The 55,486-nt window shown below is 69.6% G+C and carries 56 protein-coding genes, 1 rRNA gene and 1 pseudogene (1 of these 58 cut by a window edge); 27 read left to right on the forward strand and 31 right to left on the reverse strand.

The genetic code is table 11. The features are described from left to right. The first annotated feature begins 194 nt into the window (after positions 1–194). From rrf to RM704_RS26175, 3 genes are all read left to right on the forward strand, one after another. A 5S ribosomal RNA gene (gene rrf / locus RM704_RS26165) occupies positions 195–311 on the forward strand. A 149-nt stretch (positions 312–460) separates the two neighbouring features. Then, positions 461–1,030, forward strand: coding sequence for a GNAT family N-acetyltransferase (locus RM704_RS26170; RefSeq protein WP_052145796.1), 570 nt, complete (start codon positions 461–463; stop codon positions 1,028–1,030). Positions 1,031–1,066: 36 nt separating this feature from the next. Beyond that, complete coding sequence (locus RM704_RS26175) at positions 1,067–1,486, forward strand: cupin domain-containing protein (RefSeq protein WP_052145800.1); 420 nt, start codon at positions 1,067–1,069, stop codon at positions 1,484–1,486. 6 nt (positions 1,487–1,492) lie between these two features. On the opposite strand, the gene RM704_RS26180 is transcribed toward RM704_RS26175, so the two are convergent. The 6 genes from RM704_RS26180 to RM704_RS26205 all read right to left on the reverse strand — a co-directional run bounded on the left by RM704_RS26180 (position 1,493) and on the right by RM704_RS26205 (position 9,023). Further along, entirely contained in the window at positions 1,493–3,196 is a 1,704-nt protein-coding gene (locus RM704_RS26180; RefSeq protein WP_033525048.1) for a type IV secretory system conjugative DNA transfer family protein, read from the reverse strand. An 89-nt stretch (positions 3,197–3,285) separates the two neighbouring features. Continuing rightward, positions 3,286–4,719, reverse strand: coding sequence for an ATP-binding protein (locus RM704_RS26185; RefSeq protein ID WP_033525049.1), 1,434 nt, complete (start codon positions 4,717–4,719; stop codon positions 3,286–3,288). Positions 4,720–4,773: 54 nt separating this feature from the next. Then, positions 4,774–6,333 carry an SCO6880 family protein gene (locus tag RM704_RS26190; protein ID WP_033525050.1) on the reverse strand — a complete coding sequence of 520 codons (1,560 nt, stop codon included), beginning with the start codon at positions 6,331–6,333 and terminating at the stop codon, positions 4,774–4,776. Next, complete coding sequence (locus tag RM704_RS26195; RefSeq protein ID WP_033525051.1) at positions 6,330–7,655, reverse strand: energy-coupling factor transporter transmembrane component T family protein; 1,326 nt, start codon at positions 7,653–7,655, stop codon at positions 6,330–6,332. The genes RM704_RS26190 and RM704_RS26195 overlap by 4 nt, the downstream gene beginning before the upstream one ends. Further along, positions 7,645–8,511: a DUF8175 domain-containg protein gene (locus RM704_RS26200; protein WP_033525052.1), complete on the reverse strand. Its 867-nt coding sequence runs from the start codon at positions 8,509–8,511 to the stop codon at positions 7,645–7,647. The genes RM704_RS26195 and RM704_RS26200 overlap by 11 nt, the downstream gene beginning before the upstream one ends. A 203-nt stretch (positions 8,512–8,714) precedes the next feature. After that, a complete protein-coding gene (locus tag RM704_RS26205) occupies positions 8,715–9,023 on the reverse strand; it encodes a DUF8827 family protein (protein ID WP_033525053.1) in 309 nt (102 codons plus the stop codon). A gap of 666 nt (positions 9,024–9,689) precedes the next feature. Between RM704_RS26205 and RM704_RS26210 the strand changes: the two genes are divergently transcribed. The 7 genes from RM704_RS26210 (at position 9,690) to RM704_RS26240 (ending at position 16,866) form a co-directional block, all read left to right on the forward strand. After that, the gene (locus RM704_RS26210; RefSeq protein WP_033525054.1) at positions 9,690–12,251 is read left to right on the forward strand and encodes a hypothetical protein; all 2,562 of its coding nucleotides are present in this window, start codon (positions 9,690–9,692) and stop codon (positions 12,249–12,251) included. Next, positions 12,251–13,114, forward strand: a complete 864-nt coding sequence (locus RM704_RS26215) for an immunity 49 family protein (protein ID WP_033525055.1) — start codon at positions 12,251–12,253, stop codon at positions 13,112–13,114. Before RM704_RS26210 ends, RM704_RS26215 begins: the two co-directional genes overlap by 1 nt. A 155-nt stretch (positions 13,115–13,269) precedes the next feature. Beyond that, complete coding sequence (locus RM704_RS26220; protein WP_033525056.1) at positions 13,270–14,133, forward strand: immunity 49 family protein; 864 nt, start codon at positions 13,270–13,272, stop codon at positions 14,131–14,133. Positions 14,134–14,230: 97 nt separating this feature from the next. Next, positions 14,231–14,761, forward strand: coding sequence for a S1 RNA-binding domain-containing protein (locus RM704_RS26225; RefSeq protein WP_311591310.1), 531 nt, complete (start codon positions 14,231–14,233; stop codon positions 14,759–14,761). A 292-nt stretch (positions 14,762–15,053) separates the two neighbouring features. Further along, entirely contained in the window at positions 15,054–15,701 is a 648-nt protein-coding gene (locus RM704_RS26230; protein WP_157856638.1) for a hypothetical protein, read from the forward strand. Positions 15,702–15,765: 64 nt separating this feature from the next. After that, positions 15,766–16,377, forward strand: a complete 612-nt coding sequence (locus tag RM704_RS26235; protein ID WP_033525057.1) for a DUF7691 family protein — start codon at positions 15,766–15,768, stop codon at positions 16,375–16,377. 36 nt (positions 16,378–16,413) lie between these two features. Beyond that, the gene (locus tag RM704_RS26240; protein WP_033525058.1) at positions 16,414–16,866 is read left to right on the forward strand and encodes a hypothetical protein; all 453 of its coding nucleotides are present in this window, start codon (positions 16,414–16,416) and stop codon (positions 16,864–16,866) included. 46 nt (positions 16,867–16,912) lie between these two features. Here RM704_RS26240 and RM704_RS26245 read toward each other — a convergent pair whose 3' ends face one another. Next, on the reverse strand, positions 16,913–17,191 hold the full coding sequence (locus tag RM704_RS26245; protein WP_033525059.1) for a hypothetical protein: 279 nt from the start codon (positions 17,189–17,191) through the stop codon (positions 16,913–16,915). After that, a complete protein-coding gene (locus RM704_RS26250; protein WP_192829549.1) occupies positions 17,184–17,459 on the reverse strand; it encodes a hypothetical protein in 276 nt (91 codons plus the stop codon). Before RM704_RS26250 ends, RM704_RS26245 begins: the two co-directional genes overlap by 8 nt. A gap of 151 nt (positions 17,460–17,610) precedes the next feature. Here RM704_RS26250 and RM704_RS26255 point away from each other — a divergent pair. The 3 genes and pseudogenes from RM704_RS26255 to RM704_RS26265 form a co-directional block, all read left to right on the forward strand. Further along, positions 17,611–17,952, forward strand: a pseudogene (locus RM704_RS26255) (ATP-binding protein); the annotation flags it as partial. Positions 17,953–18,018: 66 nt separating this feature from the next. Next, positions 18,019–19,026 carry a C40 family peptidase gene (locus tag RM704_RS26260; RefSeq protein WP_033525062.1) on the forward strand — a complete coding sequence of 336 codons (1,008 nt, stop codon included), beginning with the start codon at positions 18,019–18,021 and terminating at the stop codon, positions 19,024–19,026. Between the two features lie 235 nt (positions 19,027–19,261). Then, on the forward strand, positions 19,262–19,984 hold the full coding sequence (locus RM704_RS26265) for a phosphatase PAP2 family protein (protein WP_033525063.1): 723 nt from the start codon (positions 19,262–19,264) through the stop codon (positions 19,982–19,984). A gap of 202 nt (positions 19,985–20,186) precedes the next feature. Here the strand turns inward: RM704_RS26265 and RM704_RS26270 are convergent, their stop codons facing one another. Beyond that, positions 20,187–21,749, reverse strand: a complete 1,563-nt coding sequence (locus RM704_RS26270) for an FAD-binding oxidoreductase (protein WP_033525064.1) — start codon at positions 21,747–21,749, stop codon at positions 20,187–20,189. A gap of 715 nt (positions 21,750–22,464) precedes the next feature. On the opposite strand from RM704_RS26270, the gene pstS reads away from it, so the two are divergent. From pstS to pstB, 4 genes are all read left to right on the forward strand, one after another. Further along, the gene (pstS, locus tag RM704_RS26275; RefSeq protein WP_192829550.1) at positions 22,465–23,595 is read left to right on the forward strand and encodes a phosphate ABC transporter substrate-binding protein PstS; all 1,131 of its coding nucleotides are present in this window, start codon (positions 22,465–22,467) and stop codon (positions 23,593–23,595) included. A gap of 136 nt (positions 23,596–23,731) precedes the next feature. Continuing rightward, positions 23,732–24,739, forward strand: a complete 1,008-nt coding sequence (pstC, locus tag RM704_RS26280) for a phosphate ABC transporter permease subunit PstC (protein ID WP_033525066.1) — start codon at positions 23,732–23,734, stop codon at positions 24,737–24,739. Then, entirely contained in the window at positions 24,736–25,791 is a 1,056-nt protein-coding gene (pstA, locus tag RM704_RS26285; RefSeq protein ID WP_033525067.1) for a phosphate ABC transporter permease PstA, read from the forward strand. The genes pstC and pstA overlap by 4 nt, the downstream gene beginning before the upstream one ends. Positions 25,792–25,892: 101 nt before the next feature. Continuing rightward, positions 25,893–26,669, forward strand: a complete 777-nt coding sequence (pstB, locus tag RM704_RS26290) for a phosphate ABC transporter ATP-binding protein PstB (protein WP_033525068.1) — start codon at positions 25,893–25,895, stop codon at positions 26,667–26,669. 182 nt (positions 26,670–26,851) lie between these two features. Here the strand turns inward: pstB and RM704_RS26295 are convergent, their stop codons facing one another. Both RM704_RS26295 and RM704_RS26300 read right to left on the reverse strand, forming a co-directional pair. Further along, the gene (locus tag RM704_RS26295) at positions 26,852–27,850 is read right to left on the reverse strand and encodes an inorganic phosphate transporter (RefSeq protein ID WP_033525069.1); all 999 of its coding nucleotides are present in this window, start codon (positions 27,848–27,850) and stop codon (positions 26,852–26,854) included. Between the two features lie 7 nt (positions 27,851–27,857). Then, the gene (locus RM704_RS26300; RefSeq protein WP_033525070.1) at positions 27,858–28,478 is read right to left on the reverse strand and encodes a DUF47 domain-containing protein; all 621 of its coding nucleotides are present in this window, start codon (positions 28,476–28,478) and stop codon (positions 27,858–27,860) included. Between the two features lie 188 nt (positions 28,479–28,666). Between RM704_RS26300 and RM704_RS26305 the strand changes: the two genes are divergently transcribed. Then, the gene (locus tag RM704_RS26305; RefSeq protein WP_033525071.1) at positions 28,667–29,032 is read left to right on the forward strand and encodes a metal-sensitive transcriptional regulator; all 366 of its coding nucleotides are present in this window, start codon (positions 28,667–28,669) and stop codon (positions 29,030–29,032) included. Between the two features lie 73 nt (positions 29,033–29,105). Here the strand turns inward: RM704_RS26305 and RM704_RS26310 are convergent, their stop codons facing one another. Further along, complete coding sequence (locus tag RM704_RS26310; protein WP_033525072.1) at positions 29,106–29,291, reverse strand: hypothetical protein; 186 nt, start codon at positions 29,289–29,291, stop codon at positions 29,106–29,108. Positions 29,292–29,398: 107 nt separating this feature from the next. Beyond that, on the reverse strand, positions 29,399–30,232 hold the full coding sequence (locus RM704_RS26315) for an SCO4651 family lipoprotein (protein ID WP_033525073.1): 834 nt from the start codon (positions 30,230–30,232) through the stop codon (positions 29,399–29,401). A 160-nt stretch (positions 30,233–30,392) separates the two neighbouring features. On the opposite strand from RM704_RS26315, the gene RM704_RS26320 reads away from it, so the two are divergent. Further along, entirely contained in the window at positions 30,393–30,560 is a 168-nt protein-coding gene (locus RM704_RS26320; RefSeq protein WP_192829551.1) for a hypothetical protein, read from the forward strand. A gap of 60 nt (positions 30,561–30,620) precedes the next feature. Here RM704_RS26320 and RM704_RS26325 read toward each other — a convergent pair whose 3' ends face one another. From RM704_RS26325 to mshD, 8 genes are all read right to left on the reverse strand, one after another. After that, complete coding sequence (locus RM704_RS26325) at positions 30,621–31,052, reverse strand: NUDIX hydrolase (RefSeq protein WP_033525074.1); 432 nt, start codon at positions 31,050–31,052, stop codon at positions 30,621–30,623. Beyond that, the gene (locus tag RM704_RS26330; protein WP_033525093.1) at positions 31,049–32,146 is read right to left on the reverse strand and encodes a CHAD domain-containing protein; all 1,098 of its coding nucleotides are present in this window, start codon (positions 32,144–32,146) and stop codon (positions 31,049–31,051) included. Before RM704_RS26330 ends, RM704_RS26325 begins: the two co-directional genes overlap by 4 nt. Beyond that, positions 32,127–34,361, reverse strand: coding sequence for an RNA degradosome polyphosphate kinase (locus tag RM704_RS26335; RefSeq protein ID WP_192829553.1), 2,235 nt, complete (start codon positions 34,359–34,361; stop codon positions 32,127–32,129). The genes RM704_RS26330 and RM704_RS26335 overlap by 20 nt, the downstream gene beginning before the upstream one ends. Before the next feature lie 456 nt (positions 34,362–34,817). Further along, entirely contained in the window at positions 34,818–35,798 is a 981-nt protein-coding gene (locus RM704_RS26340) for an ABC-2 membrane transporter-related protein (protein WP_033525076.1), read from the reverse strand. Beyond that, positions 35,795–36,826: an ABC-2 membrane transporter-related protein gene (locus RM704_RS26345; RefSeq protein ID WP_052145799.1), complete on the reverse strand. Its 1,032-nt coding sequence runs from the start codon at positions 36,824–36,826 to the stop codon at positions 35,795–35,797. The genes RM704_RS26340 and RM704_RS26345 overlap by 4 nt, the downstream gene beginning before the upstream one ends. After that, the gene (locus tag RM704_RS26350; RefSeq protein ID WP_033525077.1) at positions 36,823–37,773 is read right to left on the reverse strand and encodes an ABC transporter ATP-binding protein; all 951 of its coding nucleotides are present in this window, start codon (positions 37,771–37,773) and stop codon (positions 36,823–36,825) included. The genes RM704_RS26345 and RM704_RS26350 overlap by 4 nt, the downstream gene beginning before the upstream one ends. Further along, a complete protein-coding gene (locus RM704_RS26355) occupies positions 37,770–38,174 on the reverse strand; it encodes a GntR family transcriptional regulator (RefSeq protein WP_033525078.1) in 405 nt (134 codons plus the stop codon). Before RM704_RS26355 ends, RM704_RS26350 begins: the two co-directional genes overlap by 4 nt. A gap of 112 nt (positions 38,175–38,286) precedes the next feature. Next, positions 38,287–39,252 carry a mycothiol synthase gene (mshD, locus tag RM704_RS26360; RefSeq protein WP_033525079.1) on the reverse strand — a complete coding sequence of 322 codons (966 nt, stop codon included), beginning with the start codon at positions 39,250–39,252 and terminating at the stop codon, positions 38,287–38,289. A gap of 285 nt (positions 39,253–39,537) precedes the next feature. Between mshD and RM704_RS26365 the strand changes: the two genes are divergently transcribed. Further along, positions 39,538–41,346 carry a bifunctional metallophosphatase/5'-nucleotidase gene (locus RM704_RS26365; RefSeq protein ID WP_033525080.1) on the forward strand — a complete coding sequence of 603 codons (1,809 nt, stop codon included), beginning with the start codon at positions 39,538–39,540 and terminating at the stop codon, positions 41,344–41,346. A gap of 274 nt (positions 41,347–41,620) precedes the next feature. Here RM704_RS26365 and RM704_RS26370 read toward each other — a convergent pair whose 3' ends face one another. Further along, positions 41,621–42,331, reverse strand: coding sequence for a TioE family transcriptional regulator (locus RM704_RS26370; RefSeq protein ID WP_192829552.1), 711 nt, complete (start codon positions 42,329–42,331; stop codon positions 41,621–41,623). A 122-nt stretch (positions 42,332–42,453) separates the two neighbouring features. Here RM704_RS26370 and RM704_RS26375 point away from each other — a divergent pair, with 122 nt between their 5' ends. Further along, on the forward strand, positions 42,454–43,584 hold the full coding sequence (locus RM704_RS26375) for an erythromycin esterase family protein (protein WP_033525082.1): 1,131 nt from the start codon (positions 42,454–42,456) through the stop codon (positions 43,582–43,584). On the opposite strand, the gene RM704_RS26380 is transcribed toward RM704_RS26375, so the two are convergent. Further along, positions 43,581–43,886, reverse strand: a complete 306-nt coding sequence (locus RM704_RS26380; protein ID WP_033525083.1) for a hypothetical protein — start codon at positions 43,884–43,886, stop codon at positions 43,581–43,583. The genes RM704_RS26375 and RM704_RS26380 overlap by 4 nt on opposite strands. Beyond that, the gene (locus RM704_RS26385) at positions 43,883–44,107 is read right to left on the reverse strand and encodes a hypothetical protein (protein WP_033525084.1); all 225 of its coding nucleotides are present in this window, start codon (positions 44,105–44,107) and stop codon (positions 43,883–43,885) included. Before RM704_RS26385 ends, RM704_RS26380 begins: the two co-directional genes overlap by 4 nt. Positions 44,108–44,256: 149 nt before the next feature. Here RM704_RS26385 and RM704_RS26390 point away from each other — a divergent pair, with 149 nt between their 5' ends. The 3 genes from RM704_RS26390 (at position 44,257) to RM704_RS26400 (ending at position 45,661) form a co-directional block, all read left to right on the forward strand. Continuing rightward, positions 44,257–45,090, forward strand: coding sequence for a helix-turn-helix domain-containing protein (locus tag RM704_RS26390; protein WP_033525095.1), 834 nt, complete (start codon positions 44,257–44,259; stop codon positions 45,088–45,090). Then, positions 45,087–45,287 carry a DUF397 domain-containing protein gene (locus RM704_RS26395; RefSeq protein WP_033525085.1) on the forward strand — a complete coding sequence of 67 codons (201 nt, stop codon included), beginning with the start codon at positions 45,087–45,089 and terminating at the stop codon, positions 45,285–45,287. The genes RM704_RS26390 and RM704_RS26395 overlap by 4 nt, the downstream gene beginning before the upstream one ends. Before the next feature lie 65 nt (positions 45,288–45,352). Continuing rightward, entirely contained in the window at positions 45,353–45,661 is a 309-nt protein-coding gene (locus RM704_RS26400) for a hypothetical protein (protein WP_033525086.1), read from the forward strand. Between the two features lie 422 nt (positions 45,662–46,083). Here the strand turns inward: RM704_RS26400 and RM704_RS26405 are convergent, their stop codons facing one another. After that, positions 46,084–47,007, reverse strand: coding sequence for a TetR/AcrR family transcriptional regulator C-terminal domain-containing protein (locus RM704_RS26405; RefSeq protein WP_033525087.1), 924 nt, complete (start codon positions 47,005–47,007; stop codon positions 46,084–46,086). A gap of 104 nt (positions 47,008–47,111) precedes the next feature. Here RM704_RS26405 and RM704_RS26410 point away from each other — a divergent pair, with 104 nt between their 5' ends. Further along, positions 47,112–48,263, forward strand: coding sequence for an FAD-dependent monooxygenase (locus RM704_RS26410; protein WP_311591311.1), 1,152 nt, complete (start codon positions 47,112–47,114; stop codon positions 48,261–48,263). Between the two features lie 139 nt (positions 48,264–48,402). Here RM704_RS26410 and RM704_RS26415 read toward each other — a convergent pair whose 3' ends face one another. From RM704_RS26415 to RM704_RS26435, 5 genes are all read right to left on the reverse strand, one after another. Further along, a complete protein-coding gene (locus tag RM704_RS26415) occupies positions 48,403–49,854 on the reverse strand; it encodes a HAMP domain-containing sensor histidine kinase (RefSeq protein ID WP_033526027.1) in 1,452 nt (483 codons plus the stop codon). Continuing rightward, a complete protein-coding gene (locus RM704_RS26420; RefSeq protein ID WP_033526026.1) occupies positions 49,851–50,585 on the reverse strand; it encodes a response regulator transcription factor in 735 nt (244 codons plus the stop codon). The genes RM704_RS26415 and RM704_RS26420 overlap by 4 nt, the downstream gene beginning before the upstream one ends. Before the next feature lie 172 nt (positions 50,586–50,757). Continuing rightward, positions 50,758–50,952, reverse strand: a complete 195-nt coding sequence (locus RM704_RS26425; protein ID WP_033526025.1) for a hypothetical protein — start codon at positions 50,950–50,952, stop codon at positions 50,758–50,760. 63 nt (positions 50,953–51,015) lie between these two features. Further along, a complete protein-coding gene (locus RM704_RS26430) occupies positions 51,016–52,155 on the reverse strand; it encodes a S1C family serine protease (protein WP_033526024.1) in 1,140 nt (379 codons plus the stop codon). A 58-nt stretch (positions 52,156–52,213) separates the two neighbouring features. Continuing rightward, positions 52,214–53,845 (reverse strand): IS200/IS605 family element transposase accessory protein TnpB, encoded by a 1,632-nt coding sequence (locus RM704_RS26435; protein WP_033526023.1) that lies wholly within the window; start codon positions 53,843–53,845, stop codon positions 52,214–52,216. Between the two features lie 360 nt (positions 53,846–54,205). Between RM704_RS26435 and RM704_RS26440 the strand changes: the two genes are divergently transcribed. Together RM704_RS26440 and RM704_RS26445 are read left to right on the forward strand one after the other, a co-directional pair. Then, positions 54,206–54,844: a hypothetical protein gene (locus RM704_RS26440; protein ID WP_311591312.1), complete on the forward strand. Its 639-nt coding sequence runs from the start codon at positions 54,206–54,208 to the stop codon at positions 54,842–54,844. 140 nt (positions 54,845–54,984) lie between these two features. Continuing rightward, positions 54,985–55,341, forward strand: coding sequence for a DUF6023 family protein (locus tag RM704_RS26445; RefSeq protein ID WP_311591313.1), 357 nt, complete (start codon positions 54,985–54,987; stop codon positions 55,339–55,341). A gap of 127 nt (positions 55,342–55,468) precedes the next feature. Here the strand turns inward: RM704_RS26445 and RM704_RS26450 are convergent, their stop codons facing one another. Next, on the reverse strand, positions 55,469–55,486 hold the end of the coding sequence (locus RM704_RS26450; protein ID WP_033526021.1) for a LacI family DNA-binding transcriptional regulator. 1,005 nt of this gene lie beyond the right edge of the window; 18 of the gene's 1,023 nt are visible here — the last part of the coding sequence; the start codon falls outside the window, past its right edge — the gene reads right to left on this strand; the stop codon is at positions 55,469–55,471.

Below are 55,486 nucleotides of genomic sequence, written 5' to 3' on the forward strand. Positions count from 1 at the left end.
TTGATGGGGTAAGGCTCCCAGTAGACGACTGGGTTGATAGGCCAGATATGGAAGCCTGGTAACGGGTGGAGTTGACTGGTACTAATAGGCCGAGGGCTTGTCCTCAGTTGCTCGCGTCCACTGTGTTGGTTCTGAAACCACGAACAACCCCATGCCATGGTCACGGTGTGGTGCGGTTGAGTGTTTCATAGTGTTTCGGTGGTCATAGCGTGAGGGAAACGCCCGGTTACATTCCGAACCCGGAAGCTAAGCCTTACAGCGCCGATGGTACTGCAGGGGGGACCCTGTGGGAGAGTAGGACGCCGCCGAACAATTCTTGAGAAAGCCCCTGCCGGGTGACCGGCAGGGGCTTTCTGCGTTTCCGGGGCAGTCTTTCAGGGCGCCGGCGGGGGTCGGGGCGGACTGACCGGGGTCGCAAATATGGTGAAGGGTGTAGTGCCCCGGTACTACCGTGGCTTGCATGAAGCTGCCTGCGCGTGCTGAGAGCCCCGCTCTGCCACAGGGGTACCGGATCCGGTCCGTCCGTGCCCAGGAATGGCGCGAGGTGCGGGAGTTGAGGCTGGCCGCGCTGCGGGATCCGGTGGCCCATCTCGCGTTTCTGGAGACGTACGAAGAGGCTGCGGCGCGGCCGGACGGGTTCTGGAAGGAGCGGGCGGAGGGAGCCGCGGAGGGGGCCCGGGAGCGGCGGCAGTTCGTGGTGGAGGGCGAGGGCGGCGAGTGGGTCGGGACGGTTACCGTGCTCGTGGAAGAGGCCGGGACGCGGGACTTCTTCGGCGGGATCGTCGAGCGGCGGCAGGCGCATCTGGTGGGCGTGTTCCTGCGGGACGGGCACCGGGGGAAGGGCGTGGCCGAGGCGATGTTCGCCGCCGCGGTGGGCTGGGCGCGGGGCGCCGGGGTCGAGCGGGTGCGGTTGTTCGTGAATGAGGGGAACGGGCGGGCCGCGGCGTTCTACCGGCGGGTCGGGTTCGTGGGCAGCGGGGTGTCCGTCGAGGGGGACGAGGGGCGGGAGTTGGAGTACGTGCTGGCGTAGGAGGGGGTGCTGAGCGTGGGTGTTACGTTCGGCGGCATGGACGACAGCGTGTATGTGGGCAATGCGGGCAAGGACGCGGCGCTGGACCGGGGTTGGTTGCTCGGGCACTTCAAGGCGGAGGGGGATCCGCGGCGGAGTGAGGCGGTGGAGATCAAGTGGGGTGTGCATCCGCAGGGGGACACGCGCGCCCAGTGGGTCCGGGGTGAGGAACGGACTGCTCTGCAGGTGCTGATCAGCGGCCGTTTCCGCGTCGAGTTCCCCGGTCGTAGCGTCGTGCTGGAGCGGCAGGGCGACTATGTCGTCTGGGGGCGTGGGGTGGACCACTCCTGGGTCGCGGAGGAGGAGTCGGTGGTGCTGACCGTGCGGTGGCCGTCCGTGGCCGGGTACGCGGTGCCGGAATCGGGCACGGACTCGAATTCGGATGTGGGCACGGGCACGGACGGGGATGCTTCCTGACTGTCGTTAGGGCAGCGGGAGTTCGGCGTTCGGCCAGCGGGATCTGGCCTGTTCGCGGGAGCGGAGGAGGGCCAGCGTGGGGAGGCCCTGGTCGGCCCCGCCGGTCAGCAGGGCGGGGAGCTGGGGCAGTGGGGCCACGGCCGCCACGTCGTCCAGGACCAGGGTGAGTGGTGGGTCGAGGCGGCCGGAGGATGACCGTTCGGCCATGCGCCGGCCGCGCTCGACCACGCTTGAGGCGAGGGCCGTCAGGAGAGGCATCGCGGAGGGGTTCGCCTTGGGGTCCTCGATGGGGTCGCCGACCACATAGAGCGTTCCCCCCTCGTGTACGAAGGAATCCAGCGCCAGGGAGTCGGCTCGGTTCGGGGCGCAGGCCTCCCGGACGTTGACCGTGGAGAGGGCGGAGAGGGCACGGGCCGTCAGCTGCTGGGCGATGTCCCGGCGTTCGGGGTGCGAGGTGAGGGCCGACTCCAGTTCGCCCGCCGCGCCGGGGGCTGCCTTCGGGTTCGTCCGCAGGGTGCGGACCGCTTCCTGGACGTTGCTGCCCTGGGCCCAGCGGTGCAGATGGCGGATGGTGCGGGTGTCTATGGCGGCGGCGTGGAGGTAGCTGCGCAAGAGGGTCTCCGCGGTGTCCGCCACCGCCTGGTCGATCCTGGCGGTGGGGCGGATGGGCGCGAGGAGGGCTACGGCCCTGGCCAGCGCCGTCGGCTTGTCCTCGCAGCCGGCGATGGGCGACCAGTGGAGGCGGGCCGGGGTGTCGCAGCGGTGCGCGGGGTCGTAGAGGAGCACCGGGCCCAGCTTCGCGCGGGCGTCCTTCGTGTCCGACCAGAGCGTGGGGTCGGAGGTGACGACGAGGGCCGGTCCTTCGGCGTCCCGTACGGCCTGCGCGGCGACCGGACGCCGGGACTCGGCGGGGCCGAGGACGACCGTGGGGGCCGGGTTCGCCCAGCCGGCGTCGGTGGGTGTGGTGCTGCCGGTTGTGGTGGTCAGGGGGGTGGTGTGTGCGCCGGTCGGGGCCGTGAGGGACGCGGCCGCCGGGGCGGGGGACGCGCTGTGACGTGGTTCGGGGACCGACGTGGAGGGGGCCGGGTGTGGGGCCGGGAATCCGGCGGGCGGAGCGAGGCCGCCGCCGCTGGGGCTGGTGGTCCGGCCGGTGGCCTGGCCGGAGGTGTGCGGCGGGGCGGGGGCGTGGACGGGTGTGCTGGTGGGCGGAACCTCGTGCTGGGCATGGTCTGCGGTGTACGGCTGGGCAGGGGGTGCCTGCTCCACGGGGACGACGGTCGGGTCCGGGTGCTGGACCGGTGTCCCTGTCGTCGGTCCGCCCTGCCTCTGGACTCGTGCCGCCTTCTCCCTCGCTCGTACGGCTCGCCAGCGGGCCAGGGTGCCCATCGTGAAGACGGCCAGGACGAGGAGGACCATGAGCTGGCTGATGAAGAGGCCCCAGAAGAGGCCGTAGCCGGAGAGCTGGGCGGCGGGGGTGTCCGGCCAGGCGGCGGGCAGGTCCTGGGGGGCGGAGACCAGGCTGCGTACGGCCAGCGGTGTGCGGGTGAAGGTGACGGCGTCGGGCCAGGCGCCGTGGGCGAAGAGGCCGGCCAGGCCGGTGGCCGACCAGACCAGCAGGGTCAGGCTCACCAGGAAGCCGAGGAGGGCGATCAGCAGCCCGTCGGGGATGCCGCCTCCGCCCTGCTGGGGGCGCCTGTCGTCCGGTCTCATCGCTCGCCGCCGCTCACGCCGTTTCCTCCGCGCCGTTCACGCCGTTCCCCGCCCTGCCCCTGCTCGTTCCGGCTCATCGCTGGTTCCGCTCAAGCCACCGTCGACTCGGAGGAGCCGTACCCGTCGACCTCGCTCAGTTGCTGTTCGACGAACGCGGCGGCCCGTTCCTCCGCCTCCAGCTCGGCGGCGTGCAGGGCGTCGTCGTCCAGCAGGTGGTCGACGGAGGATTCGGTCATCGCGCGGTCGGTGAAGACGAGGGGGCGTTCGGTCTCGGTGATGAGGTGTTTGACCACCTGCACGTTGCCGTTGACGTCCCAGACGGCGATACCTGGGGTGAGGGTGGGGATGATCTCCACCGCCCAGCGGGGCAGGCCCAGGACGCGGCCCGTGGCCCGGGCCTCGTCCGCTTTCTGGGCGTAGATCGTTCTGGTGGACGCCATCTTCAGGATGGCCGCGGCCTCCTTGGCCGCCGCGCCGTCGATGACGTCCGACAGGTGGTGGACGACCGCGACGAAGGACAGACCGAGTCGGCGGCCGAACTTCAGCAGGCGCTGGAAGAGCTGGGCGACGAAGGGGCTGTTGATGATGTGCCAGGCCTCCTCGACCAGGAAGATGCGCTTCTTCCGGTCGGGGCGGATCCAGGTGTGCTCCAGCCACACGCCGACGATCGCCATGAGGATGGGCATGGCGATGGAGTTGCGGTCGATGTGGGACAGGTCGAAGACGATGAGGGGCGCGTCGAGGTCGATGCCGACGGTGGTGGGGCCGTCGAACATGCCGCGCAGGTCACCGTCGACCAGGCGGTCCAGGACCAGCGCGACGTCCAGGCCCCAGGCCCGTACGTCGTCTATGGCGACGTTCATCGCCTCGGCGGACTCCGGCTCGGGGTGGCGGAGCTGCTCGACGATGTCGGTGAGGACCGGCTGTCGTTCGACGATCGTCTCGTTGACGTAGGCGTGCGCGACCTTGAGGGCGAAGCCGGAGCGTTCGTCCAGGCCGTGGCCCATCGCGACCTCGATGATCGTCCGGAGCAGCGCGAGCTGGCCCGTCGTGGTGATCGAGGGGTCGAGAGGGTTGAGGCGGATGCCCATGTCGAGGGCGGCGGTCGGGTCCAGGCGGATGGGAGTTATACCCAGCTCTTCCGCGATGAGGTTCCATTCGCCGACGCCGTCCTCGCCCTGGGCGTCGAGCACGACGACCTGGCGGTCGCGGAAGCGCAGCTGCCGCAGGACGTACGTCTTCTCCAGGGCCGACTTGCCGTTGCCGGACTCGCCGAGGACGAGCCAGTGCGGGGCGGGGAGCTGCTGGCCGTAGAGCTGGAAGGGGTCGTAGATGTAGCCCTTCCCGGAGTAGACCTCGCGGCCGATGATCACGCCGGAGTCGCCGAGGCCGGGGGCGGCGGTCGGGAGGTAGACGGCCTGGGCCTGTCCGGTGGAGGTGCGGACCGGGAGGCGGGTCGTCTCGACCTTGCCGAAGAGGAAGGACGTGAAGGCGTCGGTGAGGGCGGAGATCGGGTCCCTCATCAGCGCTTCACCTCCAGGTGCGGATGGATCGGATGGTCCCGCATCGCGATGGCCCTACCTTCGGATTCCGGTGGCGAACGGGAGCGTGTTGACGAAGGCCCGGTGGTGCTCGCGGTCGCACCACTCCAGCTTGAGGTACGACTTGCCGGCCGAGGCCCTTATCGTCCGCTTGTCGCGGGCCAGTGCCTCCGGAGAGCGGGAGGAGACGGTGATGTACCCGACGAGGTTGACGCCGGCGGCGCCGCTCGCGAGGTCCTCGCCGCGCTGGTCGAGGCGGGAGTGGGAGGCCACGTCACGCGGGTCGACGGTGCGGTTCATCTTGGCGGCGCGGGACGCCTCCGCCTCGTCGTTGGTCTTCTCGGTCAGCATGCGTTCGATGGCGACCTCGGTGGGTTCGAGGTCCATCGTGACGGCGACGGTGCGGATGACGTCCGGGGTGTGGACCAGGAGGGGCGCCAGGAAGTTGACGCCGACCGGGGTCATCGGCCACTCCTTCACCCAGGCCGTGGCGTGGCACCAGGGGGCGCGGGTGGAGGACTCGCGGGTCTTGGCCTGGAGGTAGTCCGGCTCCATCGCGTCCAGTTCGGCCGGCCAGGCGTTGCGCTTGGTCATGGCCTGGATGTGGTCGATGGGGTGGTCCGGGTCGTACATGGAGTGGATGAGGGAGGCGAGGCGGCCCTGGCCCAGCGGCTGCCGTACGCGGATGTCGGCCTCCTGGAGGCGCGAGCAGATGTCCGTGAGCTCGCGGGCCATGACGACGGCGAGGCCGGCGTCCTTGTCCAGCTTGCGGCCGTGCGGGCGGGCGGCGCGGGCCATGGCCTGGCCCTCGGCGGCCAGTTCGCGGGTGTAGTGCATACAGGCGACGAGGTACGCGCGGTGCTGCTCGCTGCTGGTGGAGACCATGGACTGCAGCTGGTCGTACGACTGCTGCAGCCAGCCGGGGGCGCGGTCGTCGCCGCGCTGGGCGACGTCCTTGGCGTGGGCGTCCGGGTCGGCCGGGAGCGTGCGGGCGAGCATCTGGAGGCGGGTGACGAAGCCGTCGCCGTTGGCCACGTGCTTGAGGAGGGTGCCGAAGCGGTCGACGAGGGCTTCCTGGTCCTCGGAGTCGCGCAGGCCGACGCCGGGGCCCTCGATCTCGATGGCGGCGGTGACGGTCCGGCGGTCGGCGTGCAGCAGTACGGCGATCTCGTCGGGGCCGAAGGGCGCGGCGAGCCAGGTGATGCGGCCGATGCCGGGCGGGGGGCCGACCTCGACCTCACGGCCGTCGAGGCGGGTGCCGGCCTCCATGTTGGCGGAACGGTACGTGGTGCCCTTGCGCAGGCTGCGCTTGTAACTGCGGTTGATCTCGAACCACTTGTAGAAGGTCCGCCGCTTGTACGGCACGTACACCGCGGCCAGCGCCAGCATCGGGAAGCCCGTCAGCAGGGCGATGCGCGGGACGAGCACCGGGACGAGGAGGCCGCACATCATGCCGAGGAACGCGCCCGCGATGATCAACGCGATCTCGCCGGACTCGCGGTTCCGGCCGATGATCGCGTTCGGCCGGGCGCGGCCGATCAGATAGGTACGGCGGGGCGCGATCGGATGGGACAGGTGGTGGGACTCGGTCGTCAACGCCCTTCACCTCCGGTGCGGTTGCTGTTGCGGGTGTTGCCGGCGTGGGGGGTGTTGACCGGGCTCGTGCGGGGCGGGGGTGCGGCGGAGGGGACAGTTCCGCCGCTTCCGCTCGCGCTGCGCGAGCTGTGGGCGGCCACGCCGCCGGATGCGGGGTTGGACGGGCGGGGGGTGCTGCTTCCGCCGCCCGAGCCGTTGTTGTCGGCCCGGGTGCTGTGGGTCTTGATGCCCTGGGCGACGAGGGTGGCGGGGGAGCTGATCACGGCGGCGGCCTTGCCTTCGGCGCCGCGCATGATGCGGTTGTTGCGGGAGTTGGCGATCTCGTCGCCGAAGCCCGGGACGAAGCGGTAGATCATCGCCGAGGCGAAGATGGCGAGCAGGATGATGGCGAGGCCGGAGACGACGGCGGCGAGGGAGTCGGGACCGCCCTCGGTGGTCAGGGCGCCGGCGAGGCCGAGCACGATGACGATGACGGGCTTGACCAGGATGATCGCGATCATGATGCCCGCCCAGCGGCGGACGTGGCCCCACAGGTCCTTGTCGACGAGGCCGGCGTAGACGACGACGCCGAGGAGGGCGCCGACGTAGAGGAGGACGGCCCTCAGGTACAGCTCCAGGTACAGCACGCCGGCGGCGACGATGGAGACCAGCGACACCAGGATCAGCATGATGGGGCCGCCGCCGATGTCGTTGCCCTTCTTCAGGGCCTCGGAGAACGTGCCGAAGAAGGTGTCCGTCTGGTTGCCGGTGGTCTTGGCGATGATGTCGCTGACGCCGTCGGTGGCGGAGACGATGGTGTAGAGGATCAGGGGCGTGAAGGCCGACGCGAGCACGGTCAGCCACAGGAAGCCGATGGCCTCCGAGATCGCCGTCGTGAAGGGCACGCCGCGGACGGCCCGCTTGGTGACGGCGAGGAGCCACAGCACGAGCGTGAGGATCGCCGAGGCCGCGAAGACGACCGCGTAGTGCTTCAGGAACGTCATGTTCGTGAAGTCGACGTCGGCGGTCTCGTTGACGGCTTCGGAGAGCTTGTCGACGGTCCAGGAGGCGGCGTCCGCGCAGCCTTGGGCTAGGGAGGAGAGGGGGTCGAGGGTGGTGGTTACGTCGTTGGGGAGGGTGGTGGTGTCGCCTTTTTCGCCGGCGCCTCGTTCGCAGTAGTCCTTGGCGGGGCCGACGATGAGGTCGCATCGGTCGTCAGAGGGCGAGGGTGACGGCGACGGAGTGGGCGCTGCCGCCGCTTTGGTAGCCAGCAGGACGGCGGCGGTCTGTACGGCGGTGAGGACCGCGGCGACGCTGAGTACGCGGTGTGGCCTACCGGGCATAGGTGAACCCTCCGTACTCCTCGACGGCCTTCGAGATCTCGTCGGCTGTCGAGACCTTGTTGTCGCCGTTGACCGGCGCGGGGCCTTCCCTCTGGGCGAAGCTGTCGACCTTCCAGTCGCCGTCCTCCCAGCGCAGTTGGAGGGTCATGGTGAACCAGTCGCTGGTGACGGGGCTGGTGGTGTCCTCCGACGCCATGCCGAACACGCCGGTGCACCAGACTTCGACGGTGGCGTTGTTGTCCGAGTAACTCGTGGACTTGGTACCGACAGGCATCGTGCGGGACACGTACGTGCTGCCGGTCGGGGCGTTGCCGTCCTCGTCCAAGCCGACATTCGCCAGGAAGTCCCGGTCGTATGTCTTGTTCATGCTCTCTTCCAGGCTCGCGACCTTGTCGGCCACGAAGACCTGTTGAACGATCTCACTTCTCCGGACAGGCTTGAGGATGTCGGCCGAGACCAGCACCACGGAGTAGTTGGCCGCCGCCGATTCGGCGCCCTGCTGGTCGTGGGCGAAGCCGGAGGGGATGTCGCCGGTCTTCGTCGTCACCGGTCGTTCCCCCGAAGCCGCGGTCGGCGCCGTTTCCGCTTTGTCGCCTCCTGAGCCCGCATCCGTGTCGGAGCCTCCACCCCCCCGGTTCGCGAAGGCGATCGCGGCGATGAGGAGGACGACGACTCCGACGATGGTGACGAGGCTTCTGGAGGAGGAGCGGGGGCGGCGGGGGGCGCCGCCGTAGGGGTCGTCGCCGCCCTCGGGGAGGCGGGTACGGGTCTGGCCGGTGCCGGCGTACCCCCCGTACGCCCCTTCGTCCCCGGAGCGCGCGGGCTCGCGGTAGCCGTGCTCGTCGCCGAGACTCATGCCGCGGTCGCCCCTTCAACTTCGACGTCGTACCGAAAGGCGTAGCAGTACGACGGTAGCCGCGCTGGTTCCCGCGCGGGCGCGGTGTGGAGACTCGACATCAGGGAAACGCAACCTCAGCCGGTGGGCACGACGGACGGGTGGGGTGGGAGGGGAACCGGGCGAGGCCGGTGGCCCGGCCGGGGCTGGTGCCGGCGGCCGGGCTACACGGCCATGCCGTACACGATGGTGAAGAGCGTGCCCAGTGAGCCGATGATGAAGACGCCGGTGAGGCCGGCGATGATGAGGCCCTTGCCCTGTTCGGCGCTGAAGGTGTCGCGCAGGGCGGTCGCGCCGATGCGCTGTTTGGCCGCACCCCAGATCGCGATGCCGAGGCAGAGGAGGATGGCGACCGCCATCACGACCTCGATCATCACGCGTGCCTCGTTGCCCAGGTCGCCGAAAGGCCCCCAGTCAGGGGCGATTCCGCCGATGATGGTGGTGATGTCGCCCTTGTCGGCCGCAACGAACATGTAAGTCACCGCCCCTAGTGGGTAGTTCTGTTGTCTCTGCTTGTCGTGCGACGCGTACGCCTCGACGTCCGCTTCGCACGCCTCCGCGCGGGTGCGCAGAGGTCGGGCCCATTCTCGCCGACAATGACGCTGTCGTATGTCGACTTGGCGTCATTGATTGGCGGGTTTCGTACGGATCCCTTGCCGCCGAGCCGCGCGGGACCCTAACGGGGGGCGCGGAACGGTAAACGAAGGGTCGTATCGTCACTCTGTGTATCACGGCAGGTCACGCCGGGCAATGAGGATCAAGCGGAACCTGTGGTGTGGTTCCGTCGTTATTCCCCTTCTGTGGCCTCAGAGGGCCGGCCCTGACCCGCTTCTGACGGGATGTCGGCCCTGCCTCGCCATTGTCCCGGTGCTGTTCCGGCGCTGTTCTCCCGCTGCTGTTTCGTTGCTCCGTCGATCCGGGGTTCTCCGTGGGTTCGAGTGTGCCTGATCCGGACGTAAGGGTCGCGTGTGGGGCCCGGATGCCCGCCGGGGGGCGAGCTTTGGCCAGAAGTGCATGGGATCGCGATCGCAACTTTGGTACAAATGATCGACTGGGTGGCTTTGTGTCCAAGCGTCAGACGTGCGGGCCGGGTGCCGAGTTGAGGGAACGAATCTGCGAGGGCGTCCACGGGGGTAGGCGTGAGCGAGGACAGGCCCGTTGTCTCGGCCGAGATACCGGAGTTCACGGGAAATCTGGAGCAACTGGAGACGGACGCCGGGGACATCGCGTTCGACGGGATGGCGATCGGTGCCGCGGGTCTGCTGATCGACGCCAACTTCAACCTGCTGGAACCTTTCTACAAGGCCCCGGAGGCCGACCAGCTCTTCGCGACGACGGCGCCGGTCGCGGCGGCCGGCCACGACCTGCAGACCGAGCTGGACACGGTCTCCAAGGCGCTGCTCGACTACGCGGCGGAGGTCCGGCCCCTGGTCGACCGGCTCAACTCGCTCCGCGAGGAGGCGGCGGCGTTCGAACGGCGCGTCGCGGACGACGACGACTGGGTCGCGGACGGCGACCTCATCGACGAGAACACGGCCCGCCGCAACGCGGTGAACGCGGCCTGGACCGCCTTCCAGGCCGCCGAGCGGGCCTGCTACAACAAGATCGTCGCGCTGATCGGCGGCGAGCCGCTCGCCGTCGGCGACGGGTCGGACAAAGAGAACACGTACGGCTACCGCGCCGAGGACCTGAACAACGCCGGCGGTCTGCCGTGGGGGGACGTCGTCGAGGAGTCCAACCCCTGGTACTACTTCCACGAGCACGCCTGGGACTTCACGGTCGGCTTCGTCGTGGACGGTGTGTGGGGCACGATCAAGGGCCTCGGCACCCTGGTCGGCTTCAACGGCTGGGACGCGGCGGGCCAGGCCTGGGTCGGCCTCGGCAAGCTCGCGACCGGCATCCTGATCACGGGAACGCCGCTCGGTGCCGCGTACTGGCTGACCCCGGCCGACAAGCTCCCTTCCTGGCTGCGCGACTCCCGTACGGCGGTCGTGGAGACCGGGAAGGCGCTGATCGCGTACGACGAGTGGGGGAAGAACCCGTCGCGGGCGGCGGGAGCGGTGACGTTCAACGTCCTGACGACCGTTTTCACGGGTGGGGCGGGAGGGGCGGTCGCGGCGACCGGTAAGGCCGGTGCGATCGCGAAGGCCATCTCCTTCGCCGGCAAGGCGGGGCGGATCGTCGACCCGATGACGTACATCGCGAAGGGCATCGGCGGGACGGCCGTCAAGATCAGTGACGTCATGGCCGGGCTGCGGGGGATCACGAACGGCACGCACATCAGGCTGGGCGAAGGCACGTATCAGATAGCCGATCCCCCGAACATCGCCGATGACCTCCCGGCCGGCTTCACCCCCGAGAACTCCGTCCGCATGACGACCCCCGAGGGCGAGGTCGTCTACCTCGACACCACGACGCTGGTCGTGCACAACGCGGACGGGACGGTACGGGAGTCCCTGGACGCCATCCGGCACGAGCGGACGGCGGAGCAGCGGGCGGACCAGCGGGCCGGGGAGGCCGGGGGGCGAGGGGAGCGTACGCCGGGGACGGCGGATGTACGGGAGACCACGGGCGTCGGGGCCCGTCTGGGGGACGGTGCCGGGGCCGTCGGCCGCGGAGGAGACAGCGTCACCACGGGCGGTGGGCGTAGCGGTGACGCACTGCCTCCCCGGTCAGGTGGCTCGGGCGGGTCCGACTGGCTGGACGACCTGGGGCGGTCCGGTGACGGGGCGGGTGGACTCGGTGACGAGGCGGCCGCGGGCGGCAGGTCGGACGAAGCGGCCGACGGCGCAGGCGAGCCGCGTTCGGGGCGTGTCGAACAGATGGACGCGCGTGCCGTCATGCAACGGCACGTGGACCTCGCCAACAGTGATCCGCGCTGGTTCAAAGACCATTACCGGTCCAACGGTTACCGCAGGTCCGCCTCGGCCGAGGTGTTCGGACAGCGTCTGCCCATTCTTGTCCGGGATCCGGCGGATCCCACCAAGTGGATGTCCAAGAGCGATCTGCCGCCCGCGATCCAGGCACGGTACATGGATCCCAATCCGCACCGGGCGGGGGTCCGGACGAGTGTCGAGAGCGGTGTGCTGAAACGTCTCGACGAATGGGCGGCCTCGCGTCGCGACGCCATCGTGGCCGACAAGGCGGCCGAGAACACGCTGACCGCTGCTGAGAAGGAGTACCTGAAGCACCGAACCGCCGAGGCGGAAGCGGCGATGGACGCCGCCGAGGCCGCCCACTCTCCGTTGCACGGCGACATGCTCAAGCAGAGCGAGCTGTTCGGGGAGCGGGTCGCGGAGCACCACGCCATACCGGAGCGCTATCCGGGGGCACGACGCGTGGACAACGGGGCCTTCGGCAACAACCGCTTCGATCAGATCTATGAGAAGCCGGGCGGAGGTTACGTCGTCGTCGAGGCCAAGGGGTCCACAACCGCGAAGATCGGAGAGCGGACGAGCCATCTGGGCAATCGCGTCCAGCAGGGCACCCGGGAATACTTCGAGACCATCCTCAAAGAGATGGACAAGCGGGCCGACAGGGCGAAGGACCACGCCGAGGCGGACCTCGCGAGCAAACTGCGCATTGCCCTCGCCATAGGGAAGGTCGACTACGTCCTGGTCAAGGCGGATGCCACGCCGGGCGGCAAATATGCTGGTTACGAGATGCAGCAGTTCGACATCGGCAAACCCGGGAGCAACTGATGACCGTACGTGTGCCACGGGACGACGAGCCTTCGCCTGGGGATGCGACGAACTTCATCGAGGCGGCTGACCGGCGTTTGCTCGAAGAGATAGAGGTTCTCTCAGAGCATCCCGAGATGTTCGGCCTGATCTTCAGCAGCGCCTTGAGCAAGGCGGCGCTGCACTGTCTCCACGATGCCACCGCTGACAAGTCCGAGACCTGGGAAGCTTGGGTGGCGGCGCTGCAAGTCGGCTCCGCCATGTTCGCGGCGGCCATCACGGATCAGGAGTCAGTGGAGTGCCGGATCGCGCACAAGGTGCGTACGATCCCGGCCATCGGCGCCCAGCACTTCACCGACGCGGGCAACTGGATCACCGCGTTCTGGCTGGCGGTCATCTGCCGGGACCAGGACCGCATGACGCGTCTGTCCGACGTGCCGGTCGATCTGCTGCTCGGTTCAGGGGCGGTCTACGACGAGTACATCTATGACTGGGTCGATGCTCTGCAGGCGTACTGGATGGAACGGCCGGGTCTCGGCGACAAGTTCACCGCAGCCTTTCGGGGGACCGACCCGGATCGGCTCCGGGTTGCCGACCGTGAGCTGATGCTGAAGGTCCTCTACCCGCCGCTCAACCTGTTTCTGCAGTTTCTCAAGCGGGATGAGGGACAGTTCAACACCGCCCTCGCCGAGGCACTCCGACTCCACAAGGAGTACTGGAGCGCGGACGAGGACCGCGAGCAGAGCACCGACGGCGCCGTCGCCCTCGGGCCCCTAGCCGTAGCCTGCCTCGCCTACGACGTGGGCATGCCCATCCAGGTCGAGTCCGAGTACCTGCCGAAGCATCTCCTGGAGCGGTCCTGGGTGGGCGAGTTCGAGACGTGAGCCGGTGCGGCAGGTGGCATCGAGGCCAAGAGCAGTCCGAGAAGGGTTTCGGCAGACGTACGCGTCCGGATGGAAAGCATGTCTCCCCAGAAAGCCAGAAGTACTTATCAAATTCTCCGCAGGCCATGTAGGGCCGAGGGGCAGGGGACGCTTCCGTGACCGTACACATCGCCAGGCACGGGCGGTCGGCAGGACCTGAGGCCGAGCAGTTCGCGGAGCGGGTGAACCAGCATCTGATCAAGGGGATCGACCGTCTCGAAGGGTCGGCGGCCGCGATCGATTCGATCTTCGGCACCGCTGTCATGGCGCTGCGCGCCCGGTGTGTCGTCGATCCCCGGGCCGCGGCGGTGGAGACCTGGGAAGCCGCCGTGAACGCGACGCAGTTGGGTTCGGCGCTCTTCGCCGTGACCGGCGTGAGTGAGGGAACCGTCGAGTGCCGCATCAACCACAAGCTGCGGACCCTGCCCGCGGTCGGGCCGCTGCCGACCGCCGACGCGGGCGCCTGGCTCACCGCCTTCTGGCTGGCCGTCATCTGCCGTGATCAGCAGCGCATGACGGAACTGTGCGAGATCCCCTTGGATCGGTTGCGGTCGCCGGAAGGGCAGTACGACGAGTACATCTACCACTGGGTCGACACCCTGCAGGCCTACTGGCTGAGGAGGCCGGGCCTGGTGGAGAAGCTCACCGCCACCATTCAGGCGTCGGATCCCGCCGTGGCCCGGATCGCTCCGCGTGACCTGCTGGACGGCGTGCTTTACCCGCCGATCAACTTGTTCTACACCTTCGTCCGCAGGGATGAGGAGGGCTTCGGTCCCGCGCTGGTCGACGCGCTGAAACTGCACCGGGCGTACTGGACGCGCGACGAGGAGCGGGAAGCCAAGCTCGACGGCACCGTCGCTCTCGGCCCCCTCGCCATCGCCTGCCTCGCCTTCGACGGCGAATTTCCCCTCGACGTCGAGTCCGAGTACCTCCCCAAGCATCTTCTGCAGCACGGCTGGCTGGGCGAGTTCCCGACCTGAGTCGGGGATGGGCGCGGAGGGTGGCGAGGCGGTGAGGTTGGGGGCCGAGGAGACTCCCGCTCTGTGGGCGTTTCTGGGTGGGCTTCGGGAGGGGGAGGTGCTCGGCGGGACGGTCGCGGCGGTTGAGCGGTTCGGGGTGTTCGTCGCGCTCGATGACGGGCCGGAGCATCCGTTCTTTCCGGGGGTCGGGTTCATCACCATTCCCGAACTGTCCTGGCGGCGCATCGGGGCCGCTTCAGAGGTCGTGAGGGTGGGGCAGCGGGTGACTTGTGAGTTTCTGCAGTTCGACACCTGGAACGGGGAGGCCCGACTGTCGTTGCGGGCCTTGGAACCGGATCCCTTTCAGGAGTTCGCCGACCGGGTCCAGGTGGGGCGGAGTCTGCCGGGCCGGGTCACGATGGTGGCGTCGATCGGGGCGTTCGTCGAGGTGGCCGATGGGATCGAAGGGCTGGTCCACCTCAGTGAGCTGACCGTGGAGCCCTGTGGGTCGCCGGACGAGGTCATCCGGGTGGGGGAAGAGATCACAGTCGTCGTCACGGAAGTCGACCGGGTATGGCGGAGGTTGTCGCTGTCCCGGGTGCGGGCCCTGCGCGGCCCGGGCGCCGGGACGCCGGGCCCAGTGGTGTGAGGCGGTCCTCGCCTCGGTGAACAGTTCGTGCGGGGGGACCGGGGCAGCAGGTGGGTGAAAGGGCCCTGCTGGTTCAGCTCGTAGCCGCCCACGGGCGCAAGGACCGTGGACACGCACTCGGTCGTCCGGCGGGCCGGCCGGCCCGCCGCTCCTGGATCTCGCGGACCATGCAGGCCGTCAGACAGGGACGGCCTCATCGCCCTCCGTCCCACGCCATCGCCTGCTTCGCCCACGAGCCGGCGTGGCGCCACCCCGCCAGGGGCAATTCCTAGCAACAGATACGCTGCCAGGCATGATCACCCGCCTTCGTCGTCTACCGGCGCCGCGCGCGGCCTCGGTCCTTCTCCTGCTCACCCTCGTCGGCTGCGGTTCCGGCGAGGGGACGGGTCCCGCCGACGACAAGCCCGCTTCGCGTGTCTCCTCTTCCGCTTCCTCTCAGTCCTCGCCGTCCCCCACGTCCAGCGTGAACGAGGACGGCACGGTGAAGGCGGGGACCAAGGCGAAGCTCGGGGAGCCGACTCTGCTCCGCTATGAAGGGGGGACGAAGTCGGGGCTTCTCAAGGTCACTGTCACCGGCATCGAGAAGGGCAGCAAGGCCGATGTGGCCTCGCTGGGGTTGGAGGACGACGCCAAGAAGATGACGCCGTACTACGTGCGGGCGACCATCGAGAACGCGGGCAAGAACGATCTCTCCCACGCGCCTGTCGATCCGCCGGGCGGCCTGCTCGACGACGGAACGGCCGCCCGGCAGCTCCTGGTCATCGGGACCTTCGCCGCCTGCGACTCCTACCCGAAGACCAAGAGCTTCCCGCCCGGAGCCTCGTACGAGACGTGCGCACCGGTTCTCGCCGACCCCGGCACCGAGGTCACGGGCGCGGCGTGGACGGGGCAGGGCTACCCCGACTTCCCGCCTTCGGCCGGCGTGACATGGACATCGTGAGGGCGAGTTTGCGCCCCTGGTCTCAGGCTGAGGGAGTGTCAGTGGCTGCGGCTACGTTGAGGGCATGAGTTCTTCTCTGAGTGTGTATCTGCTGGATGTGGCTGCCACCCGGGCGCTCGTCGGTTCCGGTGACCAGCAGTTGTTGGATGTCGTGCGGAGCGAGTTCGGGGACGATCTGGCGCGGGACGACGAGTGGTTCGCGTCCGAGATCGAGGACGGGGCGCCGACGGCGTACGAGGCGTTGCGGGCGGTCGTCCACGGAGGGCCGTTCGGTGAGGACAAGGAGCATGCCTTTCAGTACGGGTATGCGTACAAGCGGCTGTGTTCCCTCACGGGGTCGTTCCTGGACAACAGTTGTTTCACCCCGCACCGCGGCGACTGGCTGTCGGTGGTCGACGAGGGGTTGAGCGCGCTCGGGATCACGGCGGTGTCCGTGGAGGAGTTCGGGTACGGAGGGCTGCCGGACCCGCTGCCGTCGACGTACATGCCGGGCTGCGGTGAGTGGAAGCACGACCAGTGTCTCCGGGCGTTGGAGCAGTTCGAAGCGACGAAGGCCACGGGCGCGGAGCCGCCGCCGCTGGAGCCGGAAGTCGTGGAGGCGGTCATGCAGGTCCTTAAGTGGCTGCGGCACGCGGAGTCGCGACCCGGGTTCGGGGTGATCGGGTTCAAGTCCTGAGGACAGCGGCTTTCCCCCTCCTCATAGCCTTCCGGCATGGGTGACTACTACGAGCTTCAGCTCAGTCTCGATCTTCCTGCGTCTCTTCCGGTCGAAGATCTCACCTTGTTGCGCTGGCACTTGGGTGAGGAAGGCGACGACAGGCACGGAGACGACGGTGACGGAGGGGGGCAAGGCGCGTACGAGTACCCGCTCTTGGCCGAGCGAGGGGCGGCCTGGCGGGTCGGCGGCGCCCTGGTGGGGGAGCTGTGCGGGCGGGAGCGGGGGTGGGCTCTGACGGTGCGGCAGGAGGTGCATCCTGACCAGTTCGACGACCTGCGGCGGCTGGTGGGCTGGCTCGGAGCGCGCACCAGCACGGCAGGAGTCGTGGGGCATGTCCGCTTCTACGAGGAGTGGCTGCCGGATCTGCTGATCGTGGAGGCCGGTGTCGTGAGCCGTATGACGCCGAGTGCCGGGCTTCAGGCCGACGGGATCTTCGAGATTCTCTAGCCTGCTCGGTCTTCTGAGGGGTCGGGTGGCCGGCTGTGTCGCTCTGTCAGGCTTCCGGCTGCCGCACCGTCGGCTCGAACCCCTCGACCCCTTCCACGAAGTGGTCGAACTCGCCTGCCTGGACGCCCAGTACGAACGCGTCCCACTTCCGGCGGTTCGTCGTCACGACGGTGTCCGGGTCGCTCGTCTCGCGGATGTAGACGGGGGCTTCGGGGTCGTCCTCGCCGTTCCCCTCGCCGAAGGCGAGTTCGATCCAGGGGCCGGGGTTGGTGGCGTCGTCGGGGGCGGCGCGGATCCAGTCGAGGTCCGGGGGGACGTCAGGCACGGGTGGGTTCCTTGTCGAGTTTGAGTGCTTGGAGGAGGGCTCGGAAGGAGGAGGGCTCGGAAGGAGGAGGGCTCGGAAGGAGGAGGGGGTGGTGGTGAGGGTGGATCGCCGAGGAGTCGTCATGGCAGGCGATCGTGCGGAGGCGCTCGGCGCCGACGCCCACGCGTCCGGCCTCCGTGTTGCTGACCTGCGTCTGTCTGCTGACCAGGAGTCTCCCCGTCGGGTTGGTCCTCACGGGCCTGCCCGCCTCCTTGCTGTCGCTGGGCACCCACATGAGTGTGTAGTGAACGAGATCATAAGTAACTGGTGAAGGCGTTCACTGTTCGCCGCTACCTTGGTGCGCCGTATCCCCGTCCTGGAACTACACCTTTCGTCTCCCTCGGGACCCCCGATCCCCCGGCGTCGGCCGCGCCACCCTCCGGGTTGTGCTTGACGCCCACGGCCTCTCCGAACTCACCGCCACCGCCGAACTGCTGGCCGCCGAGCTGCTCACCAACGCTCATCGGCACACTGCGCAGGAGTACGCCCTGAGGGTGCTGGAGGTCGGCGGGAGGCTGCGCGTGGGGGTGTGGGATCGGGACTGGCGGGTGCCGGTGGGGTTCGAAGAGGACGGTCGGCCCGTCGACCTCGACGCCGAAGGTGGGCGTGGGTTGCGGCTCGTGCGTGCCTGCTCCGAGAGGCGGGGTGTGTCCGTGTTGCGCGACCTCGGCGTCTCGCGGGGTGGCAAGCTGCTGTGGGTCGACTGTGGTGCCGTTGAGTGATCATTCCCCCGGGGCCGGTGCCGCTCTACACTTGCTGGCGGTGGACTGGCGCGCGGTGAGGGGCGGTTGACGGTGCGTAAGGCGTGGATCGTGGTGATCGCTGCCGGCAGCGCCGGGCTCGCCTTCGTGATGGTGCTGGTCGTCGGGGTCTATCTGGTCGCCGGGAATCTCGCCGCCGGGATCGGGGGAAAGTCGGTCGGGCTGGCCAAGGGGGCTGTTCCCGCCGCTTATCAGGCGCTCGTGCAGAAATGGGGCAATCTGTGCGACGCCATCAATCCGGCACTGCTCGCCGCGCAGCTGTACCAGGAGAGCGGGTTCAATCCGAAGGCGCAGAGCCACGCCGCCGCGCAGGGGATCGCGCAATTCATTCCGGGGACCTGGGCCACGCACGGGTTGGACGGTGACGGGGACGGCGATCGTGACGTCTGGGACCCGAATGACGCGATTCCATCGGCCGCCTCGTACGACTGCTCCCTCGCGAAGTACGTGAAGGACGTCCCCGGCGATCCGACGGCGAACATGCTCGCTTCCTACAACGCGGGCGCCTACGCCGTGATCAAGTACGGGGGCGTTCCGCCGTACAAGGAGACCCAGAACTACGTCAAGACGATCACGACGTTGTCGGAGAGTTTCGCCGCGCCCACGAGCCGCGTCGATCCGAGTGAGCAGGCGGCCGGGGCCATCGCGTACGCGCAGAAGAAGCTCGGGACGCTGTACCTGTGGGGCGGCACCGGTACCGCTGAGCAGGGCGGACGCTTCGACTGCTCGGGGCTGACGCAGGCGGCGTACAAGAGTGTGGGGATCACCCTGCCGCGGGTCGCGAACGATCAGTACAACGCCGGGCCGCATCCGTCGCGGGACGAGTTGCTGCCCGGGGATCTCGTGTTCTTCTCCGACGACCTCACCAACTCGCGGGCCATTCGCCACGTCGGGATTTATGTGGGGGGCGGATACATGATCGACGCTCCGCGGACCGGGGCGGTCATCCGGTTCGACCCGATTGACACCCCCGACTACTTTGGTGCGACCCGGGTCACCGAAGATGGCGCGAAAGCGCTGCCTACGACGGTCTGAGGGTCCCGCAATTCTCCGTGAACCCCTGCCCTGAGCTGCGCAGACGTGTCTCTCTTCGGTAACGTCTGAGTGATCATTCAGTGGAGGGTGGAACGCATTGAAGAAGAGTGTGCGTTCCTATTTGACGTAGCCCGTTGACGCTCACGCGGAAGCACTACGCACACCACGGGGGTGGCAGAGCGCGGCGCACGTAAGGGTGCGGTCGCGAGAACGATGACGAAAGGGCCGCAGCACGATGGCTGGACTCGCCGCGCATGCCGCACTTGCCGCTGAAGCCGGATCGAACCCCGACGTCGAGCTGCTGTACGACATCAATGGTCTGGCCAAGGATGCGCCGACCTGGCTCGACCGGGTGATGGAGTTCGTGGGGGAGTACGGGCTCCTCTTCGCGATGGTGCTGCTGATCCTGTGGTGCTGGTGGGGCGTGCGGAAGCGAGGCGGGGAGGACGCCGCCTCGTCCGTGGCCGCGTTGATGTGGGCGCCGCTCGCCGCCGGGATCGCCGTGCTGGTGAACGTGCCGATACGCGGGTTCGTGGAGCGGCCCCGGCCCTTTCTCGATCATGAGGGGCTGGAGGTGCTGGTCTCCGGCAAGACCGACTACTCGTTCGTGAGCGATCACGCGACGCTGATCATGGCGATGGCGGTGGGGCTGTTCGTCGCCAACCGGAAGTTCGGGATGGTCGGGCTGGTCATCGGGCTTCTGGGTGGGTTCATCCGGGTCTACATGGGTGTGCACTACCCGACCGATGTGATCGGCGGGTTCGCGCTCGGGACCGCGGTCGCGTTGTTGCTGTCGCCGCTCGCCATGGCTCTGCTCACGCCCCTGATGAGGGCGGTGGAGCGGTCGGCTCGGGTGGGGTGGATCGTGCGGGCTCGGGGGCGTGACGGGGGGCGTGCGGTGATTCCGGGGGCGCGGGTCGAGTCGGCTTCCGCGGAGGAGCGGGATTTGGCGGCCTGAGGGTGCTGCCTGAGGGTGCTGCCTGAAGGTGCCGACTGAGGGGCTGACCTGAGGGCTGAGGGTTCGCCCCGGGGGTCTTTCGCCCCCGCCGCCCCTACCCTTCCCGTCCTCAAGGGGCTGTGCCCCTTTGACCCCCGTTCTTCGCCCTCGTCCGCGGGTTCGGTGGGGGCTGGTCGCGCGGTTCCCCGCGCCCCTTGAGGGGCTACAAGGCCTGCGGGAACGTGAAGAAGCGGGTCGGGTCGTACTGCTTCTTCAGTTCGGTCAGGCGGGGGGCCGCGTCGCCGTAGTACGCCTTCCTCCAGTCGGTCAGGGTGGCGTCGGTGTAGTTCTGGTAGGCGGCGCCGGAGGCGTGGCGGGTCATGGACTTGTGGGCCGTGGTGAGCCAGGACTGGGCCGCCGTGCCGGAGGTGCCGCTCCTCCAGGAGGCGAGGTACTGGGCCAGCATCCGGGAGCGGCGGTGCACGAACGCCGTGGCCGTGGGGGAGACCCGGTTGACCTGGCCGCCGAGGGCGGTGAGGGCGATGCTGCCGGCTCCGCCCTTCACCCCCGTGATCTGGGTCAGCAGGGTCTGGATGCCCGCCGGGGAGATCGAGCGGTCGAAGAAGTCCGAGCGAGCCGCGTACGTCTCCCGGCGCAGCGCGCCCTGGGGGGAGCGGCCCGGGGTCGAGCCGGGGAGATGGCACTTGGCGTCGGCGGAGAAGGAGCCGCAGCCGGCGTAGCCCTCCATGGCGTCCTCGTACGAGCGCCGCCTGAGGGAGACGCTGCGGGCCGGGGTGCCGACGCGGTCGGCGAGGCGGTCGAGGGCGTTCTCCAGGTCGCCGTAGGAGCCGAGGGAGAAGGCGGCGACGGCTACGGTCGGGCTGCCGCCGTTCTCCAGGTGGCAGGAGGACCAGATCTCGTCGGGCTGGGTCGGGCCCCACTCCTGCCAGGCCTTCAGTACGGCGGCGGCCTTGGACCACGGCCAGGTGAGGTACGCGGTGACGCCCTGGCGGGCCGGGTGGGTCCGGAAGCGGAGTTCCGTGACCACGCCGAAGTTGCCGTTGCCCGCGCCTCGTAGGGCCCAGAAGAGGTCCTTGTTGGTGGTGGCGTTCGCGATCAGCCGCTTGCCGTCGGCCGTGATCAGCGTGGCCTGGGTGAGGCTGTCGCAGGTCAGGCCGTAGGCGCGGGAGGTGACGCCGTGGCCGCCGCCGAGGGTGAGGCCGGAGACGCCCACGGTCGGGCAGGAGCCGGCGGGGATGGTGACGCCCTTCGCGGCCAGGGCGCGGTAGACGTCGATGAGCTTCGAGCCCGCTCCGACGACGGCCTCGTTCGCGGAGGCGCGGACCTTGTTCAGCTTCGACACGTCTATGACCAGGCGGCCGTTGCCGGAGGACCAGCCGGCGTAGGAGTGGCCGCCGTTGCGGATCGAGACCTTGAGGGCGTGGGCCCTGGCGTAGGCGAGGGTCGTGCGGATGTCGTCGGGGTGGGCGACGTAGGCGACGGCGGTGGGCTTCAGGGTGTCGAAGCGGGTGCTGTAGAGCTGGCGGGCCGTGGACCAGGCCTTGTCGCCGGGGCGGATGAGGGGGCCGTCCAGGTCTCGGGCCAGGGCGGACCAGGTGGCGGTGGTGGGGGTGCCGGAGCCGGTCGTCGTGGTCGTCGTGGTGGTGCGGAGGGAGGTGTCCGTGGCGCGGGTGGGGGTGGGGTCGGGGTTGGTGCAGGCGGACGTGGAGGCGGTCAGGGTGGTGGTGAGTGCGGCTGCGCCGCCTATGAATGTGCGCCGTTCCATGTGGCCTCTCCCGGTGCGCCGTGCGTGGGTTCTTGGGACGAGACGGGGTTGGTGGGGTGCGGGTTCCCAGGATGCGCCCCCGCCGCCCCTACCTGTCCCTCCCTCGCCCTCGGCTTCGCTCGAGCGGGAGGTGCCCCACCCAGGGGCTGCGCCCCTTCGACCCTGCCCCCTCCGGCCCCCTCCTGGGGCTGCGCCCCTCGCCTGGGGCGCCTCATGGCTCGGGGGTGCAGGTCCGTGGGCGGCTGCGGGACCGTGGCCGGTCGCGCGGTTCCTCGTGCCCCTGGGGTGGGCCGTGCCCGGTCGGCGCTGCCGTTTCGGGCCCCGGGGGTGTGGCTTTCCGGGGATTCGGGTGCGTGGAGTGGTGGTCAGCTGGGGATTGTTTCTCTCTGTAGCTACTCGAGTGCGGAGAGTTAGAGTGCGGAGAGGGGGCGGTGCGGATCGGGACCCTCACGTGTTCTCCCTGTAAGCGTTCCGTGACCTCACCGCACTGTCGGCAGGGGTTCACTCGCCGTTCACTTCCGTCCATTGGCGGCTTCACCTGATCTGCCTAATTTCGGCCTTACCCGGTGCGGGATGTGGACCGAAATACGGCCTCGCAGCCCGTGACGACAGCAGTCTGAGGGACCGAAGGCATCGGTGGAACGGGTCCCGAGGCTGATACGACGACTTCGCACGCCGCCATGTGGACGGCGGCTCCTGGAAGGAACTCCCGAAAGTGAAGCTTCAGCGCAAGAACCGACTGCGCGCCCTTTCTCTCGGTGCTGTCGCCCTCACCGGCGCTCTGACCCTCACCGCGTGCGGGTCCGACGACACCAGTGGTGGCACGACCGGTACCGACGAGAGCACGGCCGCCGCTGGCAACATCGACTGCGGTGACGCCAAGGGTCAGCTGCTGGCCGACGGCTCCTCCGCGCAGAAGAACGCGATCGACGCCTGGGTGGCGCAGTACCAGGGCGCCTGCAAGGACGTCGTGATCAACTACAAGGGCAGCGGTTCGGGCGCGGGTATCACCGCGTTCACCCAGGGCCAGGTCGCCTTCGCGGGTTCCGACTCGGCGCTGAAGCCGGAAGAGGTCACGGCCTCCAAGGAGGTCTGCTCCGGCGGTCAGGGCATCGACCTGCCGATGGTCGGCGGTCCGATCGCCGTCGGTTACAACGTCCCGGGTGTCGACAGCCTGGTCCTGGACGCCAAGACCCTCGCCCTGATCTTCGACAGCAAGATCACCAACTGGAACGACGAGGCGATCGCGAAGCTGAACCCCGACGCCAAGCTGCCCGACCTCAAGATCCAGGCCTTCCACCGCTCGGACGAGTCCGGCACCACGGACAACTTCACCAAGTACCTGATCGCCGCGGCCCCCGACGACTGGAAGTACGAGGGCGGCAAGGCCTGGCAGGCCAAGGGCGGCCAGTCCGCGCAGGGCTCCTCCGGTGTCGCGCAGGGCGTGAAGGAGACCAAGGGCGCGATCTCCTACATGGAGCTCTCCTACGCCAAGGACGGCATCACCACGGTCGACGTCAAGACCGGTGCCGCCGAGCCGGTGAAGGCGACCGTCGAGAACGCCACCAAGGCCATCTCCGAGGCCCAGGTCGTCGGCACGGGCAAGGACCTCGCGCTGAAGCTGAACTACAAGCCCACGGCCGAGGGCGCCTACCCGATCACCCTCGTCACCTACGAGATCGTCTGTGACAAGGGCAACAAGGCGGACACCCTCCCCGCCACCAAGTCCTTCCTCACCTACATCGCGTCCGAGGACGGCCAGGCGCTGCTCTCCGAGGCCGGGTACGCCCCGATGCCCGAGGAGATCATCACCAAGGTCCGCAAGACCATCTCGGAACTGAGCTGACCTGAGTGCGGCCCAGCCCCCACCGGGACTGGGCCGCACCGTCCGGTGCACCGCCGCCAGGAGTCTCCCGCCACCGCGGGCGGCTCCGCCCCGAGCCGCCGCCCCACGGCGATGGCTCCGCAGACCGGAGAACCTGATGGACATATCGATCAAAGACACTCCCGCACCCCGCACCCCACCGACTTCCGAGACCCCCGAGGACAAGCGTGCCGCCCGTGGCGTCACGCGCTTCGGCGACCGGGTCTTCCTCGGCCTGTCCCGCGGGTCCGGCATCTTCCTGCTGGTGCTCATGGCGGCCATCGCCGTGTTCCTCAGCTACCGTGCCGCGCTCGCCATCAGCAAGGACGAGGCCAACTTCTTCACCACCTTCGAGTGGAACCCCACCGGGGTCCCGCCGGTGTTCGGCATCGCGGTCCTGGCCTTCGGCACCGTCGTCTCGTCGGTCATCGCGATGGCCATCGCGGTCCCCGTCGCGGTCGGCATCGCGCTCTTCATCACGCACTACGCCCCGCGCAAGCTGGGCGGCCCCATCGCGTACGTGGTCGACCTGCTGGCCGCCGTGCCGTCCATCGTGTACGGCCTCTGGGGCATCCTGGTCCTCGTACCGCAGCTCGACGGGCTCTACGGCTGGTTGAACGACTACTTCGGCTGGACCGGCATCCTCGACTGGCAGGGCGGCGCCCCCCGCTCGATGCTCACCGTCGGCATCCTGCTCGCGATCATGATCCTGCCGATCATCACCAACGTGAGCCGTGAGGTCTTCCGCCAGGTCCCGCGGATGCACGAGGAGGCCGCGCTGGCCCTCGGCGCCACCCGCTGGGAGGTCATCCGCATGGCGGTGCTGCCCTTCGGGCGCTCCGGTGTCATCTCCGCCTCGATGCTCGGCCTCGGCCGCGCGCTCGGTGAGACCATGGCCGTGGCGATGGTCCTGTCGTCCAGCTTCGAGATCAACCTCAGCCTGCTGGACCCGGGCGGCGGCACCTTCGCCCAGAACATCGCCAGCAAGTTCAGCGAGGCCACCGAGATGGGCCGGGACGCCCTCATCGCCTCCGGTCTGGTCCTGTTCGTCATCACCCTGCTGGTCAACGGCGCGGCCCGGATGATCATCGCCCGCCGCAAGGAGTTCTCGGGGGCCAACGCATGAGCAACGAAACTCTCACCCCGAAGGGCCCGAGCACCCTGCGTGCCGCGTCCCTGCCCAAGTGGTTCCCCTGGGCGGTGGCCGCCGGCTCGGTCGCGCTGGGCCTCGGCATCAGCACCGCGATCGGCCTCGAAAGCTCCGTCCAGTGGGCCCTGATCGCCGGCATCCTCTTCGTCCTCGGCTCGTACGTCATCGCCGCGCGCGTCGAGGGCACGCGACAGGCCAAGGACCGGTTGGCGACCAGCCTGGTCTGGGTGGCGTTCCTGCTCGCGGTGCTCCCGCTGGCCTCCCTCATCTGGGAGACCATCAGCCGTGGCGTGAAGGTCCTCGACGTCTACTTCCTCACCCACTCGATGGGCGTGGTCGCCACCTCCCAGCCCGGCGGCGGCATCTACCACGCCATCCTCGGCACCCTGGAGCAGGTCGCCATCGCCGCGGTCATCTCCGTGCCGATCGGTGTGCTGACCGCGATCTATCTGGTCGAGTACGGCCGGGGCAGGCTCGCCAAGGCCGTCACCTTCTTCGTCGACGTCATGACGGGCATCCCGTCGATCGTCGCGGGTCTGTTCATCCTCAGCACCTGGATCCTGATCCTGGGCATGGGCCCCTCCGGCTTCGCCGGCGCGATGGCGCTGACCATCCTGATGCTGCCGGTCGTCGTCCGCTCGACCGAGGAGATGCTCAAGCTCGTCCCGAACGAGCTGCGCGAGGCCTCGCTGGCGCTGGGCGTGCCGAAGTGGCGCACCATCCTCAAAATCGTGCTGCCGACCGCCATCGGTGGTATTACGACAGGTGTGATGCTCGCGGTCGCCCGTATCGCCGGTGAGACCGCTCCGGTCCTGCTCCTGGTGTGGGGTTCCAACTACATCAACGCGAACCCCTTCTCCGACCCGCAGGCCTCGCTGCCGATGTACATCTATCTGCAGTTCCAGCAGAGCGGCGGTTCCGGAGCGGCGTACGACCGTGCGTGGGCGGCCTCGCTGACGCTGATCGCCTTCATCATGATCCTGAACCTGGCGGCCCGCGGCATCGCCCGCTGGAAGGCCCCACGATGACAATCACGCGGCTTCGCCGCGCGCCCGGTCGCTGACGCGGCCACCAGCGACCAGATCCCCGAATTCCCCGCGAATTCCTCGCGAAAGAAGCAGTGATTCACATGGCCAAGCGAATCGACGTCAGCGGCCTCAACGCCTACTACAGCTCCTTCCGCGCCATCGAGGACATCTCGATGGCCATCGAGCCCCGCACCGTGACGGCCTTCATCGGCCCCTCCGGCTGCGGAAAGTCCACGTTCCTGCGCACCCTGAACCGGATGCACGAGGTCACGCCCGGCGGCCGCGTCGAGGGCAAGGTCATGCTCGACGACGAGAACCTGTACGGCGCCGGGGTCGACCCGGTCTCCGTGCGGCGCGAGGTCGGCATGGTCTTCCAGCGCCCGAACCCCTTCCCCACGATGTCGATCTACGACAACGTGGCGGCGGGCCTGAAGCTGGTCGGCGGCAAGAAGAAGTCCGAGCTGGACGACATCGTCGAGAAGTCCCTCAAGGGCGCGAACCTCTGGAACGAGGTCAAGGACCGTCTCAACAAGCCGGGCTCCGGTCTCTCCGGTGGTCAGCAGCAGCGGCTGTGCATCGCCCGTGCCATCGCGGTCGAGCCGAAGGTGCTGCTCATGGACGAGCCGTGCTCCGCGCTCGACCCGATCTCGACGCTGGCCATCGAGGACCTCATCAGTGAGCTGAAGGAGCGCTTCACGATCGTCATCGTGACGCACAACATGCAGCAGGCGGCGCGTGTCTCCGACCGCACGGCGTTCTTCAACCTCGCGGCCGTCGGGCAGCCGGGCAAGCTCATCGAGATAGACGACACGGAGCGGATCTTCTCCAACCCCTCCGTCCAGGCCACCGAGGACTACATCTCCGGCCGCTTCGGCTGAGCCCGCGCCGGCGTCGTCCCGGCCGACCTCCCAAGACCCCTCGCGGTGCTGCATGGCGGTGCCGCCGCGAGGTAGGTGAAGGGCCCGCCCCCGGCTCCCGGGGGCGGGCCCTTTCTCGTGTGGTTCGCGCGGACCCGGTGGGGCTTCTCGCGCGGTTCTCCGCGCCCCTGACGGGGCGGGGTCTACAGGACGGCCAGGTTCACGATCCAGAAGCTCGTCGCGGCGACCAGGGCCGCGGCCGGCATCGTGATGAACCAGCCGAGGATGATGTTCTTGGCGACGCCCCAGCGGACGGCGTTGATGCGCTTGGTGGCGCCGACGCCCATGATCGCCGAGGTGATGATGTGGGTCGTGGAGATGGGGGCCTTGAAGATGAAGGCCGTGATGAACATGATCGACGCGCCGGTGGTCTCGGCGGCGAAGCCCTGCGGCGGGTCGAGTTCGATGATCTTCCGGCCCAGGGTGCGCATGATGCGCCAGCCGCCCGCGTAGGTGCCGAGGGAGAGCATGACCGCACAGGCGATCTTGACCCAGACCGGGATCGGGTCGCCGTAGTCCTCGACGTCCGCGATGACCAGGGCCATCACGACGATGCCCATCGTCTTCTGGGCGTCCTGGAGACCGTGGCCGAGGGCCATGCCGGCCGCCGACACGGTCTGCGCGATCCGGAAACCGCGCTTCGCCTTGTGCGGGTTGGCGCGGCGGAAGATCCACATGATGCCCGCCATCACCAGGTAGCCGACCACCAGGCCGACCACCGGGGACACGAACATCGGGATGACGACCTTCTCCAGCACGCCGGACCAGTAGACCGTCGTACCACCGGCGAGGGCCGCGCCGACCATGCCGCCGAAGAGGGCGTGGGAGGAGGACGACGGGAGGCCGAAGTACCAGGTGATGAGGTTCCAGGTGATCGCGCCGACCAGGGCCGCGAAGAGGATGCCCATCCCCTTGGAGCCCTCGGGCGTGGAGATCAGGCCCTCGCTGACCGTCTTGGCGACACCGCTGCCGAGGAACGCGCCGACGAGGTTCATCACCGCGGCCATGGCGAGGGCCGCGCGCGGCGTCAGCGCGCGGGTCGACACCGAGGTCGCGATCGCGTTCGCGGAGTCGTGGAAGCCGTTGGTGTACGTGAAGAAGAGCGCGACGCCGATGGTCACGACCAGAGCGAAGGTGTCCATGAAGGGTTCAGGACTCCTTGACGGCGATGGTCTCCACCGTGTTGGCGACGTGCTCGAAGGCGTCCGCCGCCTCCTCCAGCACATCCACGATCTGCTTGAGCTTGAGGACCTCGATGGCCTCGTACTTGCCGTTGAAGAGCATGGCCAGCAGCTTGCGGTGGATCTGGTCGGCCTGGTTCTCGAGGCGGTTGACCTCGATCCAGTACTCGGTGAGGTTGTCCATGGTGCGGAGGTTGGGCATCGCCTCGGCCGTCAGTTCGGCCGCGCGCGCCAGGACCTCGATCTGCTGCTCGACGCCCCTGGGGAGTTCCTCGACGTTGTAGAGGACGACCAGGTCGACGGCCTCCTCCATGAAGTCCATGATGTCGTCGAGGGAGGACGCGAGGTTGTAGATGTCCTCGCGGTCGAAGGGCGTGATGAACGAGGAGTTCAGCTGGTGGAAGATCGCGTGTGTGGCGTCGTCACCGGCGTGTTCCGCTGCCCGCATCCGCTCCGCGATCTCGGCCCGGGCGGAAGCGTCCGCCCCGAGCAGTTCCATCAGGAGCTTCGAGCCCGTGACGATGTTGTCCGCGGAGGCGGCGAACATGTCGTAGAAGCTCGTCTCCCTGGGGGTCAGACGAAAGCGCACGTGGGGTCCTCGGTATGCATGGGTTTCGGTCAGGCTGATGCTAGGCGCATCATCCGGCCACGGCTAATGGGCCGTCCCCCAGTGTCGCCCATCAGGGAGATGGGTCGACATGGGGGCTGCCCGCAGGGCGTATACCCGCCAAAGTTCGATACGATATACCCGGTAGGGGTATATGTCTGGAGGCTGCGATGACGACCACAGGGGCCGGAGCCGAGGTGCCCTCCGCCGTAGACGGCGTGGAGCCGGGTGTGGTGACCGACCACGACCGTGGAATCCACGGGTACCACAAGCAGAAGGACGAACACCTGAAGCGCCTGAGGCGCATCGAGGGACAGATTCGTGGGCTCCAGCGGATGGTCGACGAGGATGTCTACTGCATCGACATACTCACCCAGGTCTCCGCCTCGACCAAGGCGCTGCAGTCCTTCGCGCTGCAGTTGCTGGAGGAACACCTCCGGCACTGCGTGGCCGACGCGGCGTTGAAGGGCGGCGCCGAGGTCGACGCGAAGGTGGAGGAGGCCACGAAGGCGATCGGGCGGCTGCTGCGGACCTGAGGGGGCGGGGGCTCGGGAGCCTGCCGACGGGGCGCTTTTCGGCCACCGCGTGCGGGCTTCCGGTCGGCCTTCGCTAGCGGGGTGGTTCGCTCTCGTGGGCCCGTTCTTCCCAGACGCGCAGGACCTCGTCGATGCGGTCAGGGCTGAGGCGGTCGCCGTCGGTGGTGGAGGCGGCGATGATGAGGTCGCCGCAGAGTTCGATCTCGGCGAGGGCCACGTGGTCCTGAACCGCCGTACCGCCTGCCGGAGCCACGCGCATCACCTCTTCTCTGCCGTCACCGACTCCTAGGGTAGGCAGCGGCCCACAGCCCGCGCATGGCACCAACGGACCATTTCCGGCCCCGCGCCTTCCGCCGCGTCCCGGCGCTACTCCTCCGCGATCTTCCCGGCGTAGATGTCCTCGGGCCGCGGCAGGCGTACGGCGACGGGGACGCCGAAGTCGAACAGCAGCGTCGTGGAGGCGACCGCGACGGTGCCCTGTCCGCCGCCGTTGACGAAGCTGAAGCGGTGGCGGACCTTGCGGATACGGCCCTCGTCGTCGAGGTAGGCGTCGAAGGGGACGCGGGCCGTGGCGAAGCCCCGGGCGGCGGCGCGCAGCGGGGCCCTGTTGCCTTCGGAGGCCGCGCGGGAGGCCGTCGTGAGGTCGGCGGTGCCGCGGTAGTGGCGGACCCGGACGCCGTCGACCTCGCTCTCCCCGACGAACCGCGCCGTGCGCGCCCCGCGCAGCACCTCGGCGGCGGCGAACGGGTCGGTGGCGCCGCCGGTGACCAGATTGCCGTCGGAGAGGGCGCCCGTGTCGACGCGGACCCATTTGTCGGCGGGGACGCCCGCGCCCCGGTTCTTCATGAACAGCGCGCCGGGGGCGAGGAGTTCGGTGATCGGGCGGTGCTCCTCGCGGCCGGCGGGGTCGTGCGGCAGCAGCACCTTGAGCCGGCCGAGCTGTCTGCCGTAGTCGTAGACGCCCTCGCCGTGGATGGTCACCCGGGTGCCGCCGGTGGCCATCTCCATCTCCGTACGGGCCTTGGAGCTGCCCGCGCGGACGAGGGTGGGGGCGGCGCGGTGCATCAGGTCGACCGGGTCGGAGGGGAGGGGGTCGTCGGTGAGGCCGCCGATGGCGCAGCCGGTGACGCCGGTCGCGCCGGCGATGAGTCCCGCCGCGGCGAGTGCCGCGCCCGTCCTGCTGTGCCGCCGCGTCACCATCGCCTGCCGATCCCCTGCCGGGTTTGCCGGGTTCCTGCCGTCGTTTCGGATAACGACGGCCGGGGGAGGTCGTCACGCCGGGAGGGTGCGGGCGGTCGGCGGGTCGCCCGGGAACTCGGGGCGGACGGTTCGGACGCCTGTCCTGGGTAACGTAATTGGTGTGGCGCATCAGGACGAGCCGATACCCCCGCAGCAGCACCGTACGACCACCGTCGATCAGGGCCGCTTCTGTGTGGCGCGCTGTACCTGCGGCTGGCGCGGACCGGCCCGGCGGGCGCGCAGTCTGGCGAGGACGGACGCCGAGGGGCACGCGCTGAGCGGGGTGTAGCGGGCGTGTGGCGGTGCCCGGGGTGGGTCCCCACGCGTGCGGTGCGCGGGGGCGGGGACCCTATGCGTGGCGGAGGGTCGCCAGGAAGTCGTCGATCAGTTCGCGGTCACGGGGCTGGGTGAGCCGGTCGCGGGCGGCGGCCGGGTCGAGCCAGGCGATCCGGTCCACCTCGGCCGTCGGAGCGAAGCGGCCGCCGGTCGCCTTGGCGGCCCAGTAACTCACCGTCTTGGCACGGCCGTTGGCGAAGTAGCGGGCGGTGGGAAGCCGGGGCCCCGGCGCGCACCGCTGGCCGGTCTCCTCCTCCACCTCGCGCAGCGCGCCCGCGAGGGCGTCCTCGGCGCGCTTCAGCTTGCCCTTCGGGTGTGACCAGTCGTCGTACTTCGGCCGGTGGACCAGGCAGATCTCCAGGCCGTCGCCCCCGGGCGCGTGGCGCCACAGGACGCAGCCGGCCGCCCTGACGACGGCGTCGGTGTTCTCGGTGTTCTCGGTCACGACGTGCTCACCGCCTCCTTCTGCCAGCACTGCTGGAACGCGAACCGGGATGCCTCCACTTCGTGGCGCTGGTCGGCGTGCAGGACGCCGAGGGCGTAGGCCGTGGCCGGGGCGATACGCGGGGTGCGGGCCGCGGCCGCGGCGGCCGAGGCCGCCTCGCTGGCGTCGCGGTGGCGGTTGAGGGCCTCGCCGGCCGCCAGGAGGCGTACGTCGACGGGTACGGACTCGGGGTGCAGGACCTCCAGGGCGTAGCGGTGGAGGCGGAGCAGGAGGCGTACCTGGTGCCAGGGGGCGTCCTGGGGGTGGGGCGCGGTGTCCGGGGAGAGGCCGTGGATGAGGGCCTCGGCGTTGTAGGGGTGGCCGGCGGTGTGCAGCGGGAGGCCGGTGACGGCGTCGCGGAGGCGGTCGTGGGCGGCGGCGGCGAGGGGGCCGAGGTCCGCGGCGGTGGCCGTGGGGGTGAGGGGGACCTCGCTGGCGAGGACGGCCACGCTGTCGGCGACGGCGTGGAAGCGGCTCGATCCGAGGGCCTGGAGGGCCGCGGAGTGGGCCCGGGTGCGGGCGAGGGTGAGCTGCCGGTCCAGCAGGGCGCCGGCTTTCGCGGCGCCGACGGTGAGGTTGCCGCGGTCGGGTGCGGGGTGGGGCGTGGCGGCCGCCGGTGCCGTCGCGCCCAGTCGTGCCGCCCCGGCGGCACGACTGCCCCCGCCGGGTTTGGCTGGAGTCCCCTGGGCCGGGAACGGGGTCGCTCCTGACAGCCGGTTCAGGGCGGTGACCAGGCGGTCCAGGCGGGCCGCGTAGGCGTGTTCGCGGCCCAACGTGCCGGAGAGCCAGGCCAGTTCGGGGCGGAGGGACTCCGACCAGTCGGCGTCCAGCAGGGGCCGGAAGGTGTGCAGCGTGCCGCTGATGCGGCGGGCCGAGCGGCGCAGGGCGAGCGCCGCGTCGGTGGACTCCTCGGCTCCGGACGCCATGCCCCCACCGGTCTCCCGGTGGGTGCGCAGCGCGCGGAGGAACTCCGTGGCCCGCTCCCGCAGATAGCCGGCGACGGCATCCGCGGGTGCGGCCGTGGTGTTCGTGGGGTCAAGGTGTCGCTGTGCCACGCCGGCGCCTCCGGGCGTCAATGAGCATCTCCTGGACGTTGCGCAGGGGCTGTCCGTCCGCGTCGGTCGAGTGCCGGGTCCACTCGCCGTCGGGACCGAGGTGCCAGGAGGAGGTCGTTTCGGACATGCCGGTCTCCAGCAGGCGGTTGAGTGCCGCCCGGTGGGCCGGGTCGGTGATCCGGATCAGGGCCTCGATGCGGCGGTCGAGGTTGCGGTGCATCATGTCGGCGCTGCCGAACCACACCTCCGGCTCGCCGCCGTTGCCGAAGCCGAAGATCCGGGAGTGTTCGAGGAAGCGGCCGAGAACCGAGCGGACCCGGATGTTCTCCGACAGGCCGGGGACGCCGGGCCGTATGGCGCAGATGCCGCGCACCCACACATCGACCGGCACACCCGCCTGCGAGGCCCGGTACAGGGCGTCGATCAGCGCCTCGTCCACGATCGAGTTGACCTTGATACGGACGTACGCGGGACGTCCGGCACGGTGGTGCTGGACCTCCTTGTTGACGCGGGCGATCAGCCCGTCGCGCAGGGACTTGGGCGCGACGAGGAGGCGGCGGTAGGTCTCGCGCCGTGAGTAGCCGGAGAGCCGGTTGAAGAGGTCGGAGAGGTCCGCGCCGACCTGCGGGTCCGACGTGAGCACGCCCAGGTCCTCGTACAGCCGTGCCGTCTTCGGGTGGTAGTTGCCCGTGCCGACGTGGCTGTAGCGGCGGAGCGTCTCGCCCTCCTGACGGACCACCAGGGACAGCTTGCAGTGGGTCTTCAGACCGACCAGGCCGTAGACGACGTGGCAGCCCGCCTCCTCCAGCTTGCGCGCCCACTTGATGTTGGCGTGTTCGTCGAAGCGCGCCTTGATCTCGACCAGGACGAGGACCTGCTTGCCCGCCTCGGCCGCGTCGATGAGCGCGTTGACTATGGGGGAGTCGCCGGACGTCCGGTACAGGGTCTGCTTGATGGCGAGGACGTCCGGGTCCTCGGCCGCCTGCTCCAGGAACGCCTGCACCGACGTCGAGAAGGAGTCGTACGGGTGGTGCAGCAGCACGTCCCGGCTGCGCAGGGCGGCGAAGATGTCCGGCGCGGACGCCGACTCGACCTCGGCCAGATCGCGGTGGACGCCCGCGACGAACTTGCGGTACTTCAGCTCGGGCCGGTCCAGGGAGGCGATGCGGAAGAGACCGGTGAGGTCCAGGGGCCCGGTCAGCGGGTAGACCTCGGACTCCTTGATCTTCAGCTCGCGCACCAGCAGGTCCAGGACCTCCTGGTTGATGTTCTCCTCGACCTCCAGGCGCACCGGCGGCCCGAAGCGGCGCCGCATGAGCTCCTTCTCCAGGGCCTGGAGGAGGTTCTCGGCGTCGTCCTCCTCGACCTCCAGGTCCTCGTTGCGGGTGACCCGGAAGGCGTGGTGCTCCAGGACCTCCATGCCCGGGAACAGCTCCTCCAGATGGGCGCCGATCACGTCCTCCAGCGGGACGTACCGGCCCGGGGAGGCCTCCAGGAAGCGGGACAGCAGCGGCGGCACCTTGACGCGGGCGAAGTGCGAGGTGCCGGTCACCGGGTTCTGCACCCGTACGGCCAGGTTCAGGGAGAGGCCCGAGATGTACGGGAAGGGGTGCGCCGGGTCGACGGCCAGCGGGGTCAGCACCGGGAAGATCTGGTGGCGGAAGAGCGTGAAGAGGCGGGCCTGCTCCTTCTCCGCCAGTTCGCTCCAGCGGACCAGGTGCACGCCCTCCTCGGCCAGCGCCGGGGCGACGTCCTCGTGGAAGCAGGCGGCGTGCCGGGCCATCAGCTCGCGGGAGCGGGCCCAGATCATCTCCAGCACCTCGCGGGGCTGCAGGCCGGAGGCGGACCTGGTGGCGACGCCGGTGGCGATGCGGCGCTTCAGACCGGCCACCCGGACCATGAAGAACTCGTCGAGGTTGCTGGCGAAGATGGCCAGGAAGTTCGCTCGTTCGAGCAGGGGGGTGTTGGGGTCCTCGGCCAGTTCCAGGACCCGCTCGTTGAAGGCGAGCCAGCTGCGTTCCCGGTCGAGGAAACGGCCCTGCGGCAGCCTTTCGCCGCCCTGGTAGTCCTCCTCGTACGCGTCGAGGTCGGCGTCGATGTCGGGTTCCAGGTCGGACACCACGGCCGACACCGTGTGGGGGCGGTGGCCGGTTATGGAGCCGACGGACGGCTGCGCGTGTTGGACCTGGGCTGCCTGGGCGTTGGACTGGCTCATAGAACCATTGTTCCGCGCCGCGAGCATCACAGGCGCGTCGGACAGGGCCGGTGGGAGTGCCGGGACGCGCGAGGAGGCGTTCGAGGCGGCGTTCTCGGCGATGTCCGCGTCGATGCGCGCCACGACGTCGACGACATCGGGGGTGTGGTGCGGGGCGACGGGCGCGGGCGTGCGGGGGTCGTCCCCCGTGCTGTTCCCGTTGCTTGGGCCGCTGCGTGGGGGAGGCGAGGGCTCGGGCACGACGGGGTTCATTGCGGAAGCGTCGCAAGGCCGTCTGAATCGCCGGTTACGGCGACCTTACGTGTGGGATAGCGCAGGGCGGACCGCCGGTTCTGTGGCGGCGTGCGCCGCACCCCGGCGTACGCCCTCTCGTGATCACCCGCCGTTCACCGGCCGTACGCCGTCGGCACGCCCCTCCCCCCGTAGGAAGGGCGTGCACGTAGGGGGTGCCGTCCGTCAGTGGGTGCGGCGGCGCAGGAGCCAGAAGGCGGCGGCGGTGGCCAGGACCGCGACGGCGAGGATGATGCCGGTCGTCATGAGGTGCAGGGGCCAGAAGTGGGACGCCGGGTGCACCTCGGCGTACAGATCGGTGAAGCCCTTTCCGCTCATGCACCTGGTGTAGTCGATGTCGGCATCGGCGTCGAAGCAGCTCAGGTCGTTGACGCGGGCACCGGAGCCGGTGACGGCACCCAGCTCCAGCTGGTCCGCCGTCATCGGCAGCCTGCTGGCGGCGGTGCCACGGAGCGTCGTGGAGGGCCACAGCTCGTCGAACCGTTCGTCGAGCCAGAGGTGGAACGCGACCATGAAGCCGAGGGCCACGGCGAGCGCGGGAAGCGCCCGCCTGAGAACGAGTCCCGCCAGGGCGCCGACGGCCAGCGCGCACAGGGCGTACGCCAGGACCGCGGGGCCGCGGTTCAGGAAGGGGTCGGTGTAGTACCACTCGTCGCCGCGCAGGTCCCGGTTCGTGGACCAGGCCCAGCGGTAGAACAGCACCAGGACGGTCATGCCGACGGTCAGTGCGACGGCGGGCACCGCGAGCTTGACCATGAGCCACCGGACCGGGGTGACGGACTGGGTCCAGGCCAGCTGGGCCGTGCCCCGTTCCAGCTCACGGCCGGTCAGTGAAGCCCCCGCCCAGGCGGCCACGGCGTAGGAGGAGTAGGCGATCAAGGTATCGACCCAGCTCATGCCCATGGAGTAGTCGAAGGCGGACCCGATGTCGATGCACCCGTTCTCCAGCTTCCGGCAGGCGGCCTCCTCCGCGCGTATCTCCGCGCCTGTGACGTACTGCAGCCAGAGCATCCACCCGACCACGAGCAGCACGCACGCGCTCCACACCAGCAGTGCCGGGCGGTGCACACGCCACACGGTCCAGGTCAGGCCGCCGAGGGTGGCGGTGTCCGCCGGGGGTGCGGCAGGGCGGGTCTCGGTGCTCATACGGTCCCTCCCGTACGGCGGCGCAGCAGGTGGAAGGCGGCCCAGACCAGTACGGCGGCGAGGGTGAGGACGATGGCCGACTCGACGAGTTGGAGGGGCCAGAAGTGCGAGGAGGGGTGGAAGTCGGCGTAGTGGGCGGCGACGTCGGTGCGACCGCAGGTGATCTCCTCGCAGGCCGCGTCCGAGACGCGCTCGCCCGAGGTGGTGACGAGGCCGCGGTCGATCAGTTCGCCCGTCCATCCGCGATCGGGGGTCTTGGAGACGAGGGTCTCCACCGGCCACAGCTGGTGGCGCACGGTCCGCAGTGTGACCATGACGGCGGCCACGCCCGCGACGCCGGCGGCGAGCGCGGGCAGGGAGCGGCGGAGCAGCAGGCCCGCGAGGGCGCCGAGTGCCAGGGCGAGCAGGGCGTGGGCGGTGGCGAGGGTGCCGTTGCCCAGGAAGGTGCTGTAAGCGAACCAGTCCCGGGTCCCCAGCTCGTGCCGCAGCCGCTCCTCGCGCTCCCACACCAGGCGGTTCAGCAGGGTCAGCAGGACCGTCCCCGAGACGATGACGGCGGCCGGGACCGTGAGCTTGGTGGCGAGCCAGCGGGCCGGGCTGACGGACTGGGTCCAGGCCAGCCTCGCCGTACCGCTCTCCAGCTCGCGGGCGATCAGGGCGCCGCCCGCCCAGGCGCCGATCAGGGCCGGGGCAAGGGTGAGGACCGTGGAGCCCAGGGTGACGGCCAGGTCGTAGCGGGTGTAGGCGTCGCCGATCGTGCAGTAGTCGGCCTCCGCGCAGCCGCTCTTCACGTACACCGCCCAGACCGCGTCGTAGCCCGGCCCGGCGGCCCACAGCAGTCCGGCGGCGACGAGGCCCACCAGTAGTCCCCAGAACCACAGGGCCGACTGGTGCAGCCGGAGCACCGCCCGGATCAGGCCGCGGGCGGGAGGCGGGGTCGGGGCGGCGGCCGGGTGCGTGGTGCGGGTGGTCGAGGGCGCGCCGGCCTTGGCCGCGGGCGCGGCGGTCGGGTCGTCCAGGCGGTTCATACGGCGGTCCCCCGTGCCTCGGTCGCGTCGGCGCGGGCGCCGTCGTGGTCGTCTTCCTCGGTGCCCTCGGCGTCGCCCGCGTCGTCGATGGTGAGTGCCGGGGCCTCGGGCGCCCGCAGATGGGCGAGGACCAGCTCCTCCAGCGTCGGCTCGGCGGTCTGGCGGCCGGGGCCGACGGGTCCCTGCGGGCGGATCAGCGCGGTGAGCTGACGTCCCGTCGTGCGGGACTCGACCACGGTGTGCGGGGCGAGGTCGCCCGCCGGGCCGGTGACCAGGGTGTGCGCGGCGAGGAGCTCGTCCAGGGGGCCCGCGAGCCGGATGCGCCCGGCGCCCAGCAGGAACAAGTGGTCGCAGGAGCCCTCCAGTTCGGCCACGACGTGCGAGGACATGACAACCGTGGTGCCGTGCTCGGCGGAGTCCGCGAGCAGGGTGCCCATCAGCTGGTGCCGGGCGAGCGGGTCGAGGTCGGCCATCGGCTCGTCCAGGAGCAGCAGTTCGGGCCGCTTGCCGAGGGCGAGGGCGAGCGCGACCCGGGTGCGCTGACCGCCGGAGAGGGAACGGATCTTCGCGTTCCGGTTCAGGTCGCCCTCGTCCACCACCCGCTCCGCGGCGGCCGCGTCCCAGCGCCGGGTGTTGAGATCGCGGCCCAGCCGCAGGGTCTCGGCCACGGTCAGCTGGGGATAGAGGGGCTTGTCCTGGGCGACGTGGGCGATGCGCTCGCGGGCCGCCGCCGGGGTCGTGCCCAGCACACTGATCGTGCCCTCGGTGGGGGCGAGCAGGCCCGCCGCGTGGGCCAGGAGCGTCGACTTGCCGGCGCCGTTCGGCCCGACCAGCGCGCACACCCGCCCCGTCGGCAGCCGCAGCGTGCACTCGCGCAACGCCCAGCGCTCGGACCGCCACCCGAACTTCTTGCCGAGCGCGGCCGCTTCCATCGCGGTCCCCGTCATGCCTGGTCCCCCTGATCTCGCTTGTCTGCTGTGAAGTGTTCGTCCAGTACGGACGTGAAGAGGGCCTCCACGTCGTCCCGTTCGAGCCCGCTCTCCCGGGCCCGTACGGCCCAGCTGTCCAACTCGGCCCGCAGCGGGGAGTCGGCGGGCGTGGTGCCCAGTGACCTCCGTACGAACGTGCCGAGGCCGCGGCGGGCCTCGACCAGGCCTTCGCGCTCCAGCTCGCGGTAGGCCTTCAACACGGTGTTCGGGTTGATCGCGGTGGCTTCCACGACCTCGCGGGCCGTGGGGAGCTTGTCGCCGGGTTCCAGCAGGCCCATCCGTAGGGCCTGTTTGGTCTGCTGGACGATCTGGACGTAGGTGGCGACACCGCTGCGCCGGTCGATGCGGTACTCGACCACTCGAACAACCACCCTTTCACTAATTGAGTAGTGAAAGGGTGGTGCAAGAGAGGGGGCGGTGTCAACAACACCGCCCCCTGCCTGTGGAAAACTCCGCTTACGCGCGGCTGTGTCAGGTTTCGCTGCGGTACATCAGGTCCGTCTCGTACGTCACGAAGCCGAGGCGTTCGTAGACGGTGACCGCCGCCTTGTTGTCCGCGTCGACGTAGAGCATCGCGGTGGGCAGGCCCTGGGCGGCGAGGTGGCGCAGGCCGATGGTGGTGAGGGCCTTGCCGAGGCCGCCGCCCTGTGCGCCGGGGCGCACACCGACGACATAGACCTCGCCGAGCTGCTCGGCGGCGTGCGCCTTCGTCCAGTGGAAGCCGACCAGTTCGGGGCCGCCGTCCCCGCCCTCGCCGCCGTGCCGCTCGGCCAGGAAGAAGCCCGCCGGGTCGAACCAGGGTTCGGCCTTGCGGTCGTCGAGGTCGCGCTGGGTGAGGGAGCCCTGTTCGGGGTGGTGGGCGAACGCCTCCGCGTTCGCGGCGAGCCAGGCCGCGTCGTCCGCGCCGGGGACGAAGGTGCGGACGGTGACGCCGTCGGGGAGCACCGGCTCGGGCGGGTCGAAATCGGCCAGGGAGCGGCGCATCTGACGGAGTTCGCGGAAGAGGGTGAGACCGAGGACCTGGGCGAGGTGGCGGGCGGCGGAGTGGCCGCCGTGCGCCCAGACGCGCAGCCGCTTGCCGGACTCGGCGAGCAGGGCGGAGCCGAGGGCGCGGCCGTGGCCGTGGCCCCGGTGGGAGGGGTGGACGACCAGCTCGGCGGCCGGGGCCTCGACGGGGTCGTTGTCCTCCAACTGGGCGTAGCCGACCAAGGTGTCGCCGACGGTGAGGAGGAGGTGGGCCACGCCTTCGCGGGGGCCGCCGCGGAGTTGGAGGCGGCCCTGCTCGGACACCGCCTGTTGGCCGTCGACCTGGGCGGCCTCGTCGAGGAGGGCGAGGACGGCGGCCCTCTGGTCGGGGGTGAGTTCCAGGCGGGTATCGATACTGCGGGCGGCTGCGCTTGCCGCTGCGCCGGGCCGGCCGGTGTCGTCGCTGGTCATGGGTTCGAGATTAACCGGGGGGTGCGGTGGGGGGAGCGACCGTGAGCCCGGTCGGTTCTGCTGTTCGGCGGGCGCGGCTTGAATGTGGCTGTTGGTGCGGCTTCCCGCGGCTCCTCGCGACACCTCCACGGGAACCGTTCATCCCGTTTCGTCAACAGTCCTCCCTGACGGCAATCAGGTCGTAACCATGAACCCCCTGCCGCGCTACGCGCGTTGACTCTAGGCTTCGGCCCGACGGGGCCGATCTCACGTTTCTCTTACTTCTCATACGAACCAGGGGGGCACATGTCAGCCACACCCCAAGCGCAGCGCCGTAGAAGCCGCCGTAACCGGATCCTCGCCGTCGCGGCCGGGCTGGCGACCGTCGGGGCGCTGGCCGCCGCACTCCCGGCGAGCGCCGGTGAGGCGAAGTACCCGCCCGGCACGGACAAGCCGAGCCGGTACCAGGACGTGCAGCTGCTGTCGTTCAACGACCTGCACGGCAACCTGGAGCCGCCGGCCGGTTCCTCGGGCCGGGTCACGCACGTCCACGAGGACGGCCACACCGAGACGATCAACGCCGGTGGTGTCGAGTACCTCGCCACGCACCTGCGCGACGCCCGCCGCGCCGACGACTACACGATCACGGCCGCCGCCGGTGACATGGTCGGTGCCTCCCCGCTGATCTCGGGCCTGTTCCACGACGAGCCCACCATCGAGGCGCTGAACGGGCTCGACCTCGACGTCACGAGCGTCGGCAACCACGAGTTCGACGAGGGCGCGAAGGAATTGGCCCGCCTGCAGAAGGGCGGCTGCCACCCGACCGACGGCTGCTACGTCAAGGGCAAGAAGTTCAAGGGTGCCGACTTCCCGTACCTCGCGGCGAACGTCATCGACAACAAGACCAAGAAGCCGCTCCTGAAGCCCTACTGGGTGTGGAAGAAGAACGGCGTCAAGGTCGGCTTCATCGGTGTGACCCTGGAGGACACCCCGGGCGTCGTCTCGGCTGAGGGCGTCAAGGGCCTGACCTTCAAGGACGAGGTCAAGACGATCAACAAGTACGCCAAGGAGCTGGAGCGCCAGGGCGTCAGGTCGGTCGTCGCGCTGATCCACGAGGGCGGTGCCCCCGCCTCCACGTCGTACAACTACGACTGCGACTCGCCCAGCGCCGGTGACGGCATCTCCGGTCCGATCGTCGACATCGCCAAGAACATCACGCCGAAGGTCGACGCCCTCGTCACCGGCCACACGCACGCCGCGTACGCCTGCACCATCAACGACCCGGCGGGCAAGCCGCGCATGGTCACGTCGGCCGCGTCCTTCGGCCGCCTCTACACCGACACGACGCTGACGTACGACCGCAAGACCGGCGACATCGCGCGCACGGCCGTGGATTCCGCGAACCACGTGGTCACCCGTGACGTCGAGAAGGCCGCCGACATGACGGCCCTCATCAGCAGGTGGAACACCCTCGCCGCGCCCATCGGCAACCGCGCCATCGGCTACATATCCGCCGACGTGCCCAACGCCGGTACCGAGTCCCCGATGGGTGACCTGATCGCCGACGCGCAGTACTGGTACGGCAAGGCGCTCGACCCCGAGGTCGACCTCGCGCTGATGAACCCGGGCGGGGTGCGCGCGCCGCTCACCTACGCGGCCAAGGGCACCGAGGGCGACGGCGTGGTGACCTACGCCGAGGGCTTCACCGTCCAGCCGTTCTCCAACACGGTCAACCTCCAGGACTTCACCGGGGCCCAGCTCATCTCGATCCTCAAGGAGCAGGTCAGCGGGACGAACACCGCCGCGCCGAAGGTGCTGCTGCCGTCGTCCGGTCTGACGTACACGCTCGACCTGACGAAGACCGGCGCGGACCGTGTGGTCGCCGACACCGTCAAGCTCAACGGTGCGGCCCTCAACCCGACGGCCACCTACCGCGTCGCGACCAACAGCTTCCTCGCGGGCGGCGGCGACGGCTTCCCGACGCTGGGCCAGGGCACGAACGACCTGGTCGGCGGGGACGACCTGGCGGCACTTGAGCAGTACCTGCTCGCCAACTCCTCGGCCACGAACCCGATCGCGCCGCCTGCGGCCAACCGGATCACGATCATCAACTAGTCGTACCGGATCGCCGAGGGCCGGATGTCCGGATGTCCGGATGTCCGGATGTCCGGATGTCCGGATGTCCGGATGTCCGGATGTCGGGCACGGATGTCGGGCACGGATGTCGGGCACGGATGTCGGGCACGGATGTCGGGCCCGGATGTCGGGCACGGATGTCGGGCCCGGATGTCGGGCCCGGGCGTCGGGCCCGGGTGGCTCGTGACTGTTCGCGCGGTTCTCCGCGCCCCTTCCGGGGCGCGGAGAACCGCTTTTTCGTGCCCCACAGCGCCTAGCCCGGTGCTCCCAGGTATCGGCTGAGGTGGGTGGACGCGTCCAGCATGGCGAGGCCTCGTACGGTCAGGCGTCGTCGCCAGTCGTCCAGCGCGGCGGCGAGCGCATCGGTGCCGCCGGCCGTGCGGATCTGCCGGACCACGGCGGAGATGTGGTCCAGGGGGTGGCCCCCGCGCCGCAGGAGATGGGCGAGTTCCGCGTCGCGGACGTCGGTCGGGCGGTAGAGGCGGTAGCCGGTCAGCGGGTCCCGGGCGGGGCTGAGGATGCCGGCGTCCTCCCAGTTGCGGAGGGTCGCCGGGGTGACGTCGAGCCGGTGGGCGAGTTCGCCGACGGTGAGGGTGTGGGCGATGTGAGCGGTGTGGGCGGTGTGGGCGGTGTGGGTGGGGGCTGCCGTCAGATGGTCCACCGCCTCGCGTACCGCGTCGAGGGTCTCCCGGTCGCGGAGCAACTGGGCGTGCCCACGGTCGACGATCGTCAGGGCGTGGTCGAGGTCGTCCTCGTGCACGGCACGCATGATCCGGCCCGCGGCGGAGTGACCGTACGCCGTGACGAGGGCGAGGAACGCGCGGAGGGCCGCCGCGTGCGTCGCGGTGTAGATCCGGTATCCGCTGCCCGTCCGCTCGGCGGCCGGGATGAACCCGTCGCGCTCGTAGTTGCGGACCGCCTGGGTCGAGAGGCCGTGCTCGCGGGCGAGATCGGAAGGTCGCATGCTGATCACCGATTTGAGACTTCATGAGACGGGAGGGTGCTCTGTGTACCTGTGGCCAGCCATCATGCCGCGCCAGAGGACACTAAGTGTCAACGGATCTTTCAAGGATACGATTGAGGCTCATGAGTCAGGACATTCGAGACTTCGTGACCCCGTCGTGCGACCTGCTGGCCCTCGGTGAGCCGACCCACCTGGAACCGGCCTTCGGGCACACCCGCAACGAACTCTTCGCCCAGCTCGTCGAGGAGGGCTTCCGTTCGATCGCCCTGGAGACCGACCGCGTTCCCGCGCTCGCCCTGAACGACCATGTGCGGGACGGGACCGGCGACTTCGACGAGGTGATGCGGGAGGGCATCGCGTTCGGCCGCGGCGAACTGGCCCCCAACAGGGAGCTGATCACCTGGATGCGCGAGTACAACCGGACCCGCCCGCCGGAGGAGCGCCTCGCCTTCCACGGCTTCGACGCCGAGATGGAGAACATGAGCGCGCCCAGCCCGCGCCGCTTCCTCGAAGCCGCCCGCGCCTACCTGGCCCGCGACGAGGGCCTGGCCTCACCCCTCGCCCTCGCCGCCGACCCGGCCCTCGACATCGCGAGCCTCGCCGGGGACGACGAACGGTGGAGCCGTACCGAGGCGGTGCTGGACGCGGCCTGCTCGATCGGCGCCACGCCGGAGGCCGAGGCGCTGCGCTGCCTGGCCGACGACATGCTCACCGAGTTCCACGCCCGCGCGCCACGGCTGATCGCGGCGACCTCACGGGCCGAGTGGTACAGGGCGAAGACCCACCTCATGGCGGCGATCGGGCTCCTGCGCTATCACCGGCAACTGGCGCGCCCCGCCGACGAGAACGTCCGGATCTCCCGCATGCTCGCCACCCGCGACGCGCTGATGGTCGAGAACCTCCTCGACATCCGCGCCATCGAGGCCGACCGCGGCCCGACCCTGGTCTTCGGCCACAACGTCCACCTCCAGCGCGGCCCCAGCCACATGCGCATGCGCGACCTGGACCTCGACTGGTACGGCGCGGGCGCGGTCCTGGGCCCGCTGGTGGGTGAACGGTACGTCTTCGTGGCGGGGAGCCTGGACGGCGACGACACCTCCGACCCGGCAGGGCCCGAGCCGGACCCGCATGGGGGTGCGGTCCCGCCCCGCGCCACGACGTGGACCCTGGCCTCGGCCCCGGGGGACGACGGGTCGGACGAGGCTGCGCTGCAGGGCGCCGACGGGGTCCTGCACATCAGCGCCCATGCCTAGGGGCGGTCCTCGGGGGCTTCGGCGCCGCCGATGCGCCGCCCCCTGCTGACGGCGATCCGCAGCACGTCCTCCAACGACTCCACGGCCCGCGTCAGCGCGAACCGCACGGCTCGCTCACCGGCCGCCGCGTCCCCGAGCACGGCCCTGCCGCCGGCCAACACCTGCTCGGCCGAACCGAGTTGGGAGGCCTCGACGCTGTCGGCCAGCAGGGACAGTGCTCCGGGGTGCGCGGTGTCCGGGTCGAGATAGCAGGGCTTGCCGTCGGGTTTGGTCCACGGCAGCAGGCGCAGACGGTCCATCATGCGGGGGCCTCCACGCTGTGCATTCCGCTGGTGTACAGCTCCTCGGGGCTGAGCACGTAGGGCCGTACGAGGTTGGCGTAGGACTCGAAGGGCCAGATGTCGTCGAGCTCCCTGGGTGGGGGAGGGGCGGGTTCCCGCGCTTCCTCCGCCTCGGGTGGCACGGGGCCGGGCGCGGCCCAGCGGAGCAGTGCCTCACAGAGCCGTACGACGAGCGAGCGCATACCGGTGTCCCCACTTCCGTCTCAGGGTTTTTTCAGGGTCGTCCTGACGAGCGGTGATTACCGTTCGTGTCCTGATCGTCACGGGTGAGTCGTACGTTGGGGAAGATGCCTGGCGTTGCCTGGAGCGCCAGACAACGGTGAGGGGTGACATGGGCGAAGTCGTTGACGGGAAGCGGGAATCAGGGCGGGCCGCGTTGGGGCGGACCCTGTTGCTCCTGCGCGAGAAGACGGGCAAGACGCTGACGCAGTTGGCGGCGGAGACGTCGTACGACAAGAGCTATCTCTACCGCCTGGAGAAGGGGGAGCGGCTCTCCAAGCGAGCGGTCATGGAGGACCTGGACACCTACTACGGCTCCGGTGACCTGCTGGTTCGACTGTGGAGGGAGGCTCGCAAGGAGGTCATCAAGGACAAGTACAAGGCGTTCATGGAGCTGGAGGCGACGGCTCGGGTCATGTGGATGTTCCAGTTGCGGGTGCCGGGCATCTTGCAGACCGAGGAGTACGCCCGCACGGTGTTGTCAGGGTTGTCTGGAGCCCAGACAACGCCAGGCAACAGTGAGGAGGTCGAGGAGCAGGTGGCCGCGCGTATGGGGCGGCAGGAGTTGCTGTACGGCCCGCAGGCGCCGAGCATCCGTGTGATCCTCGATGAGGGAGCGGTACGGCGGGCTGTGCCGAACGCGAAGGTGTGGGAGGACCAGCTCGCGCACTTGGTGGAGGCCGCGGAGCTGCCCTCCGTCGCGATTCAGGTGGTGCCCTGGACGGCCGGGGTGCACGACCTCATGGACAGCCACCTCTGGCTCTTCTGGCAACGAACCGGCGACGCCGTGGCCTACTCGGAGGGCAATGGCATCGGTGAGTTGATCGATGATCCGGACAGGGTCCTGGCTTTTCGGCTGTCCTACGATCTCGTCAGGGACGCGGCGCTGACTCCGGCCGAGTCGACCGTGTTCATCAAGCGGCTTCTGGAGGAGTGCAGATCATGAACCGGACCCTCGACCTCGGCACCGCTGTCTGGCGAAAGTCGTCGTACAGCGACGGGGGCGGCACGAACTGCCTCGAAGTCACCGACGAAGTCCCCGGCATAGTCCCCGTCCGGGACAGCAAGGTCCCGGACAGCCGCCCGCTGCTGTTCTCCGCCGGGGCCTGGGCCGCTTTCGTCAAGGTCATCGTGGCTGACTGAGGACCATGGGGGAATGCGGCCACAGCAGCCGGCCACTCGCGCCGTGGCGCGGCCATGGTGAAACCATGGCGGAAACCACCACCATCCAGGTGTCCAAGCAGGCCCGCGACCACCTGGCCCAGGTCGCCAAGGAACGCGGCATGACCCTCGGCCGGCTCATCGAGCAGCTGGCCTCGGAGCAGCCGACGGCGGAGCAGATCGCGGAGCGGGTCGCGGCCACGCGCAAGGTGCTGCGTGAGCGCATGGGGTGCACGCTCACGGACGAGGAGTTCGACAACGGTCCGGATGTGCTGGCCAACATCTACGCGATGGCTGCGGAGAAGATGCGCTCCGGCCGTGGGGCGACGCGCTCCGGCCAGGGGAACGCCGCGTGATCGTCCTCGACACCGACGCGGCGCTCGCGCTCGCTCGCGGCCACGAGGCCCTGCACCGCCCGCGGTCGACGTCGCGCACACCCCGGCGACTGGTTGTACATTCCCTCCCTGTGCCTCCTGCGGGCAGAGGGGAAGGGCGAGGGCGTGGGACGGGCACTGCTCGCGCTGCCGGGCATCCAGGTGGATCCGCTCGGACCGGAATGCTCGACTTCCACTGAGCTTGTCCTACCTTCAATGCAGGCAAGGGACACAAGCAGGCCCTGAATCGAGCAACGCGAAGACCAGTGGATGCGGGCCCTGCTCGCCGGCTGAGGCAGCAGTGCCCGTGCCTGGCTCCCGGCGCCGAACGACCTTTTGAACTGGATCACTCACCTGGGCATTCACCGGACATTGAGGCGGCCTTCGCAGCAGTTGCAGATGTCTCAGGTCACCGTGCCGTGGGGCTTCGCCGTCCTGATGCGCGTTGCGAGGCCGTCGAGGAGGGTGGTCAGGCCGAACTCGTACAGCGATGTGGTCGAGAGGGCGGCCTCATCAGCGACGGAAGCAAAATGTGGCAGGCGTCCCTGAGCCAACAGTGCGGTCATGCGGTCGTGCTGGGCGTCCATCCACTGTTCCCCGGTGATCCCGCTGGACTGAGTGGCGCGTGCTTCGGTTTCCGTGTCGATCGCCTGGCCCCGGACATATCCGAAGATGGTGACCGCCGCGTGCATGCGGGTGTCGGCGTCCAGCCCGAGGTCGTCCAGGGCGGCCAGGGCCCATTCGATGTGTCGCATACCGTGCGGCACGAGCAGGGGGCGGCTGAGGTTGAGGGCATCGGCCAGCCACGGATGGGCTTGGTACAGGCGCCACTGCATGGCCGCGGACAGCTCCAGCCGGGCCCGCCAGCCCTCCGGCGGCCGCGTGGGCAGCGGCTCGCCGGCGAAAGCGGCGTCCACCATCAGCGTGATCAGCTGTTCCTTGTTCGCGACGTGCCGGTAGAGCGACATGGTCGGTATGCCGAGTTCCGCGGCGACCCGGCGCATCGTCAGCCCGGTAGTCCCCTCGGCGTCGGCGAGTGCCATGGCCGCGCGGACGACGCGGGTCCGCACGGTCGGGTCTTCGGCGGTGGACCTGGGTGAGCGGACCGGCGGCGCGATGTCGGCGACCACCGTCCCGACTCCGGGAACGGCCCGCACCAGGCCCTCCTGTCGGAGCGCGGTCAGCGCTTTGGTGGCCGTGGCCATGGCCACTCCCCATCGCTGGGTGATCGCCCGGGTGGACGGTACGCGGTCACCGGGAGCGAGTTCGCCCGCCTGGATACGACGGCGCAGTTCTTGCGCGATCTGTGCGTACGGGGGCTGAGTCATGGTCCTGGAGCGTAGTGCACTAGTGCGCCATGCCCTGTTTGCACTAGATCGCTTTCATAGAAAGAGCACTTCACTAGCGGTCTTCAGGTTCGTACGTTGTACACATGATGACGACCAAGAAGGTTCTGATCTCTGGCGCTGGTGTCGCAGGACTGGCGCTCGCCTACTGGCTGGACCGCCACGGCTTTCACGTCACGGTGGTCGAACGCGCCCCGCAGGTCCGGCACGGCGGCTATGCCGTCGACTTCCGTGGTGAAGCCCTCCACGTCCTGGACCAGATGGACCTGCTGGAGCCGATCCGGGCACTGGATACCGAGATGGGCGACGCGGCGATGGTGGACGCCGAAGGCAGGCAGTACGCCACCCTGCCGGCCGCTGTCTTCGCGGGCGACCTGGAGGTTCCCAAGGCAGAACTGACCCGGCAGCTGTATGCAGCCGCGCAGGACAGGGCGGAGTACCTCTTCGGCGACTCCATCTCCGCAGCGGAGCAGGACGCCGACGGCGTGAACGTCACCTTCGAGAGCGGGCCGTCCCGCCGGTTCGACCTGCTGGTGGGCGCCGACGGGCTGCACTCGCGGGTCCGATCGCTGGTCTTCGGCCCCGAAGAGCGCTTCGTCCAGCCTCTGGGCATCCACACCGCGATCTTCAGCCTGCCGAACTATCTGGGGCTGCACCACACCGGGCAGCTCTACGTCTCCCCTGGGAAGGCGGCCAACATGTTCGCCGACGACGCAGGCGGCCGAGCTCGGGCCGCCCTGCACCTCGCAGCCGAGCATCTGAAGTACGACCGCCACGACATCGGCGAGCAGCAGCGCATCATCGCCGAAGGGTTCGCCGGTGAGGGCTGGGAGATCCCGCGGCTGTTGACGGAGATGCGGGCCGCCGAGGACTTCTGGTTCGACACCAACGCCCAAGCCGTGATGGACACCTGGGTCAGCGGCCGGGTCGTCCTGCTCGGCGATGCCGGCTACTGCGCGGCCCCGACCTCGGGACGCGGCACGTCCCAGGCGCTGATCGGCGCGTACGTGCTGGCCGGCGAGCTGGCACGGGCAGACAGCGACCACACGGCGGCGTTCATCACCTACGAGAAGGCGATGCGGCCCTTCGTCACCGAGCACCAGGCTGTGGGGCGCGAGGGCGCGGAGCGGTTCTTCATGCCCGCTCCCAGTCAGGAGGTGCTGGACATGCTCGCAGCCGACGCCCCGGAGAACACTCGCACGGAAGTGGTCCGCCTTCCCGACTACGCTCCACGCTGACCTGCTCGGCGGGCTCGCCCGTCGTCGGATTGGCGAACCGCGACGGCGACCGGACGATATCCCAGATGATCCAGCCGTACGCACCTCACGGCGGCCAGGGATCAAAACACCTACTGACCCCGAGCGCCCCGGCCACCGCTCAGGCTCCCTCCGGAGGAGGAGTAGCCGCCCCCGGCAACCGCACCGTCGCCAGCGTGCCGCCGCCCTCAGCCCGCGACAAGGACACCTCGCCGCCCGCCTGTTCGACCGTGCGGGCCACGATCGACAGGCCCAGGCCCGAACCCGGGAGCGACCGGGCCGACGGGGAGCGCCAGAAGCGGTCGAAGACGTGGGGGAGTTCGTCGGCGGGGATGCCGGGGCCGTGGTCGCGGACCGTGAGGACCCCCTCGGTCAGGGAGACCTCGATCGTGCCGCCGTGGGGGCTGAACTTCACCGCGTTGTCGAGGATGTTGACTATGGCGCGCTCCAGCGCGGACGGTTCGGAGCGTACGTACCAGGGCTCCAGGTCCGCCGTGATCGTCAGCTCGGGGCCGCGCAGCCGGGCCCGGCGCAGGGCCGCCTCCACCGTCTCCTGGAAGTCGACGATCTGGAGGTGCCGGCCGCTCTGCTGGCCCGAGTCCGAGCGGGACAGCTCCTGCAAGTCCCCTATCAGCGCGGCCAGTTCGGTCATCTGGGCCTTCACCGAGGCGAGCAGGGCCTTGCGGTCGTCCGCCGGGATCGGGCGACCCGTCTCCTCGCTGCGGGAGAGGAGCTCGATGTTCGTGCGGAGGGATGTCAGGGGGGTGCGGAGTTCGTGGCCGGCGTCCGCGATGAGCTGTTGTTGCAGGTCGCGGGAGTTCGCCAGCGCGCTCGTCATCGAGTTGAAGGAACGGGAGAGGCGGGCGATCTCGTCCTCGCTCTCCTCCTCCACGGGGATGCGGATGCTCAGGTCCTCGGTCAGCGCCACGTGTTCGACGGCCTCGGTGAGCTTGTCGACCGGTCGCAGGCCCGCACGGGCCACGGCCAGACCGGCCGCGCCGGCGCCTACGACTCCGATGCCGGAGACGAGGAGGAGGATGAGGGCGAGGTCGTTGAGGGTGGACTGGGTGCCCTTGAGCGGGACGCCGACGAGGAGCGCCGCGTTGGACGTCTCCCCCGTGCGCTGGTCGGTGAAGGACACCGGTCGGATCTTGACGCGTACGTCGTTGCCGTCCGTGTCGACGCTGTTGTGGTAGACGGCCTCGGTGCGGCCCGCGGCCGCCGCGATGTTCTTGTCGGTCTCGGTGACCTTGACCGTCCCGGCGGAGAACTCCAGGGAACAGGCCGTGCCGTCCTCCAGGACCACTTGGAAGTACGTGTTCTGGCCGAAGCGGTTGTTCTGCCGGCCCTTCTGCGTGCAGTCCTCGAGCGCGAGACCGGCCTGATCCACGAACGCCGGCATGTTCATGGACTTGTCGAGATCGTCGTTCAACTGCTCGTACAGCTTCCCCTGCACGATGAACCAGCACGTCACCGACACCGCCGCCACCGCGAACGCCACCGCCGCCGCCACCAGCATCGACAGCCGGGTCCGGATGGGCAGGGACCGGTAGCGGCTCAGGAGCTTCTTCACTCCGCGCCGCCTTGTCGCAGGACGTACCCCACGCCCCGCACGGTGTGGACGAGGCGCGGCTCGCCGCCCGCCTCGGTCTTGCGGCGCAGGTACATGACGTACACGTCGAGGGAGTTGGAGGACGGCTCGAAGTCGAAGCCCCAGACGGCCTTGAGGATCTGCTCGCGGGTGAGGACCTGGCGCGGGTGCGCCATGAACATCTCCAGGAGCGTGAACTCCGTGCGGGTCAGCTCCACCGGGCGCACGCCCCGCGTGACCTCCCGCGTCGCCAGATCCATCCGCAGGTCCGCGAAGGTGAGCGCCTCGTCCACCTCGGCGGTCTGGGAGACGGCCGCCGCGTACGAGCTGCGGCGCATCAACGCGCGGACTCGGGCGAAGAGTTCGTCGAGCTCGAACGGCTTGACCAGGTAGTCGTCCGCGCCGGCGTCGAGGCCGGTGACGCGGTCGCCGACGGTGTCGCGGGCGGTGAGCATCAGGATCGGCGTGGTGTCGCCCGCGCCGCGGATCCGGCGGGCGGCGGTCAGCCCGTCCATGCGCGGCATCTGTACGTCGAGGATCACCAGGTCCGGCTGGTACGCGGTCGCCTTCTCCAGCGCGTCGGCACCGTCGACGGCGACCTCGGTGTCGTAGCCCTCGAAGGCGAGGCTGCGCTTCAGTGCGTCGCGCACCGCCGGCTCGTCGTCGACGATGAGGATGCGCTGGGGTTCGGGGGCGCCTTCGGCGGGGCTCATGGTGGTGTTCGTTCCTCGGGTGCGGTGGTGGAGGGGGCGGCCGGGGCGATGTGGGGGTGCGTGCCTGGCGCGGGTGGGTGGTGACTGGTCGCGCGGGTCTCCGCGTCCCTGGAGGGGCGCGCGGTCCGCCCTAGCCTTGCACGTCCCCCGGCTGCGCAGTAGCCCGTGACGATCAGCCGCGGAGCGTACGGCGGCGTGCTCGGGCCGACGTGGTGCGACGGGCCGTGCTCCGGGCGGCGGACGCCACCTCGGGGGCCCGGGTCACCGGTGCGTGCAGCTCGGCGGCCACCGCGAGGGCGAGGCCGAGACCGGCCGGGTCGCCCGCGGCCCCGACGTCGTGCGAAACCTGTGCGATCTGCCTGTTCATGTCGAACTCCTGGGGCTCAGCGGGACGGGCGGGGGGGAGGGGGCGAGAAGGGTGGGCCGGGCCTCAGTCCGACCCGCCCGCCCGCAGCGTGCTCAGGTCGGCCTTGACCGTGTTGACCGGGATGGCGAAGCCGAGGCCGACGCTGCCGGCGCTGGAGGAGGTGGCGTCCGCGGCGGAGTACATGGCGGAGTTGATGCCGATGATGTTGCCGTTCATGTCGATGAGGGCACCGCCGGAGTTGCCGGGGTTCAGGGAGGCGTCGGTCTGGAGCGCCTTGTACGTGGTCGTCGAGGAGCCGGTGTCACCGTTGAACTGCCGGCCGCCGAACTCGAACGGCCACTGCCCGCCGCCACCGCCCTGCTGCTGGCCCTGGCTCTCGTCCGTCGAGACCGTGACGTCACGGTCGAGCGCGGAGACGATGCCGCTGGTCACGGTGCCGGTGAGGCCCTCGGGGGAGCCGATCGCCACGACCTGGTCGCCGACCTTGACGCCGTCGGAGTCGCCGAGCGTGGCGGCCTTCAGGCCGGAGGCGTCCCGGAGCTTGATGAGGGCGAGGTCCTTCTTGCTGTCGGTGCCGACGACCTCGGCCGTGTAGGACTTGCCGTTGCTGGTCGTCACCTTGATCTGGGAGGCGCCGGAGATCACGTGGTTGTTGGTGACGATCTCACCGTCGCTGGTGATGATCACACCGGAACCGGTGGACTCACCCGCGTTCGAGGTGGCGTTGATCTCCACGATGCTCGGGCTGACCGCCGTGGCGACCCCGGAGACCGTGCCCTTCTGGCTGGTCGGCACCACGCTGGTGCTGGTGGCGCTGGACGCCACGGTGTCCGTGCCGGTCAGCTCCTGGATGCCGTAGGCCGTACCGCCACCGATCGCCGCCGCGACGAACGCCACCGCCGCGAGCAGCGCGATCGGCCCCCGGGCACGCCTTCTCGGAGCGGGCGCAGCCGCGGACTCCGGGGTGCCGGCGGAGGAGACCGGCTCGCTGAGGAGCGCGGTGGGAGCGGCCTGCGCCGAGGCCGCGGCCGCCGGGTCGTACGCCGGCGGGGGCGGCCACTCCGGGTTCACCGGGGTGGAGGCCTGCTGCTGCTGGAGGTACGCGGGCTGCTGCTGGGTCTCGCCCTCGGCGTACCCGGAGTGCTGCTGCTGCCCCTGGTAGGGGTTCTCGTACTCGCCGCTGCGGCGGAAGCTCTCGGTCATGCTCCAGAGCCTGCCGCCCGACCATGAGACCTTCCTGAGTGCTCCCTGAGAACCGTTTCTAAAGACTGAGCGGGAGTGAGTCCTGTTGCCAGGTCTCATGCTCGGCCGAACGCCCCGGACGGTGTTGGGCGTTCTGGTTGCCCGCGTTCGCTCCGCACCCGGCACGCACGGATCGTGTCCGTGGTCCGGGGATGCGGGGGCGGGTTCCCTCACGCCCGGCAACACCTGATCCGGCCTGGGCGGTCCGATGCCCCACCGCATCTCTCCGGTGCGGTGGGGGCGGTGTCGTCCGTCGCCGGATCGGGTGTTGCTGGGCGCGCCTTCCGATCGCCACGGCGGCTGCGTCGTGGCGAGTGGTCTGACGGGTGGTTTTGGTGAGGGGTTTCTGCCAGTGCTGGGCGCCCCAGCGGCTGGTGTAGGCCGGGTCGACGGCGATGATCGCGATGCCTGTCTGGTCGGCCATCGAGGCCAGCCGGGCGCGGAGTCTGCCGGTGGGCATGCCGGAGAGCAACTGGCGGAAGCGTGTGCGGCGGCCGTGTTTCTCCCGGGTCTTCTCGGCGGCGAAGTCCAGGTCCTCCACCGCGATCGCCCTCACCCCGCAGGTCTTCGCCCAGTGCAGGAGGCGGGTGAGGGCGTGGCGGACCTGGGCGTCACGGTGTCCGGCGGGGCCGGTCAAGTCGTAGGAGAAGCGGCGCGGGCTGCCGGTGGGGTTGCCGCGGACATCCAGGCGCCAGGCGGCCAGGTGGTCGGCGTTCATGTCGACGCCGATCACCCCGTGCGCGAGTGCCACCTCGATGGGCAGGGTGGGAGTGGGCGGGATCTGCCAGGACGCGGTCACATACCAGCGGTCCCGGCCGGTGTCGTGGTGGATGCGGTAGGCGATGGCCCGGTTCGCCGCGACGCGGTCCGCCCACTCGGTGCCCCGGTGCGCGAACGCGACCCGGCCGGCCAGGACGTACCGTCCGTGCGGGGCGTTCGCCAGATGAGCCAGCGGCGCGGGGAGCTTGATGCTGACCTGGCCGTCGGGGCTGACGCGGATGGTCTCGTTGCCGTAGCGCTTGCCGGACTCGCCGTCCGCCTGGCAGAACCAGCGCTCCGCCTCCCACCGCCCACGCCACGCGGACTCGGTCAGCTGGGCCGTCTCCAGGTGGTGCCGGGTGCGGGCCAGGCGCTTGCCGCCGCGTACGACGTGCACGATCCCGGCATCCCGGTCGGCCCGCGCGGCGGCCAGCCGGTCCCGCAGCACCCGCAGACGACGCGACTTCGCATGCCACTCCCGCCGCGACCGGTAACCCCCCGGCGCCCTCTTCGTCCCCCTCTCCCCGACCGGCAGCGCCAGCCGGTCCTCGATGGCGCGAATACCCGCTTCCAAATTCTGGATGTGCGCGAGCTGGCAGCGGCGGGCCAGCGCCCACTGGTCGTGCGTGGCCTTGGTGATACTGCCCGCCCAGCGTGACGACGAGGCGGGTGTCAGCTCCCGCTTGCGGACCGCCCACGCCTGACCGGAGTACTCCAGGCCGTCCCGGCAGCGCGCCTTGAGATCCCGCGAAGCCAGCGAGCCCAGATGCCCGCCCACCAGACGCAGCACCTTCTCATCGCCCGGCGTCAGCTGCTTGAGGCGGGTCCGGACAGCCACACCAGCCGGGCCGGACACGACGAACGGCGCGGCGATGCTCCGCAGCTCACCCACCCCGCCACCCCCGCCCGGCCCGACTCGAAGAACCCGTCGCCCTGGGAAACGAGCACCGCCCATGAAGGTCACGTATTCGGTGAGGGAACGTCAGTTCCCCGCTGAAAATCGGCAATCACAAGCAAGGAGCGCGGCACGACACAGGCCATCCACACCCACCCCCACTCACCAGAACGCTCTTGAACGCACTCCAACGCCAGCAGTTCCAAACCCCACCAGAACCTCGTTCGTCCCATATAAGGACGCGGGCTTTCCTCAGGTTCTCCTCAGGAAACACGGCAAGATCTTGTTATGTGCATGACCTGCTCATAGCGTTTCAGCCAGTGACCGCCACGGGGGCGGCCCGATGGAGGGCCCCAGATGAATATCCGCACTCGCAGCGCCTCGACCAGCGCTGCCGCTGTGCTGCTTCTCTGCTTCACGACCGTCGGTACGGCGACGGCCGCCGACGCTCCTCCGGGAGAGTCCGTCGTCGCGTCGGAGGACGACACGACGGAGATAAATGACAGGCAGGACTGGGAGGACGAGACCGAGCAGCCGGTTCTCGACAGAGAGCCGCAGCGCTGCGAAATGTCCGGCACCTGGATCAAGATCACCTCGAAGCAGGCGTACCACATCCCGTCCTGGTGGAACGGCACCAGCTACAAGGACGGCCCCGGCGGCACGATGACTGTCAGCGTCACCAAGAGCGGCACCATCACCGCCGAAGTATCGACCACGGCGGAAGTCGAGGCGAGCATGGTCGTCGCCTCGGCGAAGTCCAGCATCAGCTACAAGATCTCCGGCAGCGCGACGATCACCACCGGGCACACCTACAGCCGCACGATCAGCAGCAACAAGAAGTACGGGCACATGCGGTATGGCTCGTGGGGCTACAAGGTGAAGTGGAAGCAGTACCGAGCCAAGAGCAATGGCTGTGGTGCCACTCAGATCGGCAGCGGCACGGCGACCCTGCCGACCAAGGAGACCGGATGGAAGTACTGGGAGACTTCCTCATGACTTCATCATGGGCCAGGGGAGGGCTCACCGTGTGCGCCGCTGCCGCGTCGGTCGCCTTGCTCACTTCCTGTACGTCGACCGACAGTGCCGGAGGGGCTGAATCCTCGCCGTCTGAACCATCGAAACGGTCAAAACCGTCGGTGACAGCCACTGCTGATGGTCCGTCGGACGACAAACTCACGGAACAGGCCCAGGCCGCGCTCGCCGCTGTTCACAGCGGAACCATGGTCGAGGCTGGGGCGGAACGCGTGGCCGACGGCGTGCACGCCGAGCCCCTCCTGGACGCCGACAAGGCCTACCGTTTCCAGCTGGTGTGCGTCGGTAGCGGCAGTGTGCAGGTGGTGTTCAAGCCTGTTAGCGCCGGACAGAAGGCCACGGTGCCCTGCGACGGAGCGGTCGCCCAGCAACGTCTCACCGTGAGCGAGCCGCTCCGTATCGATGTCGACAGTGGCAAGGGAGCGACCGGAATGATCGCCTGGCAGATCGACACCGTCTGAGGGGCATCGGCAATCATCAAGCCCAGGCCGTGTGTCCCGTCCGTCCCGGGGCACGCGGCCTGCGCGATCAGCCGCTCCGAACCCGCAGCGGCCTCAAGTCCTACGGCGCTCCGCCCGCCAAGCGGCGCTACACGCACCCACAAGA

Origin of the sequence: Streptomyces gottesmaniae (assembly GCF_031845845.1) — a bacterium.
GTDB classification, from domain to species: Bacteria; Actinomycetota; Actinomycetes; order Streptomycetales; family Streptomycetaceae; genus Streptomyces; species Streptomyces akebiae.

Coding starts and splice junctions, on each gene's coding strand:
- RM704_RS26170 (WP_052145796.1), top strand. CDS start 461: ATGAAGCTGCCTGCGCGTGCTGAGAGCCCCGCTCTGCCACAGGGGTAC.
- RM704_RS26175 (WP_052145800.1), top strand. CDS start 1,067: ATGGACGACAGCGTGTATGTGGGCAATGCGGGCAAGGACGCGGCGCTG.
- RM704_RS26180 (WP_033525048.1), bottom strand. CDS start 3,196: ATGAGACCGGACGACAGGCGCCCCCAGCAGGGCGGAGGCGGCATCCCC.
- RM704_RS26185 (WP_033525049.1), bottom strand. CDS start 4,719: ATGAGGGACCCGATCTCCGCCCTCACCGACGCCTTCACGTCCTTCCTC.
- RM704_RS26195 (WP_033525051.1), bottom strand. CDS start 7,655: ATGCCCGGTAGGCCACACCGCGTACTCAGCGTCGCCGCGGTCCTCACC.
- RM704_RS26200 (WP_033525052.1), bottom strand. CDS start 8,511: ATGAGTCTCGGCGACGAGCACGGCTACCGCGAGCCCGCGCGCTCCGGG.
- RM704_RS26205 (WP_033525053.1), bottom strand. CDS start 9,023: ATGTTCGTTGCGGCCGACAAGGGCGACATCACCACCATCATCGGCGGA.
- RM704_RS26215 (WP_033525055.1), top strand. CDS start 12,251: ATGACCGTACGTGTGCCACGGGACGACGAGCCTTCGCCTGGGGATGCG.
- RM704_RS26230 (WP_157856638.1), top strand. CDS start 15,054: ATGATCACCCGCCTTCGTCGTCTACCGGCGCCGCGCGCGGCCTCGGTC.
- RM704_RS26235 (WP_033525057.1), top strand. CDS start 15,766: ATGAGTTCTTCTCTGAGTGTGTATCTGCTGGATGTGGCTGCCACCCGG.
- RM704_RS26240 (WP_033525058.1), top strand. CDS start 16,414: ATGGGTGACTACTACGAGCTTCAGCTCAGTCTCGATCTTCCTGCGTCT.
- RM704_RS26265 (WP_033525063.1), top strand. CDS start 19,262: ATGGCTGGACTCGCCGCGCATGCCGCACTTGCCGCTGAAGCCGGATCG.
- RM704_RS26270 (WP_033525064.1), bottom strand. CDS start 21,749: ATGGAACGGCGCACATTCATAGGCGGCGCAGCCGCACTCACCACCACC.
- pstC (WP_033525066.1), top strand. CDS start 23,732: ATGGACATATCGATCAAAGACACTCCCGCACCCCGCACCCCACCGACT.
- pstA (WP_033525067.1), top strand. CDS start 24,736: ATGAGCAACGAAACTCTCACCCCGAAGGGCCCGAGCACCCTGCGTGCC.
- pstB (WP_033525068.1), top strand. CDS start 25,893: ATGGCCAAGCGAATCGACGTCAGCGGCCTCAACGCCTACTACAGCTCC.
- RM704_RS26295 (WP_033525069.1), bottom strand. CDS start 27,850: ATGGACACCTTCGCTCTGGTCGTGACCATCGGCGTCGCGCTCTTCTTC.
- RM704_RS26305 (WP_033525071.1), top strand. CDS start 28,667: ATGACGACCACAGGGGCCGGAGCCGAGGTGCCCTCCGCCGTAGACGGC.
- RM704_RS26310 (WP_033525072.1), bottom strand. CDS start 29,291: ATGCGCGTGGCTCCGGCAGGCGGTACGGCGGTTCAGGACCACGTGGCC.
- RM704_RS26315 (WP_033525073.1), bottom strand. CDS start 30,232: ATGGTGACGCGGCGGCACAGCAGGACGGGCGCGGCACTCGCCGCGGCG.
- RM704_RS26335 (WP_192829553.1), bottom strand. CDS start 34,361: ATGAGCCAGTCCAACGCCCAGGCAGCCCAGGTCCAACACGCGCAGCCG.
- RM704_RS26340 (WP_033525076.1), bottom strand. CDS start 35,798: ATGAGCACCGAGACCCGCCCTGCCGCACCCCCGGCGGACACCGCCACC.
- RM704_RS26345 (WP_052145799.1), bottom strand. CDS start 36,826: ATGAACCGCCTGGACGACCCGACCGCCGCGCCCGCGGCCAAGGCCGGC.
- RM704_RS26350 (WP_033525077.1), bottom strand. CDS start 37,773: ATGACGGGGACCGCGATGGAAGCGGCCGCGCTCGGCAAGAAGTTCGGG.
- mshD (WP_033525079.1), bottom strand. CDS start 39,252: ATGACCAGCGACGACACCGGCCGGCCCGGCGCAGCGGCAAGCGCAGCC.
- RM704_RS26365 (WP_033525080.1), top strand. CDS start 39,538: ATGTCAGCCACACCCCAAGCGCAGCGCCGTAGAAGCCGCCGTAACCGG.
- RM704_RS26370 (WP_192829552.1), bottom strand. CDS start 42,331: ATGCGACCTTCCGATCTCGCCCGCGAGCACGGCCTCTCGACCCAGGCG.
- RM704_RS26375 (WP_033525082.1), top strand. CDS start 42,454: ATGAGTCAGGACATTCGAGACTTCGTGACCCCGTCGTGCGACCTGCTG.
- RM704_RS26380 (WP_033525083.1), bottom strand. CDS start 43,886: ATGATGGACCGTCTGCGCCTGCTGCCGTGGACCAAACCCGACGGCAAG.
- RM704_RS26385 (WP_033525084.1), bottom strand. CDS start 44,107: ATGCGCTCGCTCGTCGTACGGCTCTGTGAGGCACTGCTCCGCTGGGCC.
- RM704_RS26390 (WP_033525095.1), top strand. CDS start 44,257: ATGGGCGAAGTCGTTGACGGGAAGCGGGAATCAGGGCGGGCCGCGTTG.
- RM704_RS26395 (WP_033525085.1), top strand. CDS start 45,087: ATGAACCGGACCCTCGACCTCGGCACCGCTGTCTGGCGAAAGTCGTCG.
- RM704_RS26400 (WP_033525086.1), top strand. CDS start 45,353: ATGGCGGAAACCACCACCATCCAGGTGTCCAAGCAGGCCCGCGACCAC.
- RM704_RS26405 (WP_033525087.1), bottom strand. CDS start 47,007: ATGACTCAGCCCCCGTACGCACAGATCGCGCAAGAACTGCGCCGTCGT.
- RM704_RS26410 (WP_311591311.1), top strand. CDS start 47,112: ATGATGACGACCAAGAAGGTTCTGATCTCTGGCGCTGGTGTCGCAGGA.
- RM704_RS26420 (WP_033526026.1), bottom strand. CDS start 50,585: ATGAGCCCCGCCGAAGGCGCCCCCGAACCCCAGCGCATCCTCATCGTC.
- RM704_RS26425 (WP_033526025.1), bottom strand. CDS start 50,952: ATGAACAGGCAGATCGCACAGGTTTCGCACGACGTCGGGGCCGCGGGC.
- RM704_RS26430 (WP_033526024.1), bottom strand. CDS start 52,155: ATGACCGAGAGCTTCCGCCGCAGCGGCGAGTACGAGAACCCCTACCAG.
- RM704_RS26440 (WP_311591312.1), top strand. CDS start 54,206: ATGAATATCCGCACTCGCAGCGCCTCGACCAGCGCTGCCGCTGTGCTG.